This window comes from Bacillota bacterium, from assembly GCA_040754315.1.
Taxonomy (GTDB): Bacteria; Bacillota; Sulfobacillia; order DUSP01; family JBFMCS01; genus JBFMCS01.
The window spans coordinates 57672-115342 of record JBFMCS010000051.1 but is presented as its reverse complement, the minus strand read 5'-3'; the positions used below and the strand labels follow the sequence as shown (position 1 = coordinate 115342).

Below are 57671 nucleotides of genomic sequence, written 5' to 3'. Positions count from 1 at the left end.
AAGGTCGCACTTGGATGCCACGCGTGTCCCCCGGTCAACACAGGCAGCGCCAAAGGGGCATGACACCTGGCACATCCCACATCCTATGCAGCGTTCGGCGTCAACCACCATGGCACCGGTGTCCTCTCGGCGCGTTATGGCCTCAACGGGACACGCCGAGGCACATGCCGGCTTTTCACACTGCAGGCAGGTGAAGGGAAGGTAGAAGCCGGTATCCTCCCACTTCACCACCGTTATCCTCGAGCGTGCCGGGTGCATGGTCTTCCCTACCCGGAAGGCGCACGCCAGCTCGCAGAGCCTGCAGCCAGTGCAGAGATCCGGATAAGAGACTAAGGCCTTCACCGTTCGTCCCACCTTCCCTGGTCTGGCCGCAACTCAGGCCTGACCCTCCTCCAGGTACCGGCACAGCTGGTCTATTCTCCAAGCCGGGTCTATCCCGAGACGCTCCACCGTCCTGCCGGTCAGGAAGTAGTCCTCGCCATTTAGAACCGAGGCCATCACGGACAGGGCCCTCGAGACCGGGGTCGGAACCCCGAGCATCTCTCCGAGGGAACAGAAGGTGACGAGCCCGTACGGGATGTCCTCGACCAGGTGCCGTGACATGAGTGAATAGGGGCCCTCGCAGACCTCCAGCTTCTCCGTGTGGATAGCCTCAAACAGCGGCAGAACCCTGCCCTCCTTGCCCCTGGGGTTGAAACCGACGTGGTTTATCTCCTCCTCAAGGGTGTAGGCCTTGATGCCCAGGGCCCTGGAGAGGGCAATCCTCTCCCTGTCCACCGCTTCGATTACCCTTACCACAGCCTCGGGGTTCTCCGAGGGCCCGAACAGGTGGAAGTCCTCCTGCCCGTAGCCGGAGGCTATCCTGGCAGCGTTGCATATCATGGGAGGCGGGTGCGTGATGGCGTTGTAGTCCACCAGGATGGTCTCCAGGACATTGGCGGCCTTCCGGATGGAGTACTCAGGGTAGAGATCCCCGAAGGCGGCCACCACCTCCCCGGTGCGCCGGGAAGGGAAGGCCGCTGTTATGAGCTCGACCGTGGGGGATTCGATCCTGACCTGGTGCTGGCCAAGGCGAGTGGCACCGTAGGGAAGTGTGTTGGTCTCTCCCAGGATGGGGAGGACCGCGCCGGCCTCCCGGAGCGCCTTGGCGTAGACTAGAGAGCCGCCCCCTTTCCCCAGGGTGCAGACTACCTGTCCCTCCTCGATGGTGTTCGCCACAAGCTGGGCAAAAACCCTGTAGGCGAAGATGGGCACGGGGTTTAACACCACATCGGCCCCGGTCACCGCCTCGGCGGCATCGGAGGTAACCAGCGAGAGGTGAGCCCTGCCCACCGGCCTGCCATCGATGTTAACGACGTCGATGTAGGGATCGTCGATAAGGGGCCTCAAGCGCTCAGCGTGAGAGGGGGCCTCCGCCAAGCGCACCTCGTGACCCCTTAGGGCAAGGTCCGCGGAGCACGCGTACCCCCCGTTTCCGGATCCCAGAACCGCTACCTTCAAGACGTAACCCCCCTTCCGGCCATCTTCGTCCTCAGCTCGGCTGTCCCGGACTCATCCACACTGCCGTCGGGCTCTAGAACTACTCCGTAGTCTCGCAGGGCCGACTCGGGCAAGATGAAACCGCACTTGACATCGTAGGCAACCCTCTCGGGATCCCTTTCCAGGGGGTCCCCCCAGCCCCCGCCGCCCGAGGACCTTATGGAGTAGGTGTCGCCCTTCGCCAGGCTGCTCATGCCCTTGGCGGGGAGATCCTCCTCTTTCCCGGTGCCCTCGTTCACCATGGGCCTGTTGGTCGAGCCAGGCCGGCCCCCGTACAGGCCGTATGGGGGGGTTACCTTGCCATCGCCGAACATGATCAGGGAGGGGCTCTCATCGTAGAACCGGATCCTGTAACGAACGCCCAATCCTCCGCGGAACTTGCCCGCCCCTCCTGAATCCGTCTCGAACTCGTGGTACTCGGTGATCTGCGGGTAGTCCACCTCGTTGGACTCAATGTTGGGGGCAGTCAGCCCTCCGAGGTCAATGCCATCGCCCACATAGCTCAGGCCGTCGGCGTGGGGCAGCGCCCCTCCGCCGCCCATCCCGCAGAACGCGTACTGCACGTAGAACTCGCCGTTCCGGGGGTCTATCCCCGCGATGGACGGCCCGCACCACCGGTTCCAGCCAGCGGGCGCCCTGTCGGGCAGGGCCTTGGACAAGGCTATATACATAGCCTCCAGTATGGCGCAGGCCGTGTCCAGCGTGGCGCTGGCGACTGGGGCCGGCGGGACGGGGTTGACAAGACAGCCCTCCGGCGCCGTGATGCTTATGGGGGCGTAGGCGCCTTCGTTGTGGGGCACGTCCCCCCTGGCGGTGGTCAGGACAGACACGTAGACAGAGGTACAGGAGTTGGCGAATGGGCTGTTGATGAAGCCCTCTGTCTGCGGGTCGGTACCCGCGAAGTCCACATACATCCTGTCCCCGTCTATAGTGACGGTGACCTTCACCCTTACCTGCGTGCGCCCGTGACCGTCGTCGTCGAGGAAGGTCTCACCCTCGTAGACGCCGTCCGGCATTGCCTCGATCTCCTGGCGCATCCTCATCTCGGCGTACTCCTGTATCCCGTCAAGGATCTCCTTGAGTGCCGGGACACCGTATTTCGCTGCCATCTCCTCCAGCCGGCGCTCGGCGACGCTGCAGGAGGCAACCTGAGCCTTGATGTCGCTGAGGAAGAGGTCTGGCATGCGCGTGTTCATCCTGACCATCTCCAGGACATCGCTGATAGGCTTGTCATTCCGGTAGATCCTGAGCGGGGGTATGCGGATACCCTCATGGAAGATCTCCGTCGCAAGAGGGCTGTAGCTGCCTGGGGACAGGCCGCCCACATCGGCGTGGTGCGCCCTGTTGACCCCCATGAACAGCAGTTCACCCTCATAGAAGATGGGCTTTATCACCGTGACGTCAGCCAGGTGGGTGCCGCCGTTATAGGGGTCATTGATGACGAACACATCCCCTGGAGAGATGTCCCCCTTGAAGGTGTCGGATATGGCCTTGGCAGCCATCATGGACGACGCCGTGTGGGAAGGCACGCCATCCACCTGGGAGATGATCCGCGGCACCCAATCGCATATGGCGCACGAGAAGTCGTGGACCTCGGCGAAGATGGGGGACCTCGATGTCTTGACCATGGTGATCCCCATCTCCCTGTTGATCGCCTGCAGGCGGTGGAATACCACGGACATGGTGATGGCATCCGCGGCTCCCTGGAACCTAGCCTTCGCTCCTCTAGCCATTCTGGGCCACCTCCACCAGGACATTGCCGTAACGGTCCAATCTGGCCACATCCTTGGGAAACAGTACCACGCTGGTGGTCACCATCTCGATGATGGCGGGCCCCTCCACCGTGTTGCCGGGCCTGAGCCTGTGGCCGTCATAGAGCGCTGTGGGGACAAGTCCCCCTGCCTCCACGAAGTAGGCGTCACGCCTGCCCTTGAAGGATGCCGAGGCATCCGGGCCTGTCTCGGGCGCAGACGCCAGGGGCGTCTTGGGCACCTCGCCGATGGCGGTGACCCTCAGGTTTACAACCTCGATCTCGTTGCCAGGCTCTGAGTAGGTGTAGAGCCGTTCGTGCACCTGGTGGAAGGCCTCGGCTATCGCCGGGGCTGCCTCGGGTCCGAGCCAGCCTCCCGGCACACCCACTGTCACCTCATGGTGCTGGCCCACGTATCTCATATCCATGAAGCGTTCCATTCTGATGCGCTCCGGGGGTACCCCCTCATCCTCGAGGGTCCTTTTGCCTTCCGTCTCCAGCTGGTCCACAAGGCTTCTGGTGGTCTCCCAGTCCAGCTGGGAGAGCACACCCTTCATCGTCCGGACGTAGTCGTGTTTTAGGTCGGACTCCAGCATACCCAGGGCGCAAAACACCGATGCCGCCATGGGCACGATGATTCTCCCTATCCCGACCTCCCTGGCAAGCATGGAGGCGTGGACTGGTCCAGCCCCGCCAGCAGCCACCAGGGCGCACTCCCTGGGGTCATGGCCCCTTTCAAGGCTGACCACCCGTATCGCATCGGCCATATTGCTATTGACAACGGAGAATATGCCGTGAGCCGCCTTGACCACATCAATGTCCAGCGGCTCAGCGATGTGCCTCGTGATGGCCTCCCGTGCCGTCCTGGCGTCGAGCCTCATCTCCCCTCCCAGGAAGAAGTCGGGGTTGAGGTACCCCAGGACGAGGTTTGCATCGGTCACGGCAGGCCTCGTGCCGCCGCGGCCGTAGCATGCCGGACCCGGGACGGCCCCGGCGGACAGGGGACCCACCTTCAGGAGGCCGCCCTCATCGATGTGAGCGAGGCTCCCGCCCCCGGCGCCAACGGTATGGATGTCTATGCTGGGGATGGCGATCCTGTATCCTGACACCCAGCCATCAAGGGTGATGGAGAAGTCGCCGTCCTTGATGAGGGTCACATCGAAGCTGGTACCCCCCATATCCGTGATTATCAGGTCCTTGATGCCCAGTATCTCGGAGAAGAAGCGACCCCCAACGGCCCCTGCTGAGGGCCCAGACAGCAGGGTGGTCACGCCGTGGCCGATGGCGTAGTCGGCGGACATGACCCCACCGTTGGACTCTGTCACCAGAAAGTCCCTGGGAAGCCCGCTTTCCTTGAGCTGGGCCTTGAGGTTCGCTAGGTAACTGCCCAGAACCGGGGATACGTACGCGTTAACGACGGTTGTCGAGGTTCTCTCGAATTCCCGGATCTGCCTGAGGACATCAGAGGAGAGAGATACGTGGGCCTCCGGCCACTCCTGCCGGATGATCTCACCTATCTGCTCCTCGTGCGTGTCGTTGACGTAGGAGAACAGGGTACACGCGGCAACCGATATGACGCCCTGATCCCGGAGGTAGCGCGCGGCCTCCCGGACCTCTCGTTCGTCCAGGGCCTCGATGACCTCCCCGTCCCACGCTATCCGCTCTCGGACACCCACCCTGAGATAGCGCGGGACGATCATGGGGGGCCGCGCCTCGGACAGGTTCCAGATGTCGTTCTTGTGCGCCCTGAACATCTCCAGCGCATCCCTGAAGCCCTTGGTGGTGATGAGGCCGGTCTTGGCACCCTTGTACTGGATCATCGTGTTAGTAGCCACCGTTGTGCCGTGCACAAGGATCTCGATGCGCCCCAGGAAGTCGCCAAAGGGGTGGCCGTAAAAGGACGCCGCCTTCCTAATGCAGTTCATCAGCCCTATTGACGGGTCATGAGGCGTCGACGGATCCTTGAAGATCTCAATGTGACCCTCATCGTCTACCACAACAGCGTCGGTAAAGGTCCCACCAATGTCTATGCCCACCCTGTAACCGGACACTTGGACACCTCCCAGTCAATCAATGGCGCCAGCGCGCCGCCAGAGGGCACTAGACCTCTCGATACACCTGCGGGTGACCTTCTCTTCGTCAACGGTCACCACGCGCCCCTGGTCCACAACGACCCTCCCGTCAACAACCACCGTCTCCACGTCCCGGCCGTTCACGTCGGACACCATGAAGGGCATCAGGGTCGCCGGGATCACGGGGGTCGGCCCCTGGGGTTTGACGACGATCAGGTCAGCCCGCTTGCCCACCTCGAGGGAACCCACCTCGGCATCGAGACCCAGGGCTCTGGCTCCCTTGGAGGTCACCATCTCCAAGGCCTGGTTTGGGGGAACCAGCCCGGGGTTCTGCCGGTGAACCTTGTGGATCAGGTACGCCGCCCGGAGGTACTCGAAGGTGTCCAGGGTGAAGAAGCAGTCGTGACCGATGCTCACGGTTATCCCCCGGTCAAGCATGTCCGGGATGGGAGATACGCCGTTACCCCCGAGCATGTTGCTCATGGGCGTGTGGGCCACCTTGACGTCGGATGCAGCAAGGAGGTCCATCTCTTCCTCATCCAGGTGGATGCAGTGAACCGCCAGGACGTCAGGGCCAAGGCAACCCAGTTGGTCCAGGAGCCGCACGGCTGTGGTCCCCCGCGTGGCAACGGTCAGGCTAGGGGGGATCTCAGAGACGTGAATGAAGATACCTGCGCCGTTTTCACCGGCCAGCTGCCTGACCACCTGGATCATCTGGGGGGAACAGGTATCGACGGTGTGTAGGCCAAATCGCCCCCGGATCCTCGATGCTGGGGTGTTTCGCTCCTTCACGAACCTCAGGTTCTCCTCGATCCCCAGGCGCCCGTTCTCCTGGCTTATCCTCTCGGTGGCCTCAAACGCCACGACGGCCCTCAGCCCGATCTCCTCCAAGGCCCTGGCGCTGGCGTCAAGGCATCCCGGAAGCGCCATGGGCGCCTCCACCATCTCACCTACGCAGGTCGTCCCTGCCTTCAGCATCTTCATGGAGGCAAAAAGGGTCGTCCAGTATATGTCCTCGGGCGTTGTCTGGTCCTCGATATCAGGCCACCACCACTTGGTCAGGAGGTCCATGAAGTCGTGGAACTTGGAGAAGTCCACGGGCATGTTATGGCCAACGACACTGGGCATGTGGGTGTGGGAGATGACCAGACCCGGAAACACCACACGGCCGGATGCCTCCACAACCGTCTGGGCCTCGTACCTATCCTCCAGTTCCCTCCTGGAGCCAATCTCAACGATGATCCCGTGGTCCAGGGCGATGGCGCCGTCCGGAATGGTGGTGTACGCCGGGTCCATGGTCCCCACGAGCCCGCCAAGGATCAAGAGGTCTACTGTCTTCTTCATATCACTCACCCCATGAGCAGCGCCAGCAGTGCCTTCTGGACGTGGAGCCGGTTTTCGGCTTCATCGAAGATGATGGACCTCGAACCGTCGAGCACCTCATCGACTACCTCTTCGCCCCTGGCCGCAGGCATGCAGTGCATGATCAGACCCGCCGGATTAAGAAGGTCCACGACGTCGGGAGTTACCTTCCAGTGCTGGTACTTCTCGGGGAACTCATTATGGGGGGCCGGTGCGGCGAAGTGGGTCTCTATTCCCTTCCGGAAGACCTCGGGTGATACCCAGCTGTAGATGTTCAGGAAATCGGCGCCCCTGGCCGCCCCCCTCATGTCATGCACGATATTTATCTCCGAGCCGTACTTGGACGCCTCGGCCCTCGCCGCCTCCAGCTCCTGGTCTAGAGGCTCGTAACCCTCGGGGCACGCGATGACGAATTCCATGCCCAGCTTGGCTGCTATGTGCATGCTGGAGTTCACCAGACCGATCGGGGGATTCGAGTGGCGCCAGGCCCAGGTAATGACGTACTTCAGGCCTTCAAAGCGCCCCCGCTTCTCCAGGACGGTCTGGAAATCAGTCAGCGCCTGGCAGGGGTGTTCATAGTCATTGGATGCATTGATGACGGGGATCCGCATCTTCTCAGCCCCTTTAACCAGGTCGTCATGTGACATGACCCTGGCGGCAAGGGCATCGGCGTACCGGTCAATGGTGCCGCAGGTATCCAGCCAGCTCTCTTCCTTGGCCTTGCCTGCCCAGTACCTGTCCGTACCCAGGTAGATGGCGTGGCCCCCCAGCTTGGTCATGGCTGTCTCGAAGGATATGCTGGTCCTGGTCGAGGGGATCTCGAAGATCATGGCCAGCACCTTGTTCTTCAGGATCTCCTGGATCTCGCCGCGTTTCTGGGCCATCTTAAGGTCTGTGGTGGTACCGAATATGAATCGGAGGTCCTCAAGCGTCAGGCCCTTCGTGGACAACAGGTCGCTCCCTTTCAGATGGTTCACTCGCATGGCCCTCCCTTCCATGTTTGAACAGAGTTCCGCAATGCGGAAATCTCTCCCGCTTCGTGAACATCTTTCTATGCGATCCGCCCGATTCCTTCAGGACGATGCGAAAACATGGATCAAAACCCTGGAATCTGGGCAGTGCATTCGGTGCTACTGCAGAGTGAGGTGGTATGATCGGTGGAGGGCGAGCCCATACAGAATGGGCCGGCATAAGGCAGTCTCGGCAAGGCCAGGCGGAGTCCCTGAGCTCAGGTCCATGACCGCCTTAGGGATGTTTGCTCCTGTTGCGCGCCGTGATACTTGCCTTTTCTGCCCGCTTTCTTTCTGAATCTTGCTGCTCGTTCGCTACACGGCTCCCGCATGGGATGCGCCGTTTTTTGGGAACCGCGTAGGCTGCGGCCCCGTTTGAACTCCTGTTGCTTCAGCCTGACTCTATCGGGGTGGTTAAGGGCCTTGTGTTCCAGTTATTGCTGCATCTTCTGTTGTGGGTATATGTGCTGGGATGCTCGGGTCCTGCTTGCAGTGCGATAGGCTTCAAGCCGCTCACTCCCCAGAAGAATGTTTCACGTTGTGCTGTTATTGTGCGTACGGGTACAACGAGGGGACGAGGAGGTGAGGTTGGCGAAGACGGCAAACATCAACATTCGCATTGACCCGGAAGCAAAAAAGAAAAGCAGAACAGCTTTTCGCCAAATTTCAGCATTACTGTAACCGGTGCGGTGAACATCTTCCTGCATCAGTCCTTAATGGTAGGCGGCCTGCCTTTTGAGATGAAGCAGCCCATCTATAGTGCTGAAACCGAAGCAGCCATACAGGAAGTAAGAGCTATTGCTGGCGGAAGAATCCCAGCGAAATCCTACGCTTCGGCTCGTGAACTGTTCGAGGAGCTTAACGCGAATGTCGGGACCCGGGGACCTGACTGAGACAGGACTGAAACGAACCGTGTTCTGCCTACCGAGGCACTTCCCTGTAATACACCTACAGGCCAGACAGTCCGTGAACCGGGTCCCCCAGCGCCCGCCTCTGCCACTCCTCGAATTCGGAGAGGATGAGGGATGCCTCCCTGAACCTGACGCTGTCGCACAGATCCCGCCTCTCTTCAGGCTCAACGGCCCTTAGGGCCCACGGGCCCGTGCCCTCCTTCAGCACCAGGCCAAGTTCAATCAGTACCTCGAGGCCATAAACCAGGGCCCTCGCAGGCTTGCCCGGGAGCATCCTTGCGATGTCCTCTGGCCACCGGTAGGCAACCGGTCCACGGTCCCTTATGACAGTGTACAGGCTCACCAGGAGCGCCCGGCCAGGCATCGCGGCGCGTACCATGGCATCCGCCCTGGCGGCATCCTCAGCGCTGTATAGCAGGTGCACCCGGGCATCTGGGAGCGCGAGGGCGGACGTGAAACGAAACTCCGCCGGCCCCAGGGGCATGTCCCAGAAGACAACCTCTATCCCCTTCGAGGGCAGTCCCTCGGCTCCTGTGCCCACCAGGACAGCGATGTGTCCTTCCGAGAACTCCGCCGCCAGCCTGCCTCTGGCCTTCGCCCCCAGGCCAGGGTGATAGTACATCGCCTCCAGCCCTTTGGGCTTCAGTACCTGGCGCAACGCCTTTGCCACCTGGCCGGATCTGGAGGGAGTGTTCGTGTAGACGAAGCACGGTCCCTGCATGGCTAGGCTCTCCACATAGGCTGCCCGGTTTGTGTTACGCTTGGCATCCACAACAGTAACGTCGGGACCCACCTCTTCCCACGCCCACCTGCCTTCGGACAAGGTTTCCACCTCAAGACAGCCGGGGAACGCCACCAGGGCAGGGTTCGTCCATGTCCTAGGGCAGGCGCGCCGCCACTGGCGGTAGAGCTCGAATGATACCACGAGCACTTCGTAGTTATCTGGAGGCGTCACCGGCTCAAGGCCGTGGCAGGCCTGCACCGCACGTTCGCTGTGAGCTATAGCGAGGTGATGGGCCCACCATACCACCTGCCGCGCACCTGCCAATACTACCAGCGTGCGGCCCGGAGCCTCCCGAGCCAGCCTTTCCATAATCGGCCTTATGTCCTGGACCCGCCATGAGGCATCCTGAGGCACTGGACCACCAGGGGGAAACCGGGGTGGCCTTGGCACAGGGGCCATCAACGGCACCTCATCAGGCAAAGCAACCAGCACCCGGTGGCCGAAAAACCGGTGATACTCCCCGGATCTGAGCCAGTCATGGGCCCAGCCCTCCCAGGCCCGCAGGTCTTCAACTATGGCCCTGGGGCGCTTCCGGCCGCGCCAGGTGTCCTCCTCCAGCCTCACTAGGAAGTCACAGGGGGCATCAAGGGTATCCCGGGCCCCGGCCATTCCGAAGGCTACGGCATCCAGGCTGACCGAGCCTTCCTCGTCCGTAAGCCTCATCTGCAGGTGGCCCCCGTCCTTGCCCACGGGCCTCACAGACCAGGCCCACGCCCCTACCGCCAGGAGCGGCCTGGGGTTTCCGTGCCCGAAGGGAGCCAGCGCCCCCATCTCAGCGGCTAGATGGGATGTCATCTCCCCCAGGGAGACCCTGGCATCCGCCAGAACCTCCCTGGGGCGCGCAGGGGGGGCCAGCTGGCCTAGTACCCTCCTGAACTGGTCCACTTTGTCCTCCCTGAGTTCCACACCTATGGCCTGGGAGTGGCCCCCCAGTCTCAAGAGGGTTTCCGAGGCGCGCCCCGCCAGGTCTAAGAGGTCTACCCCGGGCACGCTCCGCCCGGACCCCCGCCCGATGCCGTCTTCCAGAGATACCAGTATGCAGGCCCTGTTGTGGACCTGGGCCAGTCGTGCGGCGACTATGCCGAGCACCCCTCGGTGCCACCCCCAGGACGCCAGCACCACAACACCGTCCAGGAGGGACGGGTCAAGGCTCAGGATGTGGCCGGCCTCCTCGAGTATGATGCTCTCGGTGGCCTGCCTCTCCACATTGAGCAGTTCAAGCTGGGCCGCCAGGTCCTTCGCCCGCTCATCGTCGGAGGTGAGCAGTAGATCCAGGGCCGGCTCGGGGCTGCCCATCCTACCTGCAGCGTTGAGCCTTGGCGCCAGGCCAAACCCAACACTGTACTCGTCCACTCCCTTCGAGCCCGCCACTTTAGCCAGGGCTTGGAGACCTACCCTGAGGGATTGCCCCATGGCCCTGATGCCCTCGCACGCTATAATCCGGTTGTCCTCGAGTAATGGAACCTGGTCCGCCAGGGTTCCCAGGGCGGCCAGGTCCACAAGGGACATCACCATGTCATCTCCCCCCGCTCCCAGCAGCCCCCGGGTAGCAAGCGCCCTGGCCAGCTGGAAGGCAATCCCCGCCCCGCAAAGCCCCTTGAAGGGGTAGGCACACCCCTCCTGGAGCGGGTTTATCACGCACGCCTCCGGCAGCGGTCCTACCACCTGGTGGTGGTCGGTTACTATCACATCCAATCCCAGGGACCGGGCAAGGCGGACCTCCTCCGCCGCCCCTATCCCCGTATCCACCGTCACCATGAGGGATGCGCCCCGGCCCGCCACGGCCTCCACCGCCTCTCGATGGACGCCGTATCCCTCATCCAGGCGGTGGGGTATGTACCAGGACACCCCCACACCGAGGCTACTGAACACCTGGACCAGCAGGGCCGTGGCGGAGAGACCGTCAACATCGTAGTCCCCGTAGATCGCCACGTGCTCTCCTGATTCAAACGCTTTCTCAAGGCGTTTCACGGCCACGGGCATCCCCTTCATATCGAAGGGATCCCCCAGGTAGCGAGTATGGGGATCGAGGAAGCGGCGAGCCGCCTCGGGATTGGCAATACCGCGGCTGGCCAGGATCTGGGCAGTGACAGGGTGAATGCCGAGGCTATGCGAAAGGGCGCTCCCCTCATCACATCCGGGAAGCACCCTCCATGGAACTCTCTCCCGGTGCCTGCGCGGGAAGAATGAAGCCATCAGGCCTGTTGAACGGGCTCAGGACCGCCAGCCGCCTGAGCCTCCAAGGCCTTTCGCAGGACGTCCACCTGCTCCCTCAGCCTGTTCTCCTCCAGGCACTTCTCCTTCAGGTCACCCTCCATCTTCTTCACCTGGGAAAGAAGGTCTTTGCGGGTCCTCATGAACTGGACCTGCCTGAAGACGTAGAGGATCCCCACGATAGTGGCTCCGGCCGCGGTGGCGCCCAGTATCACCAGGGCAAGCGAGATCCCGTGAAGGGTCCAGAACAGAAAGTTCACATCCACCACCAGGGCGTTCTGTATGGCGAACATCGCTACAATCAAGGCAAAGAGCAGCACCAGGATCAGCCTGTACATATGGGCTCACTCCCAATCCACACGAGTCTGGAATCCCGCTATTTGGCTACTTCTATAGTACTCAGCGAGATTCCTCTACAGGCCGCGTGGACTGGAGACCTACTTCGAGGACTCTTTTTGTAGGATTCGTGCGAGATCTTCCTTTTCCAGCTCCTCCAGGACGTAGAGGGCACCCTCAGCTCGCCTCGCCAGCTCGTCCAGGAATCCCCTGTTGGGTTCCAGCCCGACACAGGCGAAGTCCACCCGGGCCTCCGGGATCTCCTCCGCTGACGCCAGGGCGTCGGCCACGGGATTGGCGGTCCTCAGGGCAACCGTGGGTATCCCGTCAGTGATCATGAGTATGAGGGGGTTTCTCGCCCTGGCCTCCTTCATGTACTTCACCGCCGCCAGTATGCCCTGGGCCATGGGGGTGAGGCCCTGGGGCACGATGGCCCCCAGCCCCCTTTCGGCCTCATCGAAGCTCCTTGTGAGGGGAACCCTGATGTCCACGCGACTCTCCTGGAAGGTTATCACCGCCATCCGCCCCTTGCTTTTGAGCAGAAGGTGCCTGGCCAGGTACTTGCCGGTCCTAATGCGGCGCCCCGCCATGCTGGCGCTGGCGTCCAAAAGGAGGCATATGTCAGAGTATCTCCGGCTCTTATAGTGGACCACCCACAGGTCCTCTGGCAGTATGATGATACTCCTCTCCGCGCACCGGCCCGCTGAGGAAATCACCGTCTCAGCCACTGCCAGTTCTTCTGCCCACTCACCGTCCACAGCCTTTGCTGCCCTGGGTCCCGGACCCCGCCTCCCCTGGCCCTTGCAGGGCTTCCCCTGCTGGCAAGCCCTGGGCACGGCGCCCCTGGGCAGGCGCCTCACTATGCGGCGGAGGTGCATCTCCATCTCCTTCCGGTGAGTTCGCAGGAAGTTCCTCAGGGCTATGCCCTCCTCCGTGAGGCGGTACGTGAGGCCGTCCCTCTCCAGGAGCCTGCGTACCCTGAGGGTTTCTATCACATCCCTGGGCACCGGGGCTGAGCCCGTCTCAGCCTGCCCACCTGGCCCGAAGGACTCCAGGGCATGCTGCAAGTTGGAGGCACCGTCTACCTCCTCGGCCAGCTCCAGGGCCAGCCTGAGGTTGTGGATATCCTGGACTTGGCGAGGGGAAGGCGTGTTATTTCCTTGCCTGAGGTTGGAGTCGGAGGTGGCCCTGTAGTGGGAGAGCTCCTCGGGCGTGGGTTGTGCCTGGATATCTCGCCTGACGCGTTCCACCTTGCGTATGTGGAGGCCCTGCCTGGACACCTCGTCTTCTACCGCTGATACCAGGTAGAAAAGGACACCCAGGCTCTCCTGGCCGATGCCGCAGGCCAGGTGCACGTGGTTCATGTGGGCCCTCTTCAGGCTCTCCAGCCTCCCCCCGTGGAGATGCCCGGTAATGCGCCCCCCTCCGCCACCTGTTTGGATGTCTATCAGGTCTGCTGAGACCTCACCCCCGGTGTCGCCGCGGTAGCGAGCAATGGCCTCGCGGCATGCCCGGGCCAGGGGCTGGGGAACTACCAGGCCCACGTCGTGAAATATATCCAGGTGGATTATCTCGCCAGGATTCGCCCGCCCGTAGAAGGTCCCCCCAGCGTCACACCGGGGGAGCACCCTTACCTCCTCGGGCACGGAGGGGTCTATGCAGTGGACGAAGTAACTGGCGCAACACGCCTCCCCTATTCGCACGGCGCCCCTGTGGAGACGCTCCCTGAGCCCCGCCGCCAATCCTATGAGCTGCCTCACCGTGACATTAGCTCCTCTTCTCCCCTGAGGACCTCGTCAGAGCGCAGCTTGGCCAGGGGGCACGCAAGAAGCGGCGGGCACGTCAGGGGCACCGAGGCCGAGGAAGAACCCATGCCGGACATCCCTGGGTGATCGTTGCCCGGTGAGGAGCGCCTGTTCCCCGCCCCGGGCTGGCCCTGGCCTTCCCCGTTGCTGCCCGGGAAGAGCTTGTTCCTCAGGTCCGTCACCATGCGGTGGAGGGATCCCGCAGGCTTGGCCTCCTTGTCCTGGCTCTTGGCCCGGGCGCCTTGGGGCCCAGGTTTGGCCCCAGCCACGTCTTGGTTATCGTCCTTGGACTCCAGGAGGCGCTCCACTATCTTCTCCATGGCAGATAGGTCCACCCGGTGCTTCAAGACCAGGGGCACCACCGCCGCCAGGTGGTCCAGCCTCACCTCCCGGCTCCTCTCCAGCGCTGCCGTCAGGCGGGAACAGGCCTGGAGTGCCTCTACCGCCCTGAGGCTCTCCAGCTGGAACTCCACGTAGAGCCCGGCTATGACGTTTCTTATTGCCCACGGGAGGTGAACCTCGTCGAGAAAGGCCAGGGCCGCCAGGAACTCCTGGGCCTTCCTGGAGTGCTCGCCAGGGGCTGCTGCCTGGCAGTCACGGAGGATGTCTAGGACGCAGCCGGCGTCCGAGGGGCGCTGTGTGCCCACCCCTAGGTCGAACCTGTCGGAGAGCTGCTTCCTGATATCCTCTAGCGGGCCGGGGTCTTCATCCGGATTGGACGCCGCCCAGACCGAGACGGTTATAGGCATGGTCACCGGGGGCAGGCCTGTCTCCTCCACCTTGATGATGCCGGGCTTTGTCCCCATGACCCCCAGGAGTACGTCGGCAATCTCGGGCGCTGTCTCCGCCAGGCGGTTGATCTCATCGATGAAGAGTATGCCACGGTGCGCCTGGGGTATGGTGCCCGGCAGGAGCGCCGCGTCCGGTTGCGACCTGTTGGTGATGCGAGCCAGGTCCAGGCTTCCCACGGCAGTACCCATCTTCACTGAGGCCGAGATCTCCAGGAAGGGCATGGGGCATGCCTCAGTGCCCAATTCCTTCAGGGTCTTACGGTCAAGACCACGATGGTCAGGGCAGTGGGGTCTCTCTGAGTCGCAGTTGTAGAGGCAGCCCTTAACCCGGGTAATGGGGGGAAGCACTGAGCGGGCCGCCCGCATGATGGTGGTCTTCCCCGTGCCCCTGAGCCCCTCGACATGGATGTGAAGGGGAACGTTCTCCAGCGTGGAGACCACGGACATGTCAATGGCCCTGAATAGCGCGTCATTGCCCTCATGGCGTATGAGGGCCTGGTACTGTCGCATCATAGGTTGTCCCTCCCGTGCCTTGTGTTTCTGGCAAAGTGTAGTATGTCCCGGCGGAAGGGAGATAAGAGGACTTGCGGGGGGATTTGGATGCTGGAAAAATCTTGCCTGGCCTGGGTGAGGCTACCGGCAGGGGTTCACATGCACCATGACACCGGCCACCTCGGGGATTGCGATCATGACCGCTGACTTCACGCTTGAGGCAACGTCATGGCCTTCCTTGACAGTGATCTGTGGGTCCACGCAAATTGCCAGGTCAACCAGGAAATCAGGGCCCATTGGGCGGATCCTGGCGGCATCCACCCTGATGACGCCGGCGGTCTCGGAGGCTGCCCGGCACACACGGTCCAGGAGGGGCAGGTCGGTCACCTTGTCCATGAGGTCATCCACAGCGCTGCGGGTTATGTCCCAGCCCATCTTGACTATGAAGCCGGAGACCAAAAGGCCGGCCACAGGATCCAGGTAGGGCATCCCAAGGCGTGCAAGTCCCACCCCGGCCAGGACCGCCACGGAGGAAACGGCATCCGAGCGGTGTTCCCAGGCGCTGGCTAGGATGGCCTTGGAGTTCGCCCTCGTGGCCAGGCGAAACTTGTAGCGGAACATAGTCTCCTTCACCACGATGGATATCAACGCCATCCACAGGGCCAGGACCCCCGGGGCAGCGTAGTTCCCCGCCCTGAGCTGCCCTATTGCCGAAAGCCCGATCTGGAACCCTGCCAGGACCACTATAATCCCTATGATCTTGGCGCCAACGGGCTCGGCCTTGCCGTGCCCGTAGGGGTGACAGGTGTCAGAGGGCCGGTTGGCCACCCGGACCACCACCAGGAGGGCTATGGAGCTTGCGAAATCCGCCAGGGAGTGGAGCCCGTCGGCCAGCATGGCGTGGGAGGATGCCAGGGATCCCGCCGCCACCTTGGCGGCACCTAGGAGCAGATTTCCCATTATCCCCACCAAGGCACCAGTCTGGCCTTGTCTGAGACGTTCTTCCCGGAGCACGGCCATCCCCCCACAAGAAAAGCGGGCTTCGCTGTGGAAGTCCCGCGGTAGTACCGCTGCATATGCCCGGCCAGAAGAGGCTTGACCTCATTATTTAAACTATCACATGCTCAAAGGTTTCACAAGATCTCTCTTGGGTAACATTCTTAGGTGGGTTGACACGGAGCCTCGCACGAAGGAGAGCCAAGATACCGGCGCTGCGACCCCCCGAAGGAGCTGGGAGTTCGGGGCCACAGCAATGGGGCTCGTCGGTATTGCCAAGTCCGCTACCGGCGTTGGGAGCGTGAAACCCCAGGGCCGGGGCCCCTAGGCCAGCGGTACGACATTGGAGCCTGTAGTCCATACAAGGTTTTCTGCCATCTTGTGATAGGTACCCTGGACAGGCCCTGGAGGATGTCCCTTTCTTGCGGACACACCGGTGGCCGCCCCCAAAGACCCCCACACCCGCCGCCAGGGGGGGTGTCGTTCCCGCCGTCGCCTACCATGACCACGACCTTCCCTTCCTCTATGAGGACCTGTACCATCCCGGCTTACTCGTGGGGGAGAGCCCCCCGTAAGGAAACGCTGGATCCCCATCTGCTCCGGTACCTTGGCTGCCACGTGGCTGTCCCCGGTGAGCATCACTACTTCAATGCCTGGTATAAAGGGCCAGGCGAGGCAATAAAGAGATCCGCAATCTAAACAGGTCTCTGTCCCGCAAAGAGAAGGATTCCCAAAACCGCGAGAGAGCCAGGATCGAACTTGCCAGGGCACACCGGATCGCCCTGGCGAAAGAACTGGCTGAAAAGTACTCGCTGATCTGCGTCGAGGATCTGAACCTCAAGGCGATGAAAAGACTCTAGGGTACAAAGATCTCCAGTGCGCCAAGACTGGAGCGGCGGTAGTCGAAATCCCCAGATTCTATTCATCGTCTAAGACCTGTTTCTATTGCGGCCACGTATTGGATGATCTGTCTCTCACTATGAGAGAGTGGACCTGCCCGGTATGTAGCGCAAAACATGATCGGGATCTGAACGCTGCCCGGAATATTTTCAGGGTGGGTGCATCCGACCCTTGGGGAGAAGGAGTAAGACCTGCTTCGGCGGGCGTCCTTCCATGAACCGGAATCCCTCGAATTCATTCGTGGGCGACCCTTGCGGGCTGGAACACTGTGGGCTTCGTGGCTGTGAGAGCCTGAGGCAGTCTCACGGCGTCCAGGCTCATACATAGTGGTTCCCTGGTGGCTATGCTGGGTTTGGTGCCGGTGGTCGCCATGCTAACCCGTGGGGCGGTTAGCCCGGCTAGACTGAGGACAGGCCTTTCAGATAAGTAGTCTTTTCCATTGAGCCCTCGTATCTTCACTGGAGGGGAGTTGGAAAAACCGGGCGCGGCGGCCCTGAGGGGATGGGGAGGCCGGATCCAACCGGCCTCCCTGCGGTCGCCAGTCGATTGCCAGTTCTCAGGCCCTCCTCATGACACTAGCCCCTCAAACCGAGCCGTACCTGGCGGTCCGCTTACCAACACCCTGGGACTTGGTGTTGGCAAGCGGCGTCTTGGCCAGCTCATAGATGAGAGGCGTCACAATCTTGCCCGTGATTTTGAGCTTCTCCAACTTCACCATGGCAATGGTATCCAGGTCTGTGTGGAGAATGTCCCCAAACTTCTCAGTTTCAATGCCCCACATGTCATAGGGATCCAGGTGCCAGTTCCACCATTCGAAGTAGGCCACGGGAATGCCTGCAAGACGGAATGCGACGTGGTCACTCCAGTCCCCGGTGAAGCCGCCCCAGCTGGTGTCAGGGGTGGTCCTAATATCCAGTCCCTGCCGGGTGCCAATGGCCAGCGCCATATCCCTAACCCATGTCTCGCCCTCGAGGCCTGCATACACGTAACAGTAGTCTCCAATGCCCACCATGTCCATGTTGATGTAGGCAACCGTCGACGCTATCTCTTCCTCGCTCATCTGTTCAACGTAGTGCCTGGACCCTCTGAGACCTACCTCTTCAGCCCCCCATGCTATGAACTTGATGGTGGCATATGTGGGGAAGTCCTTCAGGAGAGAGGCTGCCTCCAGCATGACCCCTACACCACTGGCGTTGTCGCCGGCACCCTTACCCCTGGCCACGGAATCGTAGTGGGCGCCCACTATCAACGTTACAGGCCCACGCCCAGGCTTGACTGCCACCACGTTCTGTGAGTTGCCAGTCACACCCTGCCTAACGTAGGAGAATGGCTGGATATGGACCTCTAGTCCCAGGGCCTCGAACTCCTTCTTGACGTACGCTGCCGCTAAGGCTTCGTTTGAGCCCCCTGCCACCCTCGGTCCGATTCCCTCCGACAGGTAGTATACATGGTCCCACGCGACCTCCCCGGTGAAGTACTGGGGGAGCACCTTGTGGGCAGCCTTCGCCTGCTCCGGCAGGGCCACCGCGGGCACCGCCAGGGCAACACACAGCAGAACAGCAACTGCATAGCCTGCCAGACCCTTGCGAACCAACATCACCAATACCCCCCGTACTGTGGTCTCCGCTGGACACTCGTTAAAACACCTGCGCGCGGCATCCCCCCCTAACGGTTTTCCCAGCACCAGGGGAACCCGCTCAACAGTCGCAAGGCTCCCCAGATCCTAACGCCAGAGGTCCTTGAGTATGTCCTCCAGGTTGGGCCTCCCGATCTCCTGCAGCTCGTACCTTACTCGCACTGCGGGCTTCTGCATCTTCGCCACGCGTCTCAGGTCGATGGGTGTTGCCGCCACCACCAGGTCAACGGGGCAGGCGTTGATGGTTTTTTCTAGCTCGGCCACCTGCGCGTCCCCGTATCCCATGGCGGGGAGCAAGGGCCCCATATGCGGGTACTTGGTGAAGGTCGCCTTGATGCTGCCCACCGCATAGGGCCTGGGGTCTAGGAGATTGGCGGCACCGAACTTCCTGGCGGCCATGACCCCCGCACCGTAGGCCATCTCACCATGGGTCAGTGTGGGCCCGTCCTCGATGACCAGCACCGCCTTGCCCCGGATGGCATCGGGGTCGTCCACGGTCATGGGTGAGGCTGCGTCAACCACTCTCGCCCTGGGGTTCAGTGAAACTATGCTCTCCCTGACCCTTGCCACGCCAGCGTAGTCCGCTGTGTCTATCTTGTTGATGACCACCACGTCCGCCATGCGGAGGTTAGCCTCCCCTGGGTGATACCGGGTTTCGTGTCCCGGCCTATGGGGGTCAGCCACTACCAGGTAGAGGTCTGGCACGTAGAAGGGCAGGTCGTTGTTGCCTCCGTCCCACACCACCACGTCCGCCTCGGCCTCAGCCTGCCTGAGGATGGCCTCGTAGTCCACGCCAGCATACACCACGGTACCCGCATCGATGTGGGGCTCGTACTCCTCCCTTTCCTCGATGGTGCACTTGTGCTTGTCGAGGTCTCCGTAGGTGGCAAACCGCTGGCACACCTGGACGGACAGGTCTCCGTAGGGCATGGGGTGACGCACAACAACGGGGACCTTGCCCATATCCTTGAGGACCTTGCATACCCTGCGCGTGGTCTGGCTCTTGCCGGACCCCGTCCTCACGGCACCGATGCCGACTACCTTCTTGGATGACTTCAGGCCCGTGCTTCGTGGGCCCATCAAGACGTAGTCCGGTCCCTTGGCAAGGGCCCTGGAGGCCTGGTGCATCACGAACTCGTGAGACACGTCGCTGTAGGCGAACACCACCTGCTGGATGCCGTGCTTATCTATCAAGGTCTCCAGGTCCGCCTCGGCGAAGATGGGGATCCCGTCCGGGTACATGCGCCCGGAGAGGGCGGGCGGGTAGAGTCGCCCTTCGATGTCCGGGATCTGCGCAGCAGTGAAGCATACTACTTCGTAGGCGGGGTTATCCCTGAAGAAGACATTGAAGTTGTGGAAGTCTCTCCCCGCAGCCCCCATGATGAGCACTCTGGTCTTTGTCAAGTTCGATACCCCTCCGATTCTGTGAAGTTGGATGTCCTCGTCCACGTGTCCCTGCGGCGATGCGTTCATCACCTCCGTCCTCCAACTCTAGCCACATCTTTGAGGGCTAATACATGGCGCAGAATATGGCGTTGTCAACCTGGCCCCAAAAGCCCTGTGGGTGCGCCCTGAAGACAGGATCTGTGCCGAAGAGTGCCACCAAACCCCCCTTTTCCTCGTGGAATTGGATGCCCGGCGTGAAGACCGTCTCTCTCAAGAGCATCGCCACCGCACACTCGGTTTCTTAACCCCACGTCTATCTGGGCCGCACCTCTCGATAAAGCCAAGCAGTCACCGTCCCCTTGCCACGCAGACATTAATCGAGTTCACCGGAACCCCCTATGACTGCTCTCACGGTTAAGTGTGCCAGGCGCGTTAAAATCATCAGGATCCCTGAATTAGTATGCCAAAAATTGCCTTTTGGTGGCAATCTAACTTCTGTATGCCCGCGGCCGATTCCTTCTGGCCCTGGCAAGAAAGTAGACTGCCCACTCCAGGCCCAAGATGTCCGCTGTAAATACAGGAGACGCCGCGCTCATCTCTATCATTCCCCCTTGGGGAGGGAACTAGGCCGCAGAGCGAGGGCACCCATCCCTCGGGTCAGACCCTGTTGAGATAGTGATCTACCTCCCACTTGTGAACGCAAGTCGAGTAGATCTCCCACTCGATTCCCTTGGCCTCAAGGAACCGTTCCATAATGTGATCCCCCAGCACCTGTCGCACCAGCATGCTCTTCTCGGCCAGCTCCAATGCCCTTCCCAGGTCCCTGGGGAGATCGGCGATCCCAAGGCGTGCCCTCTCCCGGGCATCCATCCTGTACAGGTTCCTGTCAACAGGTCTGGGCGGGAGGACCCCCCGGCTAATGCCGTCTAGGCCCGCCCCTAGCGTGACGGCGAGGGTCAAGTAGGGGTTTCCCGCAGGGTCAGGGCTCCTCAGCTCCACCCGGGTATCTGGGCCCCGGAAGGCGGGCACTCGTACCAAGGGGCTCCGGTTCCGCTCTGACCAGGCTACGAAGACCGGGGCCTCATAGCCTGGTACCAGTCGCTTGTAGGAGTTCACAGTGGAGCACACAACAGCGGTGTAGGCTTGGGCATGTTCCATTAGTCCCCCGATGAAGCACAGGGCCTCCTGGCTCAAGGCCATGGGCTGGTGCTCGTCCAGGAAGGCGTTCCTGCCGTGGCGCTCCAGGGACATGTGCAGGTGCAATCCCGAGCCCGAGAGGCCCTGGACTGGTTTGGGCATGAAGGTGGCGTGAAGTCCATAGAGACCCGCGATCCGGCGCACCACCAGGCGAAGGGTTGCTATGCGATCTGCCGTGGTGAGCGCGTCCGCATGGGCAAGCCCTATCTCGTGCTGCCCTGGGGAACTCTCGTGGTGCGAGGTCTCTACCTGGAAGCCCATATCCTGCAGGGCCATGACCATGGCGCGGCGGGTCTCCTCTCCTATCCCCGAAGCGGCATAGTCAAAATAGGTGCCTTCATCGGTGGGGACCGTGGTGGCAAAGCCGTCCTCACCCTTCTTGAACAGGTAGAATTCCGCCTCCGGCCCTACCCTGGCACCGAAGCCCATCCGGGCTGCGGCATCCACCTGGCGCTTCAGGGCAAGCCGTGGGCATCCCTCGAAGGGCCGCCCATCTGGGTGGAAGACATCGCAGTGAAAGTGCCCTGTCACACTCCCGTCCTCGGACCTCCACGGCATCACGGCGAAGGTGGATGTGTCCGGAACCAGGCGCATGTCTGATTCCTCCACCCGAAACCTTCCACGGCCGAGCCGTCGAAGGCGACCTCCCCGTCCACCACTGCCTCTGCCCTGCTTTCGGGCACTGCCACGCTCTTAACGGTGTCCAGGATGTCGCTGAATTGAAGGCGTAGGAATCGAATATTCGCCTCCCGGATGACGGAGAGGATTTCCTGGCCGGATCATCCCAAGCAACTCACCCCTCAAACTTGTGATCCGAAGTAGAGTTTCACGTCCTCGTATCCCCTGTGCTCGATGGACTCCGCCAAGGTGGGTTCCCTGGCAGGCCCTGAGGCAAGGATCTCCCGGATCTGGCATAGGGAGAAACCCTCCCGCACCATGTCCCTGACGGCCATGAGGACCTCAATGTCTTCCCGGCTGAATTGCCGGTGCCCCCCTGGGGTGACGCCAGGTCCAACCGGGCCTTTTTCCTGGTAGTACCGGATCTGCCTGGGCGTGAGGCCCGTGATCTGGCTGGCCTTTCCCTTTGGGCACTCCCCTCATCCCTCCTCCCGTTCCACTAACCATCATATTCACAGGGCTCGTGGTCTTGTCTCTCTGAGTTTCCAGCACCAGTAACCCCAGAACTGACAAGGACAGGCACCAAGGGAGCGGGCCGGCGTAAGATGGGGCAAGAGAAAAAAGGATTCTGCCAACACTTGGGGTCCGTGGGAAATCAAGGCCAAAGGGGGAGTGGAGAAGGCCATATTCAGAAGGGCACTCCAGGGGCTGCTGCCCAGGCCCATACTCAACCGCAGGAAGACACCCTACCCCAAGACTCACAACCCATCCTACATGGCCATGGCCAAGCAGCGGTTCCAGGCCATCCTGGAGGATCACGTGTCACCCCTGGTGCCCTTGATTGACCAGGGGCACGTGCAGGCATTGCTGGCATCCGAGGATACCATCCACTACCCCTGGTTTGGGCAGCTGATGACGAAGGCCCATCTCTTCGTTTACCTCATCCAGTGTGACACGTGGCGGAGGGAGTACAGGGCTACTCTAGTTTGAATCCAAGGGGCACTTGCACGTCCTCTGATCTCGAGAATGGCCTTGTACAGACCCGAGACCCTGGTACCAACCCGCCCTGAAGCACGCCAGGCCCCGGCCGAGGCCGGGGCCTAATGTCTACTAGTAGGGTCTAGGCCTTGGCCGACTTCGCCAGGGCCTCCCGGTTCTTCCACCACACCCAGATGGGGCTTGCCACTAACAGCGAGGAATAGGTGCCACTCACTATGCCGACAATGAGGGCCAGGGCGAAGTCCTGTGTGGTCTTCCCACCGAACACAAACACGGCTCCCACGGCAAGGAGGGTGGTGAGGGATGTGTTGATGGACCTACCCAAAGTCTGGTTAAGGCTGTTATTTACCACTTCCTCTAGGGACTCCTTCTTCCTGGACTTCAGGTTCTCCCGGATGCGGTCGAATATGACGATGGTGTCGTTGATGGAGTAGCCGATGATGGCTAGCACTGCCGCAACGAAGGAACTGTTGACCTCCATACCCAGTATGGAGAAGACACCCACCACTATCAGCACGTCGTGCGCCAGGGCAACAATGGCGGCCACCGCGAACTTGAACTCAAACCTCAAGGTTATATAGACGAGCATCCCTGCCACAGCTATCGCCAGGGCCAGGAAGGCCTTCTGGGTCAGCTCCCGGCTGATGACACCCTTGACCTCCTCGATGCGGACCACTTCGAACTCGGAAACCTCGGACTTGAGGTCCTGGGTCACCTCCCGGCGGAGCTCCTCCTCCAAGGGCCGGGTCCTGATTATTATCTCCCGCCCGTCCGCGCTGGCCCGCTGGATGACGCTGTTACCAAGCCCGTGCTTGGCCATGACCTCCCTGATGGCCATGGTGCTGGTGGGCTCCTGGAACTTGAGGTCCAAAAGGGAGCCGCCGGTAAAGTCGATCCCCAGCCTCATCCCGTAGCCTGGCAAGGCAATGAAGGCGAGGCCTACCAGGATCAGGACCAGGGACAGGGTGAGCCAGAGCCTGCTGTGACCCATGAAGTTTATCGCCCGGGGCCTGATCATAACTTCACCCCCAACAGGAGCCTTGCGTCTTTCGCCCACCGGCTCCCTATCATTAGCCGCATGAGGTACTTCGTGACCACTATTGCCGTGAGCATGCTGGTAACCAGGCCAGTGCTTAAGGTCACGGCAAACCCCCTGATGGGCCCAGCTCCCAGGTAGAAGAGAACCACTGCGGCGATCAGGGTCGTGACGTTGGCATCGACAATAGCCCTGAAGGCCTGCCTGAACCCGGAGTCCACCGATGCCCAGGCAGTCTTGCCTTGCCGGAGTTCCTCCTTGATCCCCTCAAAGATGATGACATTGGCGTCCACCGCCATGCCAATGGAGAGTATCAGCCCGGCGATGCCAGGCAGTGTCAGGGTGGCGTTGATGGCCGCCAGCACCGCGAGGACCACCATGGTGTAGACGAAGAGCGCCAGGTCGGCCATGAGGCCTGGCAGCCGGTAGTAGGCCAGCATGAAAAGGAGCACCGCGCCAGTGCCAATGCCGGCCGCCCGGAGGCTTCGCGCCATCGAGTCCTCCCCCAGGGTACCGGAGACCGACCTGTTCTCAACGATCTCCAGTTTCACGGGAAGGGCACCGGAATTCAGCATGACGGACATGGCGTAGGCCTCCTCCGGGGTGCTGAACCCGGTGATCTGGGCGCTTCCGTCCAGTATGGGTTCGATGACAATGGGTGCGGAAATGACCTGGCCATCCAGGAGGATGAATATCCTGCGCTGGACATTGGCGGTGGTAGCCTCGGCGAAACTCTTGGCCCCCTCGGGGCCGAGTTCCAGGGTCACCACGTACTCCTCAGCCAGCTGGGTCCTCCTGCCGATGTCCGCCCTCTTGAGGTCGTTGCCGGTGATCACTGTCTCCCCGGCCTCATCCTTGAATTCGAGGAACGCCGGGCGACCGATGACATCCAGCGCCTGCTCCACCTCGCTAACGCCTGGAAGCTCCACTATGATCCTCCGGGCGCCCTCGCGCTGGATGACAGGCTCGCTCACCCCCAGCTTGTCTATGCGCTCCCGGATTATGTCTACGGACTGGCGCATTGCTGCCTCATCCACCACCATGTCGGGGGTGTCCTGTGCCTCCAGCACCACATGGATGCCTCCCTGAAGGTCAAGACCCCGGTTGATCCTGTTGTAGACCGGGTCGGGACCGAAGAGGCTGTAACCGAAGAGGAACACGATGAGCGTAACCACCGTGAGAAACATGAGCCGGGCCCGGCCTACCCGGTCGGCCTTCCGGTAGATGAGAACGAAGATGATGATGGCGACCGCGGCTATGGCCACGGGAAGGATCAGGGCACTGGGGTCCAACATAGGTCGCCCCCTTCCGAGGTGTTGGCACGTCCACAATTATATCGCCTGTGCTGGATTATTGTCAAACGCAGTCAGGGCTCGCCTCCCTCTCAGACTCGAGCACACGGGCCCACTGGGGCAGCCTTAAATCACCCTCCACAGGCGCGATGAAGGGCTTTATGTCGAGCACGGGGGTACCATCCAGGGCATCAAGACCCTGGACCGTGAGGACGTTTTCCTGGCGCGTCTTGAGCCTGACGGTCTGGATGCCCAGGCGGTTTGGCCGCTGTGGGCTCCGGGTTGAGAGGACACCCACCAGGGGCAGGTCCCCCCGGCCCTTGGGATGCACCTTCAGGGGGCCTCCAGGGGGTGCCCGGTGAAACCAGAAGATCACTACGATGTGGGAGAACTCCTCAATCCCCTCCAGGGCGCATGAGAGGGCCTCGGATACAACCACCCTGGATATGGCACTGGCCCAGCCGCCTGGGGGCCTTTCCTGAAGCCCGTTTTCCACATACCCTATGGGGCAAAGCACCAGATCCTCCACTGCCTGTCCCCCCTGGCTCCCTTTGCGCGCACCATGCCTTTTACCGGCAAGGGCCTCTCAAAGCAGCCGCACATCGTTTATGCTCAGTTCAAAGTTACACTCCAGGTAGGATGCGGCCCTCCGGCACATAAGCATCCGAGCGAGGAATATCTCGAAGTAGTCCATCACAGGGGATATGCTGGTGTCAACGGTGATCTCCAGGGTGATAGTCTTCTTCTTGCCATCTACCCTCAGGAAGGAGCGTTCCACCGCGTAGTTCACCCTGTCATGGATGTCAAAGGATGACCTGTCGCAGTTCCGCACCCGGGACCGGTGAACATCGGACTTGTCCGCCAGGATCAGCGCGGCGGCCACGTTGTTCACCGAGGCGCCCAGTTCCTCAGGGTCATGGTTGCCAATGGCCGATGCCACGCTAGCGATCTCCCCGTGTGGCATCCCCAGCCTGGAGAGGATGCCCATGGCGATGACGGCGCCGGTCTGGCCGTGCCCGTAGCGGCTCACCACGTTGCCTATATCGTGCAGGTAACCGGCGATGGCTGCCAGCTCCGCCTCCCTCTCGGGGTGTTGCAGGTGAGAAAGCACGTTCCGCGCGATGCTCGCGGCAAGGTCTGCGTGGCGCAGCCCATGCTCGGTATAGCCGATGCACCCAAGGTGGTCATTACCCCTCCTGAGGTATGTCTGGACCTCGGGGTCCTTCTTCACTGTCTCCAGGGTGACTATGCTCATCTTTCCAGTCCCTTCCCATGACTTGTCCGGTGATGGAATCTATCATTTCCTGGCGGGTGAGGTCGCTGGTATCCAGGTAGACGTCACACTGGCTCCTGGCCCCGGACAGGCGGTTCTGCTGGAGCCCCAGGCGATCCGGACCCCATGACACGGGGCGCCGCCTCCGGATGGCACTGTAAGATGCATCCAGGAACACCAGGACGTCCGGGTTCTTGACCCGCCACAGCATGGGCGCCACCGAGTGCTCCTGGGGCACCGAGTAGGCGCCCTCAAAACCCATGGCCCGCAGCGCTTCCACCAGTGTAGTCTTGCCCGAAGCGCACGGCCCTACCACCACTATCCCGAGGCCCTTCATCCCAGGCCCTCCTGGGCTCAAGTTCTAGACCCCCGCCAGGCACCAACCCGTAACCTAAAGGGGAAACGACAGGCTAAGCCGTCTCACCCTGGGACGTGAGGCCTCCGGCAAAACGCTCAAGGCCAGTACGGTCATGTCGCCCGAGGGCTTGCCTGCATCGAGGTTCACTGCCAGGGTGAGGATGGCATCGGCGATGGTCTCAGGATCCCTGGGCCCTATCTCCCGGGCAACGCTCGCCAGGTCCAGGGGCTCGGCACTGGGGGTTCGCTTGCCTGCTGAGGTGATACCGTCGGTGACCACCACAACCAGGAGTCCCTCTGCCAGCGGGACCTCAGTGACAGAGGGCTTTACCATCTTCCCCACTCCAATGGGCGGGCAGTCATCCTCCAGGAACATGTCACACTGGGGTCCGGAGACCCACACCGCAGGCCCCCCGTTCCTGGACACCACCAGGGTATGGCTCATGGCGTCAACAGAAACCATGGTAAGGGTGGAAAGCACCTTCCCATCCTTGGAAGCGTGCAGGAAGTCGTGAACCGCCCTGGCCACCGCGCCGTCCCTGGCACCGTCGGCTACCATGGCCATGGCCTTGGACACCACCATGCGGCTCACCCGCTTGGCGGGCACCCCTGAACCCTGGGCATCGGCCATAATGGCCGAGATCCCGCCCCTGGGCCTCTCTACCACCTCCAGGCTATCCCCGCTCTCCCTGTAGTCAAACTTGGGCACCTTTGCCACTCCAACCTTGACCTCCATGGAATACCCCCGTTCTCACCTTGTGGGAACTGGCATAGGTTGTTCTATGGGAGGTGGCCTCGATGACCGTGCCCTCCCAGCTGGTGGATGCCTACTTCATCGCCCTGGGCGTTGTCACCGACGGCTCGCTAGTGGGTGCCCTGGGGAGGCTCCTCACCGGCGGGATGCCCATGGCTGCCGTGTCCGACCTGACCGAAAGGCTGAAGCTCTGGGCCGTCCTTGCGGCCCTGGGCGGAACCTTCGCCACCCTCAAGACCCTGGAGACGGGCCTCCTGGGCGGTCATCTCATGACCGTCGCCCACCAGATGTCCATTCTCGCCAGCGCCTTCCTGGGGGCCCACTCTGGATACATCATCCTCACCAGCATGGTGAGGGGTGAATGAGGCGCGCGCTTGTCGCCGGCAGCAGCGTCCTGGTGTTGGGGGTGGTACTAGGTGCCTCTCTCACCCTGGCGCTGGTGGGCCACCGCCTGGAAACCCTCATGATGGAGGGGGAGTCCCTCATCTTCATAGTCCAGGACCGGGAGGCCGCCCTGGGGAGACTTCGCCAGAACCCCTCCACCCACTGGATCACTGTGCGGGAGACCAGCGTTATCCTGGAAAATGACAGCCCTGACCGCAAGGTCCTGGAGGACGGGATCAAGGGGCTCCTTGCCAGCTTCATAGGACGCCGGGTTGAAGACCTTGACCCTGTCCTGGTGTACGAGTTCTTCCACGGGCGCCTGGTAGAGGCCGGGGGCGCCATCTACACCCTTGAGGTCAGGGCAGTGTTTATCTCCCCCAGGCTCTCCTTGTATATCGCGGCCGCCGCCAGGCCCGGCATCCCCGTGGAATGACTCACCGGGCCTTAGCCCGCTTGACGGCAGCCTGGTGGGCTACCATCTCGATGGTATCATCCAGGGGCTCCAGGCAAAAAGCCGGGTCCCTCCTTCTCAAGGCGGATTCTATGAGGTAGTCTGCCAGGCGAGGGTTCTTGGGCAGGAGGGAGCCGTGAAGGTACGTGCCCACCAGGCCCCTGTAGAGAGCCCCCTCGCAACCGTCCTCACCGTTATTCCCGTAGCCCTGGACCACACGGCCCAGGGGCTTGACACTAGGGCCTAGGTAGGTCTTTCCCGAGTGGTTCTCGAAACCCACCAGGGTGCCTCCTGTGAGGTCCGACTCCACGACAACATTGCCTATCAGGCGTTTCTTGCCCGCCTGGGTCACCACATCCATAACCCCTATGCCAGGGAGGGTCTTTCCATCGTGGGTGCTGTAGGAGTGGCCCATGAGCTGGTATCCCCCGCAGATGGCAAGGCACACCACACCGGCCTCTACCGCCTCCCGGAGGCTTGACCCCTTGACCCTCTGGAAGTCCTGGCACACGCTGAGCTGCTCCCTGTCCTGGCCGCCCCCCATGAAGATGAGGTCGAACTGGGCAAAGTCCAGGTTGGTCCCCAGGGACACCCAAGTAACCTCAGGACGGATCCCGCGCCACTGGGCCCTGCGGCACAGGCATATCACGTTGCCCCTGTCACCGTACAGATTCATGAGGTCAGGATACAGGTGGCATATCTTCAGCACCCCTCGGCCTACCAAGGCTTCACCAGTCCCCTCCGCGCTAGCCTCCCCCGGAGATCAAGCATTGCTGTGTAGGTGGGGAGCACGTAGAGCACCTCCCCGGGCGGGGTCTTGCGGAGCGCGCTCTCCAGAGCGGCCATGATGTCCGTGTCCCAGCGAATCCGGGAGGGGTCTACCCCCCCATACTTCAGCCTCAATGCCATGTCCTCCGCCCTGATCCCAGAGGCCACCACGGCGCGGAGCGCGCCCTCCTCCGCCAGGACCTCAAAGTCCACGTCCCACAGCCACGACACATCCTTGCCATCGGCGGTGTTGTCATTAATGGCGATGAGCAGCGTCTTGTCCCCCTGGTCGGCCCCGATGGTCCTTAGAACCTCGTTGAAGCCGGCAGGGTTCTTCGCCAGGGCCAGGAACACCCGGCGCCCCTTTATCCGGACCTCCTCCATGCGGCCGAAGGCGGCCAGGAACGCCTCGATCCCAGCCTTAATGTTTGCTGGAAAGACTCCCAGGCGCCAGGCGGCGGTGGCGGCCGCCAGCACGTTATAGACATTGTAGAGGCCGGGGACCCGGACGAAGACCCTTTCGGAGGACCCGTCGGGGAAGCCAAGCACCACCCCTGTGCCGCGAGTGCCCGCCGGTTCGACCCTGCTCGCCTTGACCGAGAGGGCGGGCCGCTCACGGCCGCAGCTGGGGCAATGGTAGATGCCCAGGTGCGCGTAGTAGTAGCCCTGGTAGGAGTAGGGCGTGTCACACACCCTGCAGTGCCTCACGTCCACGGCGTGGGAGCCCACCCCTGAGGTCATCTCGGGCAAGTCAAGGCCGTAGTGGAGCACCCGGGCCTCGAGCCCCTGGGCAAGCCCGCTCACCATTGGGTCATCGGCGTTCAGCACTACCCAGGAGGTATCCGGCAGCATGGAAAGGCCCTGCTTGACCAGGTCCACTATGTGTTCTATCTCACCGTACCGGTCCAGCTGGTCCCGGAAGAAGTTGGTCACTATAGAGACATCAGGCCTGACCTGCCGTAGAAACAGCGGTACTGTTGCCTCGTCTACCTCCAGCACGGCCCAACCTGCCTTGAGCCTTCCCGCTGGGCTGGCGGCACCGATGAGGGCCGAGGTCACCCCGGGGATGAGGTTCGCCCCGGAGCCGTTGTGTACCACACCTTCCCCCGTCTGCCGGAGAATGCTGGCCAGCAGGCTAGCCGTGGTGGTCTTGCCGTTGGTGCCCGTCACCATCACGGAGCGCCGGGCCTGCCCAGCCAGGTGCCTCATGAGGCCAGGCTCTATCTTCAAGGCCAGCCTGCCGGGAAGGGTCGATCCCCCTCGTCCCGTTACCCTGCTGGCCAGCATGGCGATCTTCCCCGTATGCAACGCCAGGAGACCCTTCGGACCCAAGATGCTCCCCCTATCCAAGGCGATCCATCTGCGCCAGATACTCCTTCCGGATGACAAACCTGTCGTTTTCCAGGACCTCAAAGTCCCAGGGCTTCATCACCAGGGCGTCAGTCTGCAGGGCATACCAGTTGGGCATGTACCCGGCCCCGGGAACATAGAGGGCGGCAGTCTTCACCTTCCTGGCACCCTTCCTGTGCGCCTCCCTTAAAGTCATCTGGAAGGTTTCTCCCGTAGCGGACGTCTCGTCAACTATAAGGAGTGAGTGACCCTCAACCTCCGGGCTCAGGGGCACCAGAACCTGAGGCAGCGAGTGGACCACACGATCGCGATGCCTCCGTGAGAGGCTCACGGGAACGAAGTCCTTCCTGAGGAGAGAGGAGATGATGACACCGGGTATAACGCCGCCCTTGGCCACCCCCACGATGAGGTCGGGATTGAACTCCTCGTGGATGGCCTGGGCCAGGTCCTTGCAGAGCTCCATCACGTCATCCCAGGTCAGCCTCAGGATATCACCCGGGCCGAAGAGCGAGCCATCGATGACGGCCATGTGCGTACCTCCCACTGCTTTTCCTGCCCAATTCTCCGCAAAATGGGGGGAATCCTGCCCGTGAGTCACTAAGGCTCAGCATCCCTGCAATCACTCCTGGGCGACCCTTCCAGCCAATCCCTCGATACCCTCCATCTTGGGCAGGGATTTCGGTGGAAACGACACGAAGGCGGAGGCGCCCACCTTCAGTCCCTTGCGCTCAAGGCGGGAGGTCATCTTCTTCAAAGCCCCCGTAGTGGGAGCGGCACAAGTGACGAAGGGGTAGACCACACCCTTTAGTTCCAGCCCGTCGATGAAGGCGTTGACCGCAGGGGTGGGCGAGCCCGCCCAGACCGGGCACCCCAGGCATATCGCATCGTAACCCAACGGCTCCACGTCCAGGGGGCGTATGGGCACCTTTAGGCCCGCCAAGGCGAGGAAGACGTGGAAGTGATTGTACCTGCCCACGGGCTCCAGCCGTTTGAGTGTCACCTCGTGGTTCTTGGATAAGCGGTCGGCCAGGGTGTTCGCCACCTTCTCGGTGTTGCCGGACAGGGTGTGATAGACAACGAGGATCTTCACGCTCGCACCTCCTTGGGTCAATGGGCAAACGGCCCCGGCAATAGGCCTGTCCTTGGAGGGAGAGAATAATACCGGCTGAGCCCTTCTCGCCTGGGGGCATCGTCGCTTCCTCATTTCTCCAGAGGGAACATCACTCCTCCTTGCCCTTGACCCTGTACCTTATGCTTTCCTCCAAGCCCCTGTGGTCGATCTTCCCCTGCCAGAACTCCCGGATTTCCGGAAGGATTACGCTATAGAGTATAACCGCCTGGCCCCGTTGGTGTCTCAGGTCAAGGGGAGCGGGGTGAGCCGCCCTTTGGGAGGCCTTCTCCAAAAAGGCCATCACCTGGGTGGGAAGGCCCACTGAATCCCTCCAGGCCTGGCGGTCGGGAAGGTAGGCGGGAACCCCGCATACCCGGGCGGTGAGCCAGGTCATGGGGCCGCGGCTAAGGTGGAGGGCCAGCCGGGCCGCCAGGGCGGCCCGGCCAGGATCCCCCTTGTCGAAGACCGTAGCGGCGTTGTACTCCGCTGGCACCAGGGCAAGCCCGCCGGGCGGGTGGGGTACTGGAAGCATGGCCAGTTCCTCCGCAAGGTTTACCTCCCGGCACAAGCGGAGGAACCCGGAACCGGCAGGGCCGGCCACTGCGACCTCGCCCTTGAGGAAATCCGCCACGAGTCTCCTGTGCATGTTGCTGGTGTCCCGGGGAAGCACGCCTTCGCTCTTCAGCCTCTCAAGGAAGCGTGCCACCTCCAGCACGGGGCCTCCTTGCCATAGTAGTTCCCCCTTGGGACTCACCACGGAGGGCACGCCGGCGGCCGTCAAGAGGTGTTCGAAGGTCTTGGTGCCGGCGCTGTCAAGTACGAGAGCCTGGGGAGCTACCTCAGCCTTGCTTAGCAGGAAGTCCTCTGCCTCCTCCCAGGACCAGCCCTCCTCGGCGAGCAGCGAGGCATCCAGGTCCCCCAGAAACCGGGGGGTAGAAGCCCAGCCCCAAACCTCCACCCACCTGGGCCAGGCCACCAGGCTCCCTTCCACGGTGCAGGCCTCTAGGGCTGCTTGTTCGTAGAGGGAGAGCTCATGCTCGTCAATGAAGGGTTCCAGGGGCACCGCCCCCATTTCGGCCAGGGCTGGGAAGAAGGGCCCCGCGTAGATATCCGGGAGGGTATCCAGGGCCCTGGCTTCTTGGAGCGCCAGGGCCAGCTCGGTAATGCGAATTAGGCGGAACTCCACTTCAACGTTGGGGTTACTCTCCTGGAAACCCAGGACCATGTACTCCACGAAATCCGCAAACCCCAGGTGCTCACTCCAGCTCAGCGGCCACCCGGTTTCCCACACCACCAGCCGGTACTGGCCATCTTTCATGGAGTGGTAGGGATGCACCTGGACGCCCCTGTGGGCGTAGTAGAGGGACATGGGATGGTATGGGCCAGGCTTGAACAACTGGGGGTGGGACAGGCAGAAGTAGCCCAATCCCGCCAGGCCGGAGGCGATAGCGGCGGCGAACAGGAGGAGCCTCCAAAGGGTCCTCAATGGTATCCTCCCCTGTTAACGCCCAAGGCGCAGCGCTCGTTTTCTCCTATCTCTCCTGTTACCGGGAGCCCGTAGTAGGCCTGGAGCTCCTTCGCCGCCCTCTCCATGTCCTCTCCAAACCGGCCGTCCAGGAGCCCAGCATCGAAACCCGCCTGCCTCATGCATAGCTGCGCGTACTGGACGTCGTACCCTATGGAACCTTTCCTGAGGTCCCTCCGGAGCCTTGCCCTGATCTCCCTGCCTACGATGGTCACGCGAGTACCCACCTTTACCCACGGGTAGATCTCCTCCACATGCTTGTTGTGCATCCTGACACACCCACCACTGGCTATAGTGCCTATGGAAGCTGGGTTGTTGGTCCCATGGATCCCATAGGTGCCCCAGGGAATGTTCAAGCCGAGCCAGCGCGAACCGAAGGGCCCGCCGGGCTGGAAACCCTTGTTCCTCACGAGAAACTCCCCCACTGGGGTCATGCTGCCGGGCCTGCCCACCGCCACGGGATACCTGCTGTGAACCTGACCTCTGTAGTAGATGTAGAGCGTGAGACTGCTCACGTCTACCACAATCTCCACCTCCCCCGGCGGTGGGGGTGTTGGCGGTTCAGCGGCCACCTCCTCTCCTTGGGCCATGTAGTCCCAGGTGTCTGGCGTCACAACTCCATCCGGTTCAAGCCCGGTGAAGCGCTGGAACTCTTCCACAGCCCTGCTTGTTGCCAGGTCGTAGACACCCGTGGGCTGATCATGGTAGAAGCCGAGCTGGCCCAGCCTGATTTGAAGTTCTTCCACGTCAGGCCCCTGAAGAGGAGGATCGGTCAAGAGAAGATCCCTACTGGTCTCACAGGTTGGAGAAGTCAGCCAGGCCGCTGTGGAATGAGCGCTGGAGATTACTGGGGGAACGACAAGGATCAGAAGCACCAAGAACACCATCCAAGACTTTGCCACCAGAGTGTCCCTCCCGTCGTTCGAATAATATGCCGGGGGACTGGCGGACTTTCCCCATCCAGCCCGTCCTCCACCTGCCCGGAACCGTAGTCCACTCCATTATCAAGCCCGGACTGGAGAAGTACCAGGAGCGGGAAAAGGCGGAACTTCCCAAATCCCGAGAGCGTCTTCAAGGTTGGCCAGTTTGCCATGTGAGCCGCCACGAGAACGGCCAAGGGAGGTAAGAGAAGAATGAAGGCGAGGCGGCTTCTTGCCCTGCTGGTCACCGTGCTACTGCTACCGGTTCCTCTGAGTCCGGTGGCCTCGGCACAGGAACTCTCTAATCCAGATCCTGCGGAGGTGGTGATCGAGTCCCGTCTGCCACCTCAGTGACCCTCACGGTAACCTATACTAACCGGGCAGGCTAGGATTAGCGCGGGAGCCTCCGCAGGGACCCGTGTGGGCCTGCAGCTTCAGGTGAGCGACACTGCGGTATTGACGGTGAGTTCCATGGTGCAGTCGGGGGCGCTCACGGCTCCAGTTTCTCCTTGGCAATAAAGCCGTCGCCAGCCCGCCACCTCGGCACTGGGAGCACCGGGGAGGGACCGGTGATCTACGCATCAGACCGGCAGCCCTTGAACCCTGACCCGTGGTGCTGAAGACTGCGCCCAGCACGGCTAGCATCTACACATTGCGGGTCAACGGCACCAGGGGTAGCGGTCCTTCCCCCTCCGCCGGTGTTATGGTGCCGGCTGCTGTTCGCCACGGTAGCCGGCATTACCCTTGTGGACAGGAGTCCCGCCGGAGGGGAGATCTTCGAGATCTGGACCGAGCCCGGGTCCCCAGAGGCTTTGACCGCCTTCACGGTGGCGGCAACCAAGATCAAGTCGGACGGCGGGAACAACCAGCAGGCTCCACCGGGCTCCACCCTGACCCTGCCTGTTTCCGTCAGGTTTCTAGATACCCAGGTGAACCCAGTGTCCGGCCGGATGGTGTCCTTCAGATTCCTTTCCGTGCCCTCATCTGCTACAGGGCAGAGCCTTACAGCCACACAGGCCACCTCGGGGAGTGACGGCATAGCCGAGACCCAGGTGAAGCTGGACAACAAACCGGGCATGTATACCATAAGAGCTGTCTCCAGCGGGCTTTCGGGGATTATAGACTTCACTGCTACCGCCGTGACCCCGCTTCAACCGCCTAACATCCAGGAGTCGGGGTAAGCGTCGCCTCGTTCAGCAGGCTGCTCAGGTTCAGCCGGTACCCTATAAGGGGCTTATTGACTACTCCATGGAAGTGCTGTTGTTTCCAGTTACGACCACTATGCATAGGGGTCACAGTTTGCGGCCACAGCCACAACCCGAGAGGTGAACTCCTTCAAGATAAACCTGCCAACCTCAGGGAACAACGAGGCGGCATCGCCCGGCAGCAGCTCCTGGCTCGCATGGTTGTGTGGGTGTCGGACACCCACGGGGACCGGTGTCGGGGAAGAAAGTCTCCTTCGCCTTCTCCACTGTGCCCACAGGGGCCAAGAACCACACATTGAGCTCAAAGTCACGCGCAGCGGCCTCCCAGGGCCAAGCGTCCATCAGTGTGACCCTGGGTTCTGAAACGGGGATCTACAGGGTCAAGGCAACAGTGGTTCGCACCTGGAGTTCACTGCTACCGCCGTGGATGGTGCCCTGGGCGGGTTCAAGATAGTTACTCCTGCGACGGCCACTGCGGGTGTCTGCACCGCCTTCACTGTTACAGCCTTGACCAAGTCGGGGCATGTCAAGACCGATTACCATTGAAGACCCTCTGGCCATTATCGGGCGGCATGACGGCCTCGGGTGGGAAGACGCTCCAAGACCTTCGGCATCGTGTTCGGAACAACAAGCTCCAACAGGACCGTCACCCATGGCTTAGTCATCAAGACGTCATCAGGTATTTGGGTTTCCCCTACCGGGGCTAAGGACACCAATCTGACCATTGGGAGTGACTACCTATGGGCAGACGGGGTGCGGCATACCATGGACATGGTGCCATATATAAGAATTAACCGGACCTTCATGCCAGTAAGGTTCGCGTCCGAGGCCCTGGGGGCCGCGGTTGATTGGGATCCCGACAAGCGCCCGGTAATCATCACGAAGGACAGCACGAAGATAGTGCTGATAATAGGGCCAAGGACCATGAGGCTTAACAACACAAACTTGACCCTGGACGGGAACCGGTCTTAAACCCTGGTAGGACCATGATGCCAATTGGGGCGTTGGCCGAGGGATTGGGTGCCACCATGACCTGGGACAGTGTAGCGAGAGTCGCTCGCACAGTCATGCCTTAGCAGCGGTGTAGTTTCTTACTCGCTGGACCGCTGGACGGGTTTTATTGACTGTTCACGACCTTGAAGGGTATAATGGAGGCTGATACGGTCGGGGCGTAGCGCAGACGGTAGCGCGCATGGTTCGGGACCATGAGGTCGCCGGTTCAAGTCCGGCCGCTCCGACCAGTTAAGACCAGTAAGGCCCGCCAAGATGCGGTGGGTCTTCTTACATAAGCGGCGAAGTTGCCAATCTGGTTCTCTGTGTCTGGTCTGTGGCGTTCAGTCCGAAAGATTGTTTTACGAGCCATTTGCGTTGTATAAAACGGATGGGCTGAGCACGGAGTATAGTTGAGGGAAGAAAAGGTTTACCCCACGGGAGAGTGCATACGTGGGATTTTTGGTCATGGATAGGGGAGGGTTTTTGAAAATCGACCCCAGGAAAAACCAGGTGATCCTGCCCTCGTTGTCAAAGTGATGTTTGACGCACAAAACCCCTAAAAGCCTATGGGATGATTACCACATCAGGCCCGTTATAGACATCCGGAACATGTGGAAGGATGGAGAGGAAAGCCGGCTGTTGAAAGCACGCGACAGCGTTGTCTATGACTTCCGGGGCTGCGTGTACTGCTATTGCCCGGTTACGCTCAAGCGTCGTGAGATGGCCTATGGCGGTTTTGAGCAAAAGAGGCAGTGTCTCAAATATCGCTGTCCCGCGCAGCAGTACGGTATCGAGTGCAAGGGACAGGGAGCCTGCAAGACCTCAGGCGGGATACGCATACCCCTAAAGGAGAACCGCCGGGTATTCACACCGATGGCCCGCTCCAGTTACCGCTGGGCTGTATAAGAAACGTACCGCCGTAGAGAGGGTTAACAGTCGTCTTGACGTGAGTTTGGCTTCGAGCACCACTTCATACGGGGGCTCGGAAAGATGAAGGTAAGATGCGGCCTGGCCTGGCGTTATGCGTCATGCTAGCCATGGCGCTTGGCAGGGTGAAGGAAAAACAAAAGGACAAGATCAGGAGCTTGGTGGCCGCCTGAAAAACCCGCTACCCCCCAACTCCGCTGGGGCATGAGCACCCATGGTTCTGGCTGCCCCGCCTTGCCCGATGTACCACACACCTGCACCACGTGGCCTAACTACACCTTCATATTCCTCCCTAAAGCCGTCGGCAACGGCCCCTTGTGCCTCAAATTCCTAACCCTGTGCTTCACATTCCTACTCTATCGGGTACAACGCAAATGCCTCCCTGACATTTTCCCTTGACGTCGACAGGCTCGTGGATCACTTTCATGAAAAAAACAATCACCTTTGGATGAGAATCCACAGGTCACCTGAGTGATATGGATGCCCCCAGTTAACTGGTTAACCGATTCCCTATGCACAACGACAGGCATCGCTTCGCTCCAACCCGCCCGGAAACTGGGGAACAGATGGCTGATTTCGGAATGTGCATTCTACTAAATAAGACGAATGTGATCGATGTGGTTATTACGTAGGTCTTTACCTAAATAGTGGAACACATGGCCAGTCACGGTCCGCTGCAAGGCATCTAGACGGGTGCTTGTCAAGGACAGGTCACCCTGCCAGGGTCAGGAATCAAGGCTAGACTCAAGAGGCACTGGAGGGGTTGCTGTGGCCATTCGACGAAGAGTATCCTCAAAGAGAAGCGAGTTCAACCTTTTCGGGGTTCTCGATGCCTTTCCCTTCTATGTCATGCTGATCAACAAGCACCACAGGATCCTGCTGGCCAATGAGGCGGTCCGTACTCAGCTGGGGGTTGAGCTTGGCGGGATTATCGGCGCGCCCTGCAACAAGGTGGTGCATGGAGCGGATGGACCCTACCCCGGTTGCCCCCTGGAGGAGGCGGTTCGGAAGGGAACCACGGTGGAAAGTGAGGTATTTGATCTACCCTCCGGCCGTTGGATAAGCTCGGCGATCTACCCCACGAGCCTCCGTGATAGTGATGGTGAGGCCCTCTATCTCCATATGACCTATGACATTACGGAACGAAAGAATGGACAGGAAGCCCTCAGGCAAAGTCTCACTAAACTGGAGAGAATCACGGAAGGGGTTATCAAGGCTCTCACAAGAATGGTTGAGAGCAGGGACCCCTACACCGCAGGGCACCAGCAACGAGTGAGCAACCTGGCATGTGAAATAGCCAGGGAGATGAACCTCCCAGATGACCATCTCGAAGGCATTCGTGTCGCTGGGCTGGTTCACGATTTAGGCAAGATGGCTGTTCCCATAGAGATCCTCAGCAAACCAGGGCACATAAGCGTCCCCGAGATGAACGTCATAAGGCATCACGTGCAGGCAGGGTACGACATCCTGCAAGACGTCGAGTTCCCCTGGCCCGTCGCAGACATTGTCCTTCAACACCATGAGAGGTTGAACGGTTCTGGCTATCCCCACGCACGATCGGGGGGAGACATTATGATACAGGCGAGGATCCTGGGGGTCGCTGATGTTGTCGAGGCAATGTCATCGCGCCGTCCGTACCGGGAAGCGCTCGGCCTCGAAAGGGCGCTGGATGAAGTACTTCAAAACCGCGGGAGCCTCTACGATCCCGAGGTCTCGGACGCTTGTTCAAGGCTCTTTGCCAGCGGCGATCTGGACCTCTCAAGCTTCACCCAGAAGGCTCCGCCCCGTCTTATGGCGTCCCAGTCCCGGGAGATGGGCCGTGGTATGTGAATCTAGCATCGAACCTGCGAAGTTGCCTGCGGCTACTTACCAAGGTATCCACCGGGGAGTCACTATCTTCATGCCCCCCATCTCCTCCCCCAGGTACTGGCCGAAGTGCCTTAGAGCCCCGGTAATGAGGTGCGTCGTCCTAGCCATCCACGCCCCGTTAACACCGGGCGATCCTTTTTGGGCAAGTCAGCTGGGCAAGGCAGGTCGGGCTCGGGGTGAGGCGCCATCTCCAGAAAACTGTCTATCTCCCGCAGCCGGCGAAGATGCTTCCAGGACTTCAGATTGCGCCCGGCTTCCTTGAGAACATATTCTGGAGCCAGGAGTGTGCACTCTCCCTCCTCTGCCTTACGCCACAACACCTCAAGGCCAAAGGCCAGGGCTTCCGTAGGTAGCCGAGAAGAGAACGTTCGCATCCAAGAACACACGGTGCAAGTCAGCGCACTCCCGCCTTGTCATGGGGAATGGTCTCAGGATCCAGTCCAAGCTGGCGAACCTGCTCCACGACCCATTCATAATCCTCAGGGGTTACGGCGTGTGTTTAACAGGAACTTTGCTTTGCGCTCGGCAGAATACACCTCCAACGGCAATGCTATTGCAGGACGCAGCAGGAATCCCCTCGGGCTTTGCCTCAGCCCCCGCCACTTCCTCAAGACCATAGTGCCGTCGCAAGTCTGAAGGTATGACAATCGTTCCTCTCTTGCCATGCGCACCGTGCCCCCGCTCACTCGCATCCCTTGACGATAGATATCGGTTCCGTCGCCCCAGCCCTGGGGCAGGGCCGGGCGGTATCCCAGGCCCTAGGTTCCATCGCTCAGCAGCCCGACGGGCTCCACAGCGCGTTGGACTTGTCAAGAGAGGGATAGCTTTAGTGTCCACCACCCTGGAAACCCTACAGAAACAGCTGGACAGTAGTCAGGACCTGGCATCCATAGTCCGGACCATGAAGGCCATGGCCGCCACCAGCGTGCGCCAGTACGAGAAGGCTATGGAGTCCCTGGGGACTACTACGCACCGTGTAACCCAGCCTGGCTGTGGCACTGGCCTCCCGAGAGCAGCGCCTTGAGTCTTCGTCTGTGGACCCCAGGAGGCCGGTGCTATTGATTGCCTTCGGTTCGGACTACGGCTAGCCGGCCGCTTCCCCTGGATGAAGACTGGAGCCGTGTTCAGGAGGGGTTTCTGCCGAAAGAATCGTTGCTTGCGTTGGGGAGCACGTGAATGCCCGGGTGGCAGGGCGAATGGACGTAATGGTGCGTTCGGTGTTCCCAACTCCATGGCTGGCATTCTAACCGCAGTCCAAGGGTTCCTTGAGAGGATCGAAACCTGGAGGCGACAGGAGTAGGTACAGGCGTACCCCTGTTCTACCATCGCCCCACGGCAGGGGCTGCCTTCGCACCCCATGCTGAGGCCCTGTTACCCGTGGGCTTCACTGCCCCCCGGAGACAGAATCTGGATTGGCCCTCTCGTTCATCGCCCACCTTTAACATGGATGCGCCAGGTTATTCTCGGCCATGCTACACCAGTACTTCTTCGTATCGCTCCACCGTGCCTTTGTTCTCTCCCTCGCTGCCGAGAATGCCAGCTGGCTGGCAGCCATGCAGGCCGCTGAGAAGAAAATCCGGGATCGTCTCGGCGCCTACCAGCAGCAGCGGCAGACGGCCATAACGGAGAACTCCAGGGCATCGTGTCCAGTTTCAAGGCACTCCAGCGCAAACCGTGACCTAGAGGCTTGCACCACAGGGTTTAGTTGGTGAAGTCATTACGTTGTCCATGTTTACGCTTTGGATATATCAGCATTAGGAGTAGGTAAAGGGCGCGGGGGCCGCCGGAGGCCCTTGCCTGCCGAACCAGGCGCCGCACCACCTGGATCCTTCAGCGCCAAGAACATGGGAGGCTCACCGGAGTGGGCCCAATCATCTCGACCACAGGGTCAGTGGTGAGGGGGAATGACTCTCACGCCGCGGGCTGGTCCCGGACTTAATCTAGCCTGAAGCGACAAGGGGAAAATGGCGCCAGCTCAGGGCTTTCCTCGCCCGTGAGCATTCTAGCCAGCCCAGCCCCGGCCGCCGCGGACAGGGTGATACCGTCCCCCCCCATCCCCCCTGCCAGGTAGAGGCCCTCGACATCCCCCACGGAGCCGACGAAGGGAAGGGAGTCCGGGCCATAGGGCCTGAGGCCGGCGAAGGCACGGATGATGCGCACATGCCTGAGGCCTGGGGCTATCCTGGCGGCGTTCCGGCAAATCCCCTCTAGAGCCTCTAATGAGGTGCCATTGCTTCCAGCCCCCGGCTCTCTGGTGTTGCCGATTAACAGGTTACCGCAGGCGCTCTGCTCCACCCCGAAGCCTACCTCTGCAGGTACACCGTGTGGGGTGAGAGTGGAAAGAAGCCCCGGGTTGTGCTTCAGCGCTATGTAACGGGCGTCCACCATCGGCCTGCCAACAACCCCCAGGGGCTCGGAGACCAGGAGCTGTCCCCTCACGGCCCTCACCGGGAGGTGTAGCCCGCAGGACCTCAGGATATTCCCCGTGCCCAGGCCTGCGGCCACCACCACGGAGCCGCAGGGGATGAGGCCTCCTGTGGTTTCGACACCGGTAACCCGACCATGAGATGTCCTGATGGCTATGGCAGGGGAGTGAAAACGGAGTATCGCGCCGTTCCTAGAGGCTGCCCTGGCGAACAGGTAGGTCAATTGAATGGGGTCTACTGTGCCGTCCCTCAGTGACAGGGACGCGCCCACGAAGTCGCCTCCCTTCAAGATTGGTTCTTCCAGTGCCAGCTGCCGCCCCTCAATCATCTCCACTGGAACACCCTCTGCAGCAAGATCCCTCCGCCGTGTCTCCATTACCTCTCTCTCCGCCCATGTGCCCATGATAACCAGAACACCCTGCGGCCGGTAGTCCAGGCCGATATCGCTTGCCAGGGCAGCCAGGAGGCAGGCGCTTCGCGCGGCAAGGCGCAGGTGAGGCCCGGGGGCCTTGGTCTGCATGCAGATAAACCCGTCGCAGGACCCAGATGCGCCGCTAGCCAGGCCACGGGCATCCAGAACCATAACCCGCAGGCCTCGAAGGGTGGCATGGTAGGCCACGGATGCGCCCACGATGCCGGCGCCTACCACCACCACGTCGAAAGCCACGTACCCTCACCGCCTTCTAGGGGTGATGTTCAGTGAATCTCCCAGGGTTGTTTCACACACGGGCTACCCGAATCCTGCACAAGTCTCTCCGGATCCTGGATGGGCGTTGAGGACGACCTACATCTTGACCCACTTGGCGCCGCCTGGGAATTGATCCGCCCCTGGTTCGTTCAATGCGAAGAGGACCCTCTTGGGGGGATCCCTGCAGGAGCCTGCATCACTGGGAGCGAAGAACATGATGGGCCATTCCTCACCCACCGCCGGTCTAGGGGGAGCATCATGAATGTACCCGTGCTCGTGGCTCTCATGGCCTCCATCTTCCTCGTGGCGGTGGCCTCAGGCATAGCCACCCCTATCCTTCCCGTATACGCCAAGGCCCTGGGAGCCGAGGGCCTGTGGATAGGTCTCATCTTTGGCACGGAGCCAGTGTTTCGCGCTCTGTTCGGCGTGGTGTTCGGTCGGCTTGCTGATCGTCAAGGCATCAAGCGGTTCCTGCTGCTTGGCTTGAGCGGTTATGCCTTGGCTTCTTTCGGATTCGCCCGGGTGGCCACTCCCATCCACCTCTTTTCCTGGCGACTGGTCCAGGGTGGTTCTTCTTCAATGCTGCATCCCCTTGTTCAAGGGTACGTGGGGGCCCTGACCCCAAAGGGAAGGGAGGGCAGCGTTATCTCCCTTCTCTACCTCTTCTTCCTAGGGGGCTTTGCCATCGGCCCTGTCGCCGGTGGGTACCTGGCTGACCGCATGGGTTACCGGGGACCTTTTCTCCTAATGGGGGCCCTAGCCTTGGCTGCCCTTATCCTCATCCTAGTTCTGGTACCCGAGCACAAGTCAATGCGATCAGAGAATGGACCTCCTCCTTCCATGATCCAGATCCTCCAGGACCGTACCGTTCGTTCTATCATGCTGGCAATGTGTGTCATATCCTTAACCTGGGGAGCCTTCCTGGTGTGCATTCCTATCTGGTGTGCAGACCTGGGGCTGCCGGCGCTGGTTGCGGGTGTACTGATTTCCGTGTGGTCCGTAACCGAGGCCGTGCTACAACCCGTTACAGGGATGATATGTGACAGGGTGAACAGAACCGGTGTTGTGCTGGTAGGCTTGATCCTGGCACCACTGGTACTCGTCCTGGCCCCCGGCGCCAGGCAGGTCTGGCCCCTAATCTTCGTCACAGTACTCCTTGGAGTAGGCGATGCCGCTTTTCTCCCAGCGATTACTGCCATGGCGGTGGAGCGAGGGCGGGACCTGGGGATGAGTAGCGTGATGGGGGTCAAAGTTGCAGCGATGGGGGTTGGGCAGGCACTTGGGGCTGTGATGGCGGGCTTCCTCATGGACTTGGTGGGTGTGCCTGGGTCCTTCAGGATCATTGCAGTCATGGGTGTTACGGGGCTACTGGCGTTTGTGTGGCTTTCGAGGAAAGAGCCCCCACTGGGGAAACCGGCAGTGCATTAGCGCAGGTTGTCTCCTCCAGTATATGGCGGCTACTCTCGTATCCAGTGTGCGCCTATGGTCCAAACAAAGTCCTGCATTATTTCAGTTCTTCTATAGCCAACCGGAGCTGGCGCGGGTCGTCTATTTAAGCGGCCGCAGGTCTCTTAACACGTCAGCACGCCGGTCATTCAGACTCGACCAGAGCGAGGAATCTTGCCGGGGAGGCCTCGGGTCCTATTAGCTTCAAAGGCGCGCCAAAGAACATAACACGCTTACTCCCGAGGGCGCCGAGGTTTGTCAGTCCTTCCATAACGACTATGCCGCTTTCCATCAGTATCCTGTGAATCACGAAGTCTTCCGGTGAGAAGTCCTTTGTCTTTGCGCTGTACTCTTGGAAGAAGTCAAAGCCCACCGCCTTGGGCTTTCTGTCTGCCAGCCATCTGGCACCCTGCTCGCTCAGGTAAGGGGAACTGGTAAAGTAGTCTGAATTGCCCCATTTCCTTTCGCTCCAGCCGCTCCGTATCAGAAGGATGTCGCCCTCTTTCACCTTACTTTCATAATGGCGGAAGTCGTCAGACCCCACGGGTTGCATATCATGAACGTGCGACACGTCCAGCACCAGAGCCTCCCCGATTACCCGGTCAAGAGACATCTGCCCGATGGCGATCTGGTTTGCGAGGCAGTGAAGAGGCGAATCTACGTGAGAAGCGGTATGGGCGCTCAATGACAGCCAAGTGGCCTGCCAGTGCCCAGGCGCCCTGAAGACCGTCGCAAACCTGGTGTTCTCACCCTGAGAAGGCGGTGAGGCCGTAAATTCCTCCACCGGAAGGCTCAGGTCAATTATCCGATGCATCATCCCGCTTCTCCTTTCATCCACTAAAGTTTCGACACATGACTCAAAGCGGAGAGATTACCGCCGGACCCGGTAACCCCTCCATAACTTGCTGGGACAAAAGCTGTTCAAGCGATGCCAGACATTGGTGAGGATCTATACCTTAGCCGGTTCTGTTTCGCGCAGTGCCTTCAGGATCTTCTCGGGAGTGGCCGGCAGATCCCTTATTCTCACACCCACCGCATCGTAAATGGCGTTGATGATGGCCGGTGCCGTCGGTAGCAGCGACGGTTCGCCGATCCCTTTAGCGCCGAAGGGGCCTGTTGGTTCCGGTCTCTCGATGATGGCCACCCGAATTTCCGGCATATCGAGCGAGGTGGGCAGAATGTAGTCGGTAAACTGGGGGTTCTTCACTACCCCGTTCTCCAGCACCATCTCTTCAAACAAACCGTACCCGATCCCCATAGAAATACCGCCCTCGACCTGCCCCTCAACCAGCATCGGGTTGATCGCCCTGCCGCAGTCGTGGGCCGCGGCGATTCTCAGCACTTCGACGACGCCTGTTTCCGTGTCCACTTCCACCTCCGCGATCTGGGTGGCAAACACGTATGCCCCGTACGGTTTCCCGTGACCCGTTTCGGGATCAAGAAAAGTGGTGATCGGATTAAAGCTGCCGGAGCCGATGGGAGGCCTCCCCTTACCCATCTGCGCGTAGCGGGCAACCTCCGAGATCTCAAGGAACCGTTCGGGCAGTCCCTTGATGTAGATCCTGCCGTCCGCGGCGCAGAGGCCGTCAGGGCTTACCCCCAGCTTTTCGGCCGCCACCTCAAGAAGGATCCGCTTCGCTTCGTAAGCCGCGCACTTCACCGCATTTCCAACAATATAGGTGACCCTGCTTGCTACAGACCCCAGGTCAAATGGGGTCTTTTCCGTGTCTCCCGTGACCATAGTGATATGCTCGTAGCGTATACCTAGCTCTTCTGCGGCTATCTGAGCGAGCACCGTGGTGGAGCCCTGTCCCATGTCTGTCGCGCCTGTGAAGACCACCGCTGTTCCGTCCTGGTTCACTTTGACAAAAGCAGAACCCGGGTTCGGGTAGGAGGTGAACCCGATGGGATAAAACATGCAGGCGATACCTTTCCCGCGTTTTTTCACTCCCACTCGACCTCCGTTTTCCAGCCAAGAAGCTCTACGGCTTTTCTGACTGTCTCCTTGAGGGTGACGACTTCAAGCACCTGTCCCGTAGGCAGGGACGAGTTGTCTGTCAGGAGATTTTTGTATCTGAACTCGAGCGGATCCATGCCGATTACCGTGGCGATGTTATCCATATGACATTCATAGGCGAACCCGACCTGGGGTACGCCGAAGCCCCTCATCGCCCCTCCTATGGAGTTGTTCGTGTACACCAGGTAGCCATCGATCCGCACGTGAGGTATGGAGTAAGGGCCAGCGGCGTGTATCGAGGCCTTGCTCAGGGTAGATTCGCCCCAGGATACGTAAGCACCCGAGTCACTCACGATCTCCACCTGGCGCGCCATGATCTTTCCGTCCTTTGTCACTCCCGACCTGTACTTAACGATGTACGGGTGGCGTACCGTCGTACCGCAGAACTCCTCTTCCCGGGAGAGCACCATCTTTACGGGTCTTTTTGTCTTCGCGGCCAACAGGCATACGTAAGGCTCTATGGTTATCTCGTTCTTGCCGCCAAAGCCCCCGCCTATCGCCGGTGTGATGACCCTGATCTTGTTCATGGCATACTGCAGGATCCTGCTTAAGTCAGAGGCGATGAGGAAGGGCCTCTGTACTGCACTCCTGATCACGTAGGTTCCATCGATGGTCATCTCTGCCAACGCCACGTGCGGTTCAATATGGCAGTGCTCCACTACCTGGGTCCGCATGACGTCTTCTACGATCTCGGAGGACGCGCGCCACCCCTCTGTCACGTCGCCGGACCTGATCCTGATATGTGAAACGACATTGCTGTCTCCGTGCACTTTCGGCGAGTCCGGCTTCATCGCCTCTATAGGGTCAAAGACGGGAGGCAGAGCCAGGTAGTCTACTTCAATCAGGTCGAGCGCCTCCGTCGCCGCGTCCCAGGATTCACCGGCCACGACAGCAACGACATCCCCACGGTAGCACACCTTGTCATCTGCGAGCACCGGCTGGTCAAGATGGGTGAAGCCGTAGCGGTTGTTGGGGACGTCCTCTGCCGTGATAACCGCTTTCACGCCCGCCATCTTCATGGCGCGCGACGTGTCCACCCTCAGGATCTTCGCGTGAGGGTGACGGCTTCTGAGCGCCCTGGCATAGAGCATGCCGGGTCTTTCGTAATCATCCCCATACAGTGCCCTCCCGGTCACCTGCAGCAGAGCGTCATGTCTTGGCCTGCTTACTCCTATAGAAGAGCCTCTCATCGTCCGCTCCCCTCCCCTCCGGACGTCGCTCGGGCAGCGGATAGGACCGCCTTTACGATCTTCTTGTAGCCCGTACACCTGCAGATGTTGCCCGCCAGTCCGTTACGGATATCCGTTTCGTTAGGAGCAGGGTTTTCGTCAAGCAGGGCCTTTGCCGAAAGCAGCATCCCGGGCGCGCAGAAACCGCACTGCACAGCGCCGTTTTCAATGAAGGCCTTCTGCAGGATGTGGAGAGAATCGGGCGTACCCAGCCCCTCGATTGTGGTGATCTGCCTGCCCTCACAGCGGATGGCCAGCACTAGGCATGAGTTTACAGGTTTGCCGTCCATGAGAACGGTACAGGCTCCGCACTCTCCTGTGCCGCAGCCCTTTTTCGTCCCCGTAAGGTGGAGTGAATCCCTGAGTACATCTACCAGGAGGACCGAGGGCTTAATCTCGATGCTATGCTCGTTGCCATTAACCACCACCCTGACAACCTGTGTCACGTCTGACCACTCCTTAAGGCACGTTCCCGCGCATGCATGAGAGCACGCCTGACCAGGACCTTACAGAGCTCCCTGCGATACCCGGCAGACCCTCGGATATCGCTGATGGGTGAGGCCTCACCTGATGCGACCTCGCAAGCTTCTCTCACCAGTTCTTCCGACCATGCCTGTCCTGCAAGCACCGACTCAGCCTTCTGTGCGCGGATGGGAGTAGGCGCCACAGCTCCAAGAGATATGGCGGCATCACGTACACTGCCGCCATCCTCGGCCAGGCATACGCTGGCGGCTGCGTTAACTATGGCCAGCGTCAGCGCTTTCCGCCTGCCTATCTTGAAGAAGGCGGCGCCTGAGCGATGCGGCGGGAGCGGTATATCGATCCAGGCCAGAACCTCAGCGGGGGCGAGCACGGTGCGTCTTGGCCCCTGGAAGAATTCTGCTACGGGTACGACCCGCTGCTGTCTCAAGCTGACCAGCGTGAGTCTTGCCTTCAGCACATAAAGCGCGGGTGCCGAGTCACAGGAGGGTACAGCCGAACTCAAGTTTCCCCCTATTGTCGCCAGGTTCTTCGTCTGTACCGCCCCTATCGCCTGGGCAGCTTCTTGGAGTGCGGGGAACAGTTCACGGATAGTGCTGTCACGGGCCAGCTTATTAAACGTACATGTGGCACCGACTCTGAACGACGTGTCAGTCCTGGTTATCACATCAAGGCCCAGTCCCTGAATATCCACAAGGCAAGACGGTATTTGGGTCCGGGCCCTCATAGACGGAATCAGATCGGTACCGCCCGCGATGACCCGCGCCCCCGGGCCGTGTTTCTCAAGCGCTTTCAGGGCATCCGAAAGACCTGACGGCCTGATATATGGGGTTTTGGGTAGCATGGCTCACACAAGCCCCCTTCCGAAAAACCCTGACTTCTCGTCCATGAGGTGCGGATGACCCACAGCGCTTTTTCGAAGAAAACGCCAGGGTTTTCTCTCCTGACGAGGCCGGATCAATGACCGGCAGCACTAAGATACTCCTCAGCCATTATCCTGAATTCGGACGCAGTGACAAGCCCGTGCTTTTCATAGGCCAGTTTCTTCACTTTCTGTACCAGTTCTTGCACCTGCTCCTCGCTGGCGGAAAGACCAAGCCGGGAGAGCCAGACAATAATGGAATCGGCACCACTGTTCTTCCCGAGTACAACTTCCGGCGCCTGGTGTCCCACCAGATCCCAGTGGATGGGGCACAGCTCGAGCGGCTGGTCATGCCCGCAGTTTTTATACCAGCCCGCGATGATGCCTGATTCGATCTTGTATATCATATCGCCCACTATCGCCCTGTTCTGCCTGAGCGAAAGCCCGGACATCTCCCGGACCATCCTGGACAGCTCGTACATCTTCTCGCACTTTAGACCGAGATCTACCCCGTACATGGTGAGGAGCGTCAGAGCCACGTCTTCGTAGGCGGCGTTCCCTGCCCTTTCGCCGATCGCTGTGATAGTCGTATGAGCGACTTCGGCACCCGCAGCAAGTGCGAGCACGGTGTTTGCGGAGCCCATACCGAAATCATCGTGGAAATGCACCTCCACGGGTTTATCGATCCGCTCCTTTACCTTCCTGATCAGGTATGGCACCGCGCTCGGTGAGAGCCCGCCGAACGTGTCCACCACTGCCAGCGCGTCCATATGGCCTTCGGTCGCCACTTTCGCCAGCAGATCAAGGCACCAGCTCATCTCGGCACGGCTTGCGTCTATCGGGAAGAATACAGTGTAAAGACCCTCTTCTTTCGCATATAACGTGGCTTTGACGGACAGGTCGATCGCTTTATTGAGAGACCAGCCGTACGCATACTCGATGATATGCTCACTTGAGGGGATCTCCACTACTACCCCCGTCACGCCGCAGTCTACCGCCCTCTTAATGTCGTCAACCATACACCTGCCGAACGCGAAGATCTCAGGGCCAAGATTCCTTTTCACGATCTCCTTTATAGCCCTTTCGTCCTCTGAAGAAACCGCGGGCATACCGGCTTCTATCCTGTGTACGCCTACTTCAGCCAATTGTTCCGCGATCCGGATCTTCTCATCTGCGGAAAAGATCAGTCCCGCCTGCTGTTCACCGTCTCTTAAGGAGACATCGTGCAACTTGATCTTTTCGGCAAACGACAGATGGGATCTCACCTCTTCAGCGTAGTTCCAGGGGCTCACAAACCATTTGCCTGTCTTCCAAGGGGTCTTGATCATGCTCCTGCCTCCCTTAATCTCCTGTTGGGGCTGAAGATCAGTTCTTTGTTCACCAGGTACTTCGGGCTCTTGCCTGTCAGCACGCGCACGGACTCGTCGATTACCTTTCTTCTCAGCTCCTGTACTGCTTCTTCCGAGTAAAAGGCGCTGTGCGGGGTGATGATCACGTTGTCCAGGGTAAACAGGGGGTTACCGTCGTCGCATGACTCCCGCTCCAGCACGTCAAGGACCGCTCCTGCCAGCCTACCTGTCACCAGGGCTTCATAGAGCGCGCTTTCATCCACCAGCTGCCCGCGCGACGTGTTGATCAAGAACGCACCTGGCTTCACTAGGCCCAGGGTGTGTCTCCCTATGAGTCCCCTGGTATCGGGCGTGAGAGGGACGTGAAGCGAGATGTAGTCCGACTGTCTCAGCAGTTCTTCAAGTGGCACCTTGAACGCCCCGAACTCCTCTATCGTTGAGGCGCCGACGAACGGGTCCGAGACCACCAACCTAAGACCGAGCGGCCGCACCTTCTCCGCCAGCGCCCTTGCGATCTGTCCAAACCCCACAAGGCCCAGCGTAGACCCTCGTAAGCGGTGTATGGGACGGTGCTCCTCAAAAGACCAGTTGCCGCGCTTGACAGTGTCATTAAGGAAAGCGAGCTTTCGCGCAAGACACAAGATGGCAGCCAGCGCCTGGTCTGACACCTCGTCGATACAGTAGTCCGGCACATTGGTCACGGCGATCCCGCACCGTGTCGCCGCGGCCAGGTCGATGTTGTTAACACCTATCCCAGTCTTTGAGATCAGCAGGCATTTTTCCATGTTCTCGATTACGGTGCCCGTTATCTGGGCATAGCACGTGATGACCGCATCCGCGTCCCGGCAGAGGGGACCAAGCATGCGTGTTCGGTTAAGCGCAGAAAGTCCCAGGCTATGCCAGGTATTCCACAGAATGCCTGGGAATTGGTAACCAGAGGGATTTGGGTAGCGGTATAGAATCTCTTCCCTAAAGTGGGGAGGAGGGACTTTAAGACATGCCAGATGTGAGCAATCCCTCAGTGATCGAAGAGATGCTTACTGAGATGTTCAGCCCTGAGTGGCTACGGGAGACAGCGTCTCGGGTGGGGCTGGTCAAGCGCAACCGGAAGGTGGATCCGGTTGCGTTGTTCTGGGTTCTGATACTGGGCTTTGGGGTTGGCGTGCAGCGTACCTTGGCTTCTTTGCGGAGATCGTACGAAACCGCGTCAGCGAAGTCCATCGTGCCATCGGCTTTCTACGACCGTTTTTCCCCGCAGTTGGTAGTGTTCTTAAGGGAATGCCTGACGCATGGCATGGCCCAACTGGCCAAGAACTCGAGTTTGACGCTGTGCGCTAGATTGCGGGAATTCAAGGACCTGGTGGTAGCTGACGGCACATTGATCAGTCTTCACAAGAACCTGGCACGGCAGTTTCCGGGTTCCCGCAGCGAGGCGCAGTTGAAGATCCACAGTGTCATCAGCGTGACCGCCAACGGGCCTAAGAGCGTCACCTTCCATGCGGGTAACACCGCAGAGGTCAAGACCATACGAATAGGTCCATGGGTCAAGGACACTATCGTGCTATTTGACCTGGGCTACTTCAAGTACCAGTTATTCAGCCGGATCACGCGTAACGGCGGCCATTTCATAAGCCGGCTGAAAAAGACCGCCAACCCCACCATTGTTTCTGTGCTGCGGCAACACCGCGGGAGGAGCATTGACGTATCTGGCAAGAGCCTCAAGGAGATACTGCCCCAGTTGAAGCGGCAAGTTGTGGATGTACTGGTGGAAGTCTCTTTCAAGCGCCGCTGCTACAACGGCGTCGCCTCCCCTGCCACGGAGACCTACCGTCTGGTGGGGCTGCTCAACAAGGATACTGGGGAATACCACCTGTACCTCACCAGCATTTCCCCGGAGCAATTGAGCGCGGAAGATGTGGCCTTGCTGTATGGCGCCAGGTGGGCCATCGAACTGGTGTTCAAAGAACTCAAGCGTGTCTACCAGCTGGACGTGCTGAACAGCGCAAAAAGCGAGGTGGTGGAGGCCCTGGTACTGGTGGCCATGCTCACCCTGGTGGTAAGTCGCCGGATACTGAACTTCCTACGCCAGGTCGCTCCCGACAAAGCCTTTCGCCTCACAAATGGGCGGTGGGCGGAGATGTTTCACTTCACCTCCGGCCGCCTGATGGAAAATACCCTCAGGTCCTCAGGCATCACAGAAGACCCATTCTTACTCATGTTGTTCTACCTATTTGAAGCTCCAGATCCCCACGTCAATCGTAAACGATTGATGGACCCTTGGGTAGAAATACCATCTTTTCCAGAAGGATAGGGCGCCGGGATGGCAATAAATGGTTAACCGATCACGAATGGGGACCAAGCGCACTCTCAGATGTGCTTGGAGCCAGAACCAGCTCCACTCCGATTTCAGATAACTCCTGTCTTTCATAATCCAGTGAAGGATACACGTGATCCGTAATAACCACTTTCAAACCCGGGCGCACCTCCTTCTTTCCGATCACTGATTAAGTCGCCTTAAGGCCGTAGTCGTCTATGCCATAAAGTCTTCTTCAAACGGGCACCTGGTGAAAAGCTCCACTCCGCTTTCTGTGACCACCAGGTTTTCCTCAAGCCGTACTGTCTGCTCAAGCTGTGGATGTCCCGCGAAGGTCTCGATGGCAAACGTCATGTTCTGTTTGATCTCCGCCGGGTAGTTCAACGAGTACGCCCGGGATATCCACATGCCCTCATACAGCGTCAACCCTATGCTGTGCGCGAACTGCTGGAGGCTTACGCTCCCGTACTTGTCGTCTGCGTACACCGGGAACCGGCTCGCCACGTCCGCCGTCGTTGCCCCCGGCTTTATCTCTTCAATCGCCGCATACAGTGAATCAAAGCACTCTTTGTACAGGTCCTTTTCCTTCTGCGTGGGCTTGCCCTTCACTTTAAAGCACCTGACGAAGTCCACAAAGTACCCGCCCGGCCCTATCGCGTTGATGTCTATGATCATAAGGTCCCCCTGCCTGATCACCTTGTCAGTGTGCCAGCGCCGGTACGGGCTCGTGTTCCCTCCCGAGGCCACTATGATGTCGTACACGAAGTCAAACCCGTTTGCATACAGGTACTCGTTCACCTTCGCGCAGATGTGTGATTCGGTCACTCCGGGCTTTGCCCACTCGTTAATCGCCATCCACATCGCCGCGTCCCCGTACGCACTGGATATCTTCAGACACTCGATCTCATCACGCGTCTTGATCACGCGCGCCTCTGACATGGCGGGCCAGGCGTTGACTATGTTTACGCCAAGTCCGGTAAGTTCCTGGTACCCCCGCAGGTCCATCATGTCGATGCCGATCCTCTCGTTCTGGACGCCATGCTCCTTTAACACCTCGTAAACACTGTGGGCCATCCGCTTGGCCATATACTCTTCCGCCTGCTCCGCCCATTTCCAGGTGATCGCCGGACGTATCCTGTCCCCCATCCACGGTGCATCGATCTTTGCGCATTCCATGTCGGACCCGACTGTCTCAAAGAGAACAGGCTCTCCTCCCCGGGGCAACACCGCGTAGCGGATGAAGATGTTGTTCTTCCAGTTGCCCTGCCACACCCCGCTGACGTAGCGTATGTTCTCGCCCACGAACAGGATGAGCCCGCCCAGGTCATGCTTGTCCATCATCTCTTTGGCCCGGATCAGCCGCTCTTCCCTCAGCCGGTAGAAGTTCACACGTTTGGCGTCCACGACCGCCCCACCACCCCCCTCCACCGGCGGGGGCGGGAAAAGCACCCCGTGACATCGCGGCTACACGCCCAGGGAAGGGCGGTCCACCCTCTACCATCACCGGCCAGCTAGGCCGCCGGCCCCGGCCTTAGTCCGGGGGAGGTGCCGGGGAATCCGCTGCCATGCGGCCACGCCGCGGTCGGCGTGGATACTCGCCTCGCGCCGCGCCGAATCACAACCACGGCATAGAGCTGCAATGCGGCCACGCCTGCTGTGGGCGTGGATAGAGCCGTTAACTGTGCGCTGCTGGACAGACGACCGACTGCGCTTTAATGCGGCCCTGCCGGTGACGCCGGGGGTAGGTGGTGCGGGCGTCAGCGGTACCCTGCCGACCGCAGGGCATCGTCCACCAAGCGGCTGACGGGAATGCCCGTCTCCGCCGCCCGGGTACGCAGAGCCGATACTAGATCTGCGTCCAGGGTCCAGTTGACCCGGTCCCGGCCACTTCCGGGCTCGGGGGCGGGCCCGAATTCCGCTGCGTAGGCCTCGGGGACGAGGTGGGCCTCCGCCCCACTCGCGGCCTCGTAGTCAGAGCGGGGGAGAATATGCTCGCCCCCCACCCGGCGCCCGCCGCGCCTGTGGGCCCACATGGTGTTGGGCCCGCCCCGGTAGTGCACGAAATATTCGTGCCGGGGTGATCGGTACAGCGTCTCTTCGACGTAGTCGTCGGTACCTTCTAGGTGGCCGTTGTCCTATCGGCCCACCCGCCTGGCCGTCTGGGTGTTGTAAACCCGTCCCGCCGGCCGGCGCGGCAGACCCCTGCAAACGTCGGCCCAAAACTTGCTCGACCGGCTGAAGCAGCACCGCCCCGCAGTGCTCGCTTTCCTGTACGACTTCCGGGTGCTCTTCGACCACAACCTGGCGGAGCGCGACCTGCGCATGGTCAAGGTGCAGCAGAAGCTCTCCGGTACCTTCCGCAGCTTCGCCGGTGCACAGGCCTGCTGCCGCATCCGCGGCTACCTCTCGACCGTGCGCAAGCGGGGTCACTCGGTCCTGGCGGTGCTCGCAGCCGGGTTCCGGGGCCAGCCGTTCCTGCAACCCCGCGCCCCCTGAGCTGGCCATTGTCTCCCAGCCGGGGGCGAATGCCGGAAGTCTCCCCAGGCATCGCGCCAGGGGCTACCTCCCCACGGGCGGTCGCCAAACACTGGACCCGTCGCTCACTCCATCCCGGAAATGAGAAAATCTGCGCATCCACACTTCGGGAAGGAGGAATTCCGGGGGGTATGAAGAAATGAAAAACGTAATGTTGGTTCTTGCCAGGACGGGCTGAACAGTTACGACACAAGGCAGCACTATTCTCGGTTCAGCGCGGCTAACCAGCGGCTCGAGCGGATGCCGTGGAGCTGGGTTTCGATGACTTGCCAGCGCCGCTCAGCCGCAGACCGTTAGACCCCGCATGGATGAGCCCCCGAGAAATGGTGCACCGCAAGGGCGCGCACCCATTTGCGGGTGAGCGGACGCCAAGGTGGTGTTAGTCGGAGGGAACGGTGAACGCGGTGGAGAGATTCGGCGTGCAGGTAGCCAGCGTTCGATACGAGGATCTGCATAAGATCTACCGTCTCGCCAACGAGCGGACGCTGAAAACGCACCGCTACTGTTGCCTTGGGCCGGGTGACGACGTCGTTGTGGTGAGTGCGAACGAGGCCCGTGCGAAGTGCCGCAATGGGCGTGCGCAGATTCTTCCGGTCTACGCTGTCGAGGACTCCCTGTCGATCGGCACGCGCCGTGTCCCCCTTAGAGTGAAGGAAGTCGAGACCCAGGACGAGCTCGCCGGCTACCACCGGCTCGAGGAGTGCCACTACCGCGGGAAGGCGCTCCACGGACGGCACGTGCCGCTAATCGTTCGTTCCGATGATCCCATGCTGCCCTGCGTGTTAGGGTACATCGAACTCTCCACCACCTTCATCATGAATCGTCCGAGGGCCGCGCTCCTCGACGCTGAGTTTCATGATCGCAATGGGAGCATCTCTTGGACGACGTGGAGGAAAGTCGCCGTACGCGAGTACACCAACCTCGTTGTTCGCATCGCGAGAACCGTTGTCTCCCCCGAATTCAGAGGACTCGGTCTCGCACGCATCCTCGTCAAACACGCGGCTCGCTTCGCGCGGCAACACTGGCATGTTGGCAAGCTCAAGCCCCTCTTCCTCGAGATCACCGCAGATATGCTTCGGTACGTGCCGTTCGTTGAGTCTCCCGGGATGCACTACATCGGCGACACCGAGGGCAATCTCACCCGCGTGAACGAGGACATGGACTACATCCTGAGGAACTACTCTCGCGTCAAGAAGGGTGAGATTCTGAAAGAGGAGAGCGCTGGGATCGTCGACCTGCAGGTCTCCTACGCCACATGCCTCAAGCAAATCGAGAGTGAGCAGGGCGTTCCCCGCGAGCGTCTGCTCCGTCTCCTTTTGCGGTCTCCGCAACGCCTCTCTGACGAGAACTGGGCGCTGCTTCATCGTATATTCCGTCTGCCTAAACCGACATTCTTCATGGGGCTGACACCTGCGGCAGAGTGTTTTGTGCACCGGAGAATCCGCGAACTTGGACTTCCCGGGCGCTACCCGGCGCAACGGCCACCGGAACGTTCTCCGGCTCTTTCGCGGCCGATCGAAGTTAGGCAGTGCACGCTCGCGATTTCTTCGCCCCTGGTACGAACTCAGGCGACGAGGAAGATCCAACAGGCCTTCGGCGTCAGTCGCGACATGCTGACGACCACACTGTTCGCGGGTCTCAACTTCACGATTCGGCTCGGGGACATCGTGCTCATCTGCGGTCCTTCGGGTGCCGGGAAAACAACGCTTCTTTCGCTCCTCGCGAAGAAGCTCGTTGATCCCTCCACAAGTCCGCAGGGATTGACCGGCTCCGTCGAGGTTCCCCGTACGCTCACGGTCAGCACGCTTGGCCCGCTGCCAAGCTCACGTCCCCTTATCAATTCACTGGGGCAGCGGTCATTCGAGAACTCATTGTTCGCGTTGAACGTCTCCGGTCTGGCAGAGGCTCATCTTTACGTGAAGCGTTTCCGCGAGCTAAGTAACGGTCAGCGATACCGCGCCATGGTGGCCAAACTCATCGCCTCGCAGGCGGAGGTTTGGGTCGCGGATGAATTCTGCGGCACCCTAGACCCAATAACGGCGAACATCGTCTCGAGGAATCTGCGGCGGTGCGCGAAGAATCTTGGAGTTACCGCCATTCTCGCGGCCGCAAACTGGTCCGAGTTCATACACGAGCTGCGGCCGGATACGATCGTCCACTTGCGCACACCGTGGGACCATCGTGTCTTCTCGTGGACCGAATTCCAGCAGGCAGTTTCTCGCTCCCATGCCCTCGGGGGATACGATATAGGGCGGTCCGGTCCCAAGGGAGACACGGAGATGTGAGCCATGGCACTGGACCTTAGCAAGGTGCGTTCCGCATTCGACGCGCTTCCCCTCGCGTCCGATCCGATATTCCGTCGTGTCGCGGCTGAGCGAAAACTCCGCCACACGGGTCCGGAAGGCGTGCCCGACCTTGTTGACGAACTCAGCGCGAGGCTCATGTGCTCTGCACTTCGCTCCAGTACGAGCGATGCGACTTTGGTCGTGTTTCCGGATGGACTTGAGCGCCGAGCCCCCCTCCTGTTCGCGACGGCACTCGTCATGGACGGCTTGGCCCAAATAGAATCCGGCGAGGTGGGCCGTTGCGTTCTGTACGTCTCGGGCTACGCAGGCATCCGATCGCACTTGGCCAGTATTCGGCTCGGCTCCTTCACCCTCGACGGCGTCTTTGCTCAACAGTATGGTAGAAGAAGGGGTAATGAACTGAAGACAGTGTCCTCGCCAGGTGGGGTGAATCTGCCATCCGTTTTCTGCATCTGCGCTCCCGCAGATCCAGCCGCTCTGCTTCGTCAATACAAGGCCAAATGGGTCGCCGTCGATTGCGGGGAAAGCCATGAGATTGGCTGGCTCCCCGGTCTTCTCGCAGAAGCAAAGAAGATGAGCATCCCAGTCGTGGGATGGACGGCTAGGCCTTTCAGCGGGGCCGTTGCCCAGTGGTTGGAGGTGGGCGCCGGCGTGTTTCGGTGGCCGCGTCTTCAACGCGGGGCCAGTACATGTATCCTCGCATTGGAGCAGCTCGCGGAAAGGGCGCTCGAAGCTGAAGTGACCGCCCGAGTTCTCCTCGGCGAGCACGTCATCGAGATATCGAAGGCATTCGCCTCCGCCACGGAGGCAATGCTGGCGGCCCGCGAATTCCAGAATGGACGACTCTCTAGGGATGCCGTGATTCTCGGCTGGAAGTGCTTGAGGGCGATGGAGTCCGTTCCCGTACCACTGGCTGTCTACGAGCGAGAGGTGAACTCGTACTGGGGGCTCCGTCGAATTTCGGAGCTGCGCGAGAACTTTGCTCGGTTCATGGATGCCGTTCGAC

At 60.6% G+C, this 57671-nt stretch carries 50 protein-coding genes, 1 tRNA gene and 6 pseudogenes (2 of these 57 cut by a window edge); 19 read left to right on the top strand and 38 right to left on the bottom strand.

Translation table 11 applies throughout. The annotated features are described in order from the left end of the window. The 6 genes in view from AB1576_11240 to AB1576_11215 are tightly spaced (at most 33 nt apart) and all read right to left on the bottom strand, a layout consistent with a single transcriptional unit that may run on beyond the window. A protein-coding gene (locus AB1576_11240; GenBank protein ID MEW6082319.1) for a 4Fe-4S dicluster domain-containing protein crosses the window boundary here: on the bottom strand, positions 1-342 show its 5' portion. Its footprint begins 150 nt before the window's first position; 342 of the gene's 492 nt are visible here — the first part of the coding sequence; it begins with the start codon at positions 340-342; its stop codon lies off the left edge, out of view. Between the two features lie 33 nt (positions 343-375). Continuing rightward, on the bottom strand, positions 376-1500 hold the full coding sequence (locus AB1576_11235) for an NAD/NADP octopine/nopaline dehydrogenase family protein (protein MEW6082318.1): 1125 nt from the start codon (positions 1498-1500) through the stop codon (positions 376-378). Further along, positions 1497-3272, bottom strand: a complete 1776-nt coding sequence (locus tag AB1576_11230; GenBank protein ID MEW6082317.1) for a hydantoinase B/oxoprolinase family protein — start codon at positions 3270-3272, stop codon at positions 1497-1499. Before AB1576_11230 ends, AB1576_11235 begins: the two co-directional genes overlap by 4 nt. After that, the gene (locus AB1576_11225; protein ID MEW6082316.1) at positions 3265-5340 is read right to left on the bottom strand and encodes a hydantoinase/oxoprolinase family protein; all 2076 of its coding nucleotides are present in this window, start codon (positions 5338-5340) and stop codon (positions 3265-3267) included. Before AB1576_11225 ends, AB1576_11230 begins: the two co-directional genes overlap by 8 nt. 15 nt (positions 5341-5355) lie before the next feature. Continuing rightward, positions 5356-6705, bottom strand: a complete 1350-nt coding sequence (locus AB1576_11220; protein ID MEW6082315.1) for an amidohydrolase family protein — start codon at positions 6703-6705, stop codon at positions 5356-5358. 5 nt (positions 6706-6710) lie between these two features. Further along, on the bottom strand, positions 6711-7700 hold the full coding sequence (locus tag AB1576_11215; protein MEW6082314.1) for an ornithine carbamoyltransferase: 990 nt from the start codon (positions 7698-7700) through the stop codon (positions 6711-6713). A 621-nt stretch (positions 7701-8321) separates the two neighbouring features. Here AB1576_11215 and AB1576_11210 point away from each other — a divergent pair. Then, positions 8322-8626: pseudogene (locus AB1576_11210) on the top strand (type II toxin-antitoxin system RelB/DinJ family antitoxin). Between the two features lie 55 nt (positions 8627-8681). Here the strand turns inward: AB1576_11210 and recJ are convergent. From recJ to AB1576_11185, 5 genes are all read right to left on the bottom strand, one after another. After that, on the bottom strand, positions 8682-11576 hold the full coding sequence (gene recJ / locus AB1576_11205; protein ID MEW6082313.1) for a single-stranded-DNA-specific exonuclease RecJ: 2895 nt from the start codon (positions 11574-11576) through the stop codon (positions 8682-8684). A gap of 47 nt (positions 11577-11623) precedes the next feature. Beyond that, complete coding sequence (locus tag AB1576_11200) at positions 11624-11980, bottom strand: LapA family protein (GenBank protein ID MEW6082312.1); 357 nt, start codon at positions 11978-11980, stop codon at positions 11624-11626. 99 nt (positions 11981-12079) lie between these two features. Next, a complete protein-coding gene (locus AB1576_11195; protein ID MEW6082311.1) occupies positions 12080-13738 on the bottom strand; it encodes a VWA domain-containing protein in 1659 nt (552 codons plus the stop codon). Further along, positions 13735-15087, bottom strand: a complete 1353-nt coding sequence (locus AB1576_11190; protein MEW6082310.1) for a magnesium chelatase — start codon at positions 15085-15087, stop codon at positions 13735-13737. The genes AB1576_11195 and AB1576_11190 overlap by 4 nt, the downstream gene beginning before the upstream one ends. A 120-nt stretch (positions 15088-15207) precedes the next feature. Then, positions 15208-16080 (bottom strand): cation diffusion facilitator family transporter, encoded by an 873-nt coding sequence (locus AB1576_11185; protein ID MEW6082309.1) that lies wholly within the window; start codon positions 16078-16080, stop codon positions 15208-15210. 799 nt (positions 16081-16879) lie between these two features. On the opposite strand from AB1576_11185, the gene AB1576_11180 reads away from it, so the two are divergent. After that, entirely contained in the window at positions 16880-17179 is a 300-nt protein-coding gene (locus AB1576_11180) for a zinc ribbon domain-containing protein (protein MEW6082308.1), read from the top strand. Between the two features lie 366 nt (positions 17180-17545). Here the strand turns inward: AB1576_11180 and AB1576_11175 are convergent, their stop codons facing one another. The 5 genes and pseudogenes from AB1576_11175 to AB1576_11155 form a co-directional block, all read right to left on the bottom strand. Then, positions 17546-18559 (bottom strand): M20/M25/M40 family metallo-hydrolase, encoded by a 1014-nt coding sequence (locus tag AB1576_11175; protein MEW6082307.1) that lies wholly within the window; start codon positions 18557-18559, stop codon positions 17546-17548. Between the two features lie 126 nt (positions 18560-18685). Next, complete coding sequence (locus AB1576_11170; GenBank protein MEW6082306.1) at positions 18686-19978, bottom strand: cyclic 2,3-diphosphoglycerate synthase; 1293 nt, start codon at positions 19976-19978, stop codon at positions 18686-18688. A gap of 130 nt (positions 19979-20108) precedes the next feature. Further along, positions 20109-20258, bottom strand: a complete 150-nt coding sequence (locus tag AB1576_11165) for a hypothetical protein (protein MEW6082305.1) — start codon at positions 20256-20258, stop codon at positions 20109-20111. Between the two features lie 383 nt (positions 20259-20641). Continuing rightward, positions 20642-21948 (bottom strand): annotated as a pseudogene (gene glnA, locus AB1576_11160) (type I glutamate--ammonia ligase). A 33-nt stretch (positions 21949-21981) separates the two neighbouring features. Further along, positions 21982-22251 (bottom strand): annotated as a pseudogene (locus tag AB1576_11155) (MerR family transcriptional regulator). A gap of 202 nt (positions 22252-22453) precedes the next feature. Here AB1576_11155 and AB1576_11150 point away from each other — a divergent pair. After that, on the top strand, positions 22454-22789 hold the full coding sequence (locus AB1576_11150) for an asparagine synthase-related protein (GenBank protein MEW6082304.1): 336 nt from the start codon (positions 22454-22456) through the stop codon (positions 22787-22789). A gap of 130 nt (positions 22790-22919) precedes the next feature. Here AB1576_11150 and secF read toward each other — a convergent pair whose 3' ends face one another. The 6 genes from secF to AB1576_11120 all read right to left on the bottom strand — a co-directional run bounded on the left by secF (position 22920) and on the right by AB1576_11120 (position 27492). Next, a complete protein-coding gene (gene secF / locus AB1576_11145) occupies positions 22920-23816 on the bottom strand; it encodes a protein translocase subunit SecF (protein ID MEW6082303.1) in 897 nt (298 codons plus the stop codon). Further along, positions 23813-25129 (bottom strand): protein translocase subunit SecD, encoded by a 1317-nt coding sequence (gene secD, locus AB1576_11140; protein ID MEW6082302.1) that lies wholly within the window; start codon positions 25127-25129, stop codon positions 23813-23815. The genes secF and secD overlap by 4 nt, the downstream gene beginning before the upstream one ends. A gap of 61 nt (positions 25130-25190) precedes the next feature. Then, positions 25191-25655, bottom strand: coding sequence for a tRNA (N6-threonylcarbamoyladenosine(37)-N6)-methyltransferase TrmO (gene tsaA, locus AB1576_11135; GenBank protein ID MEW6082301.1), 465 nt, complete (start codon positions 25653-25655; stop codon positions 25191-25193). A gap of 57 nt (positions 25656-25712) precedes the next feature. Next, a complete protein-coding gene (locus AB1576_11130) occupies positions 25713-26381 on the bottom strand; it encodes an HD domain-containing protein (protein MEW6082300.1) in 669 nt (222 codons plus the stop codon). Continuing rightward, the gene (locus AB1576_11125; GenBank protein ID MEW6082299.1) at positions 26314-26736 is read right to left on the bottom strand and encodes a hypothetical protein; all 423 of its coding nucleotides are present in this window, start codon (positions 26734-26736) and stop codon (positions 26314-26316) included. The genes AB1576_11130 and AB1576_11125 overlap by 68 nt, the downstream gene beginning before the upstream one ends. A gap of 54 nt (positions 26737-26790) precedes the next feature. After that, positions 26791-27492 (bottom strand): PP2C family protein-serine/threonine phosphatase, encoded by a 702-nt coding sequence (locus AB1576_11120; GenBank protein MEW6082298.1) that lies wholly within the window; start codon positions 27490-27492, stop codon positions 26791-26793. Positions 27493-27554: 62 nt separating this feature from the next. On the opposite strand from AB1576_11120, the gene AB1576_11115 reads away from it, so the two are divergent. Both AB1576_11115 and AB1576_11110 read left to right on the top strand, forming a co-directional pair. After that, the gene (locus tag AB1576_11115; GenBank protein ID MEW6082297.1) at positions 27555-27875 is read left to right on the top strand and encodes a YtrH family sporulation protein; all 321 of its coding nucleotides are present in this window, start codon (positions 27555-27557) and stop codon (positions 27873-27875) included. Then, entirely contained in the window at positions 27872-28327 is a 456-nt protein-coding gene (locus AB1576_11110; GenBank protein MEW6082296.1) for a hypothetical protein, read from the top strand. Before AB1576_11115 ends, AB1576_11110 begins: the two co-directional genes overlap by 4 nt. 1 nt (position 28328) lies before the next feature. Here AB1576_11110 and AB1576_11105 read toward each other — a convergent pair whose 3' ends face one another. From AB1576_11105 to AB1576_11080, 6 genes are all read right to left on the bottom strand, one after another. Beyond that, positions 28329-29054: a glutamine amidotransferase gene (locus tag AB1576_11105; protein MEW6082295.1), complete on the bottom strand. Its 726-nt coding sequence runs from the start codon at positions 29052-29054 to the stop codon at positions 28329-28331. Positions 29055-29062: 8 nt separating this feature from the next. Beyond that, on the bottom strand, positions 29063-30445 hold the full coding sequence (locus AB1576_11100) for a Mur ligase family protein (protein ID MEW6082294.1): 1383 nt from the start codon (positions 30443-30445) through the stop codon (positions 29063-29065). Positions 30446-30455: 10 nt separating this feature from the next. Then, complete coding sequence (locus AB1576_11095) at positions 30456-30992, bottom strand: phosphoribosyltransferase family protein (GenBank protein ID MEW6082293.1); 537 nt, start codon at positions 30990-30992, stop codon at positions 30456-30458. A gap of 90 nt (positions 30993-31082) precedes the next feature. After that, positions 31083-31553 carry a hypothetical protein gene (locus AB1576_11090; protein MEW6082292.1) on the bottom strand — a complete coding sequence of 157 codons (471 nt, stop codon included), beginning with the start codon at positions 31551-31553 and terminating at the stop codon, positions 31083-31085. A 130-nt stretch (positions 31554-31683) separates the two neighbouring features. Beyond that, on the bottom strand, positions 31684-33060 hold the full coding sequence (locus tag AB1576_11085) for a hypothetical protein (protein ID MEW6082291.1): 1377 nt from the start codon (positions 33058-33060) through the stop codon (positions 31684-31686). Beyond that, on the bottom strand, positions 33057-33845 hold the full coding sequence (locus tag AB1576_11080; protein MEW6082290.1) for a peptidoglycan-binding protein: 789 nt from the start codon (positions 33843-33845) through the stop codon (positions 33057-33059). The genes AB1576_11085 and AB1576_11080 overlap by 4 nt, the downstream gene beginning before the upstream one ends. Positions 33846-34765: 920 nt before the next feature. Here AB1576_11080 and AB1576_11075 point away from each other — a divergent pair. The 9 genes and pseudogenes from AB1576_11075 to AB1576_11035 all read left to right on the top strand — a co-directional run bounded on the left by AB1576_11075 (position 34766) and on the right by AB1576_11035 (position 40725). Further along, positions 34766-35200 carry an Ig-like domain-containing protein gene (locus AB1576_11075; GenBank protein MEW6082289.1) on the top strand — a complete coding sequence of 145 codons (435 nt, stop codon included), beginning with the start codon at positions 34766-34768 and terminating at the stop codon, positions 35198-35200. Between the two features lie 609 nt (positions 35201-35809). Beyond that, positions 35810-36196, top strand: a complete 387-nt coding sequence (locus AB1576_11070) for a copper amine oxidase N-terminal domain-containing protein (GenBank protein ID MEW6082288.1) — start codon at positions 35810-35812, stop codon at positions 36194-36196. Between the two features lie 14 nt (positions 36197-36210). After that, the gene (locus AB1576_11065) at positions 36211-36300 is read left to right on the top strand and encodes a hypothetical protein (GenBank protein ID MEW6082287.1); all 90 of its coding nucleotides are present in this window, start codon (positions 36211-36213) and stop codon (positions 36298-36300) included. Between the two features lie 89 nt (positions 36301-36389). Beyond that, positions 36390-36465 (top strand) — tRNA-Pro (locus AB1576_11060). Between the two features lie 319 nt (positions 36466-36784). Next, positions 36785-37317: pseudogene (locus AB1576_11055) on the top strand (DDE transposase). A gap of 595 nt (positions 37318-37912) precedes the next feature. Further along, positions 37913-38974, top strand: a complete 1062-nt coding sequence (locus tag AB1576_11050) for an HD domain-containing phosphohydrolase (GenBank protein ID MEW6082286.1) — start codon at positions 37913-37915, stop codon at positions 38972-38974. Between the two features lie 734 nt (positions 38975-39708). Then, positions 39709-39798: pseudogene (locus AB1576_11045) on the top strand (F0F1 ATP synthase subunit C). Between the two features lie 44 nt (positions 39799-39842). Continuing rightward, a complete protein-coding gene (locus AB1576_11040) occupies positions 39843-40037 on the top strand; it encodes a hypothetical protein (GenBank protein MEW6082285.1) in 195 nt (64 codons plus the stop codon). Between the two features lie 445 nt (positions 40038-40482). Further along, on the top strand, positions 40483-40725 hold the full coding sequence (locus tag AB1576_11035; GenBank protein MEW6082284.1) for a hypothetical protein: 243 nt from the start codon (positions 40483-40485) through the stop codon (positions 40723-40725). A gap of 223 nt (positions 40726-40948) precedes the next feature. On the opposite strand, the gene AB1576_11030 is transcribed toward AB1576_11035, so the two are convergent. Next, complete coding sequence (locus AB1576_11030; protein ID MEW6082283.1) at positions 40949-42106, bottom strand: FAD-binding oxidoreductase; 1158 nt, start codon at positions 42104-42106, stop codon at positions 40949-40951. 279 nt (positions 42107-42385) lie between these two features. Between AB1576_11030 and AB1576_11025 the strand changes: the two genes are divergently transcribed. Continuing rightward, on the top strand, positions 42386-43555 hold the full coding sequence (locus AB1576_11025) for an MFS transporter (protein MEW6082282.1): 1170 nt from the start codon (positions 42386-42388) through the stop codon (positions 43553-43555). A gap of 163 nt (positions 43556-43718) precedes the next feature. Here AB1576_11025 and AB1576_11020 read toward each other — a convergent pair whose 3' ends face one another. The 7 genes from AB1576_11020 to AB1576_10990 form a co-directional block, all read right to left on the bottom strand. Continuing rightward, positions 43719-44411 (bottom strand): cyclase family protein, encoded by a 693-nt coding sequence (locus tag AB1576_11020; GenBank protein MEW6082281.1) that lies wholly within the window; start codon positions 44409-44411, stop codon positions 43719-43721. Positions 44412-44522: 111 nt separating this feature from the next. Further along, positions 44523-45521, bottom strand: a complete 999-nt coding sequence (locus tag AB1576_11015; protein ID MEW6082280.1) for a molybdopterin cofactor-binding domain-containing protein — start codon at positions 45519-45521, stop codon at positions 44523-44525. Then, positions 45518-46780 carry a molybdopterin cofactor-binding domain-containing protein gene (locus AB1576_11010; GenBank protein ID MEW6082279.1) on the bottom strand — a complete coding sequence of 421 codons (1263 nt, stop codon included), beginning with the start codon at positions 46778-46780 and terminating at the stop codon, positions 45518-45520. The genes AB1576_11015 and AB1576_11010 overlap by 4 nt, the downstream gene beginning before the upstream one ends. Then, positions 46777-47265: a (2Fe-2S)-binding protein gene (locus AB1576_11005; GenBank protein MEW6082278.1), complete on the bottom strand. Its 489-nt coding sequence runs from the start codon at positions 47263-47265 to the stop codon at positions 46777-46779. Before AB1576_11005 ends, AB1576_11010 begins: the two co-directional genes overlap by 4 nt. Continuing rightward, entirely contained in the window at positions 47262-48143 is an 882-nt protein-coding gene (locus tag AB1576_11000) for a xanthine dehydrogenase family protein subunit M (GenBank protein MEW6082277.1), read from the bottom strand. Before AB1576_11000 ends, AB1576_11005 begins: the two co-directional genes overlap by 4 nt. Positions 48144-48256: 113 nt before the next feature. Next, entirely contained in the window at positions 48257-49489 is a 1233-nt protein-coding gene (locus AB1576_10995) for a pyruvate carboxyltransferase (GenBank protein MEW6082276.1), read from the bottom strand. Further along, entirely contained in the window at positions 49486-50373 is an 888-nt protein-coding gene (locus tag AB1576_10990) for a C-terminal binding protein (GenBank protein ID MEW6082275.1), read from the bottom strand. The genes AB1576_10995 and AB1576_10990 overlap by 4 nt, the downstream gene beginning before the upstream one ends. A 134-nt stretch (positions 50374-50507) precedes the next feature. On the opposite strand from AB1576_10990, the gene AB1576_10985 reads away from it, so the two are divergent. Next, positions 50508-51821, top strand: a complete 1314-nt coding sequence (locus AB1576_10985) for an IS4 family transposase (protein MEW6082274.1) — start codon at positions 50508-50510, stop codon at positions 51819-51821. Between the two features lie 219 nt (positions 51822-52040). On the opposite strand, the gene AB1576_10980 is transcribed toward AB1576_10985, so the two are convergent. Further along, complete coding sequence (locus tag AB1576_10980) at positions 52041-53228, bottom strand: Xaa-Pro peptidase family protein (GenBank protein ID MEW6082273.1); 1188 nt, start codon at positions 53226-53228, stop codon at positions 52041-52043. Positions 53229-53581: 353 nt separating this feature from the next. Beyond that, positions 53582-53884: a ribbon-helix-helix domain-containing protein gene (locus AB1576_10975; GenBank protein ID MEW6082272.1), complete on the bottom strand. Its 303-nt coding sequence runs from the start codon at positions 53882-53884 to the stop codon at positions 53582-53584. A 124-nt stretch (positions 53885-54008) separates the two neighbouring features. On the opposite strand from AB1576_10975, the pseudogene AB1576_10970 reads away from it, so the two are divergent. The 3 genes and pseudogenes from AB1576_10970 to AB1576_10960 all read left to right on the top strand — a co-directional run. Next, a pseudogene (locus AB1576_10970) lies at positions 54009-54263 on the top strand (transposase). A gap of 491 nt (positions 54264-54754) precedes the next feature. Beyond that, the gene (locus AB1576_10965; GenBank protein MEW6082271.1) at positions 54755-56644 is read left to right on the top strand and encodes a GNAT family N-acetyltransferase; all 1890 of its coding nucleotides are present in this window, start codon (positions 54755-54757) and stop codon (positions 56642-56644) included. 3 nt (positions 56645-56647) lie between these two features. Then, positions 56648-57671, top strand: partial view of a hypothetical protein gene (locus AB1576_10960; protein MEW6082270.1) — the start only. 1514 nt of this gene lie beyond the right edge of the window; the window shows 1024 of its 2538 coding nt (coding positions 1-1024); the start codon lies at positions 56648-56650; its stop codon lies off the right edge, out of view.

Excerpts from the sequence above, each read along its gene's own strand:
- AB1576_11065 (MEW6082287.1), top strand. The coding sequence starts at position 36,211 with ATGATGCCAATTGGGGCGTTGGCCGAGGGATTGGGTGCCACCATGACC.
- secD (MEW6082302.1), bottom strand. The coding sequence starts at position 25,129 with ATGTTGGACCCCAGTGCCCTGATCCTTCCCGTGGCCATAGCCGCGGTC.
- AB1576_11095 (MEW6082293.1), bottom strand. The coding sequence starts at position 30,992 with ATGGCCGTCATCGATGGCTCGCTCTTCGGCCCGGGTGATATCCTGAGG.
- AB1576_11110 (MEW6082296.1), top strand. The coding sequence starts at position 27,872 with ATGAGGCGCGCGCTTGTCGCCGGCAGCAGCGTCCTGGTGTTGGGGGTG.
- AB1576_11130 (MEW6082300.1), bottom strand. The coding sequence starts at position 26,381 with ATGAGCATAGTCACCCTGGAGACAGTGAAGAAGGACCCCGAGGTCCAG.
- AB1576_11200 (MEW6082312.1), bottom strand. The coding sequence starts at position 11,980 with ATGTACAGGCTGATCCTGGTGCTGCTCTTTGCCTTGATTGTAGCGATG.
- AB1576_11120 (MEW6082298.1), bottom strand. The coding sequence starts at position 27,492 with ATGGAGGTCAAGGTTGGAGTGGCAAAGGTGCCCAAGTTTGACTACAGG.
- AB1576_11125 (MEW6082299.1), bottom strand. The coding sequence starts at position 26,736 with ATGAAGGGCCTCGGGATAGTGGTGGTAGGGCCGTGCGCTTCGGGCAAG.
- AB1576_10995 (MEW6082276.1), bottom strand. The coding sequence starts at position 49,489 with ATGATCAAGACCCCTTGGAAGACAGGCAAATGGTTTGTGAGCCCCTGG.
- AB1576_11000 (MEW6082277.1), bottom strand. The coding sequence starts at position 48,143 with ATGCTACCCAAAACCCCATATATCAGGCCGTCAGGTCTTTCGGATGCC.
- AB1576_11035 (MEW6082284.1), top strand. The coding sequence starts at position 40,483 with ATGCTACACCAGTACTTCTTCGTATCGCTCCACCGTGCCTTTGTTCTC.
- AB1576_11025 (MEW6082282.1), top strand. The coding sequence starts at position 42,386 with ATGAATGTACCCGTGCTCGTGGCTCTCATGGCCTCCATCTTCCTCGTG.
- AB1576_11115 (MEW6082297.1), top strand. The coding sequence starts at position 27,555 with ATGACCGTGCCCTCCCAGCTGGTGGATGCCTACTTCATCGCCCTGGGC.
- secF (MEW6082303.1), bottom strand. The coding sequence starts at position 23,816 with ATGATCAGGCCCCGGGCGATAAACTTCATGGGTCACAGCAGGCTCTGG.
- AB1576_10985 (MEW6082274.1), top strand. The coding sequence starts at position 50,508 with ATGCCAGATGTGAGCAATCCCTCAGTGATCGAAGAGATGCTTACTGAG.
- AB1576_11220 (MEW6082315.1), bottom strand. The coding sequence starts at position 6,705 with ATGAAGAAGACAGTAGACCTCTTGATCCTTGGCGGGCTCGTGGGGACC.
- AB1576_11010 (MEW6082279.1), bottom strand. The coding sequence starts at position 46,780 with ATGAGAGGCTCTTCTATAGGAGTAAGCAGGCCAAGACATGACGCTCTG.
- AB1576_11190 (MEW6082310.1), bottom strand. The coding sequence starts at position 15,087 with ATGATGCGACAGTACCAGGCCCTCATACGCCATGAGGGCAATGACGCG.
- AB1576_11175 (MEW6082307.1), bottom strand. The coding sequence starts at position 18,559 with ATGTTGGTTCGCAAGGGTCTGGCAGGCTATGCAGTTGCTGTTCTGCTG.
- AB1576_10990 (MEW6082275.1), bottom strand. The coding sequence starts at position 50,373 with ATGCTTGGTCCCCTCTGCCGGGACGCGGATGCGGTCATCACGTGCTAT.
- AB1576_11230 (MEW6082317.1), bottom strand. The coding sequence starts at position 3,272 with ATGGCTAGAGGAGCGAAGGCTAGGTTCCAGGGAGCCGCGGATGCCATC.
- AB1576_11170 (MEW6082306.1), bottom strand. The coding sequence starts at position 19,978 with ATGGGGGCTGCGGGGAGAGACTTCCACAACTTCAATGTCTTCTTCAGG.